The 48699-nt window shown below is 34.2% G+C and carries 44 protein-coding genes and 3 pseudogenes; 31 read left to right on the top strand and 16 right to left on the bottom strand.

Annotation, left to right across the window (positions count from 1 at the left end; translation table 11 throughout):
• Positions 1 to 150 precede the first annotated feature (150 nt).
• The gene (locus ACIQ1E_RS04780; protein ID WP_396169181.1) at positions 151 to 462 is read left to right on the top strand and encodes a hypothetical protein; all 312 of its coding nucleotides are present in this window, start codon (positions 151 to 153) and stop codon (positions 460 to 462) included.
• A 212-nt stretch (positions 463 to 674) separates the two neighbouring features.
• On the opposite strand, the gene ACIQ1E_RS04775 is transcribed toward ACIQ1E_RS04780, so the two are convergent.
• Together ACIQ1E_RS04775 and ACIQ1E_RS04770 are read right to left on the bottom strand one after the other, a co-directional pair.
• Complete coding sequence (locus ACIQ1E_RS04775; protein ID WP_396169179.1) at positions 675 to 977, bottom strand: type II toxin-antitoxin system RelE/ParE family toxin; 303 nt, start codon at positions 975 to 977, stop codon at positions 675 to 677.
• Positions 974 to 1198, bottom strand: a complete 225-nt coding sequence (locus ACIQ1E_RS04770) for an addiction module component CHP02574 family protein (RefSeq protein WP_396169177.1) — start codon at positions 1196 to 1198, stop codon at positions 974 to 976. Before ACIQ1E_RS04770 ends, ACIQ1E_RS04775 begins: the two co-directional genes overlap by 4 nt.
• A 576-nt stretch (positions 1199 to 1774) precedes the next feature.
• On the opposite strand from ACIQ1E_RS04770, the gene ACIQ1E_RS04765 reads away from it, so the two are divergent.
• The 3 genes from ACIQ1E_RS04765 to ACIQ1E_RS04755 all read left to right on the top strand — a co-directional run bounded on the left by ACIQ1E_RS04765 (position 1775) and on the right by ACIQ1E_RS04755 (position 4228).
• On the top strand, positions 1775 to 2311 hold the full coding sequence (locus ACIQ1E_RS04765; protein WP_396169175.1) for a DUF2975 domain-containing protein: 537 nt from the start codon (positions 1775 to 1777) through the stop codon (positions 2309 to 2311).
• A gap of 3 nt (positions 2312 to 2314) precedes the next feature.
• Positions 2315 to 2527 (top strand): helix-turn-helix domain-containing protein, encoded by a 213-nt coding sequence (locus tag ACIQ1E_RS04760; protein WP_396169173.1) that lies wholly within the window; start codon positions 2315 to 2317, stop codon positions 2525 to 2527.
• Positions 2528 to 2677: 150 nt separating this feature from the next.
• Positions 2678 to 4228, top strand: coding sequence for a SulP family inorganic anion transporter (locus ACIQ1E_RS04755; RefSeq protein WP_396169171.1), 1551 nt, complete (start codon positions 2678 to 2680; stop codon positions 4226 to 4228).
• A gap of 22 nt (positions 4229 to 4250) precedes the next feature.
• Here the strand turns inward: ACIQ1E_RS04755 and ACIQ1E_RS04750 are convergent, their stop codons facing one another.
• Together ACIQ1E_RS04750 and ACIQ1E_RS04745 are read right to left on the bottom strand one after the other, a co-directional pair.
• Positions 4251 to 5030, bottom strand: coding sequence for a sulfite exporter TauE/SafE family protein (locus tag ACIQ1E_RS04750; protein WP_396169170.1), 780 nt, complete (start codon positions 5028 to 5030; stop codon positions 4251 to 4253).
• A 283-nt stretch (positions 5031 to 5313) separates the two neighbouring features.
• Positions 5314 to 6381, bottom strand: a complete 1068-nt coding sequence (locus ACIQ1E_RS04745) for an AI-2E family transporter (protein ID WP_396169168.1) — start codon at positions 6379 to 6381, stop codon at positions 5314 to 5316.
• A 97-nt stretch (positions 6382 to 6478) separates the two neighbouring features.
• Between ACIQ1E_RS04745 and ACIQ1E_RS04740 the strand changes: the two genes are divergently transcribed.
• The 14 genes from ACIQ1E_RS04740 to ACIQ1E_RS04675 all read left to right on the top strand — a co-directional run bounded on the left by ACIQ1E_RS04740 (position 6479) and on the right by ACIQ1E_RS04675 (position 19665).
• A complete protein-coding gene (locus tag ACIQ1E_RS04740; protein WP_396169166.1) occupies positions 6479 to 7906 on the top strand; it encodes an L-serine ammonia-lyase in 1428 nt (475 codons plus the stop codon).
• 183 nt (positions 7907 to 8089) lie between these two features.
• Entirely contained in the window at positions 8090 to 8986 is an 897-nt protein-coding gene (locus ACIQ1E_RS04735) for a YeiH family protein (RefSeq protein ID WP_396169187.1), read from the top strand.
• Between the two features lie 13 nt (positions 8987 to 8999).
• Positions 9000 to 9371 (top strand): DUF2809 domain-containing protein, encoded by a 372-nt coding sequence (locus ACIQ1E_RS04730; RefSeq protein WP_396169164.1) that lies wholly within the window; start codon positions 9000 to 9002, stop codon positions 9369 to 9371.
• A 122-nt stretch (positions 9372 to 9493) separates the two neighbouring features.
• Positions 9494 to 10312, top strand: a complete 819-nt coding sequence (gene panB / locus ACIQ1E_RS04725) for a 3-methyl-2-oxobutanoate hydroxymethyltransferase (protein ID WP_396169162.1) — start codon at positions 9494 to 9496, stop codon at positions 10310 to 10312.
• A gap of 87 nt (positions 10313 to 10399) precedes the next feature.
• Positions 10400 to 11173, top strand: a complete 774-nt coding sequence (locus ACIQ1E_RS04720) for a glycosyltransferase (RefSeq protein WP_396169160.1) — start codon at positions 10400 to 10402, stop codon at positions 11171 to 11173.
• Positions 11173 to 12594, top strand: coding sequence for an ArnT family glycosyltransferase (locus tag ACIQ1E_RS04715; protein WP_396169159.1), 1422 nt, complete (start codon positions 11173 to 11175; stop codon positions 12592 to 12594). Before ACIQ1E_RS04720 ends, ACIQ1E_RS04715 begins: the two co-directional genes overlap by 1 nt.
• 16 nt (positions 12595 to 12610) lie before the next feature.
• The gene (locus tag ACIQ1E_RS04710) at positions 12611 to 13300 is read left to right on the top strand and encodes an RluA family pseudouridine synthase (RefSeq protein WP_396169157.1); all 690 of its coding nucleotides are present in this window, start codon (positions 12611 to 12613) and stop codon (positions 13298 to 13300) included.
• A gap of 44 nt (positions 13301 to 13344) precedes the next feature.
• The gene (locus ACIQ1E_RS04705) at positions 13345 to 14673 is read left to right on the top strand and encodes an aldehyde dehydrogenase (protein WP_396169155.1); all 1329 of its coding nucleotides are present in this window, start codon (positions 13345 to 13347) and stop codon (positions 14671 to 14673) included.
• Positions 14674 to 14718: 45 nt separating this feature from the next.
• Positions 14719 to 15525, top strand: a complete 807-nt coding sequence (locus tag ACIQ1E_RS04700; RefSeq protein ID WP_396169153.1) for a hypothetical protein — start codon at positions 14719 to 14721, stop codon at positions 15523 to 15525.
• A 37-nt stretch (positions 15526 to 15562) separates the two neighbouring features.
• Positions 15563 to 16420, top strand: a complete 858-nt coding sequence (locus ACIQ1E_RS04695) for a neutral zinc metallopeptidase (protein WP_396169152.1) — start codon at positions 15563 to 15565, stop codon at positions 16418 to 16420.
• Positions 16421 to 17114: 694 nt separating this feature from the next.
• On the top strand, positions 17115 to 17330 hold the full coding sequence (locus tag ACIQ1E_RS04690; protein WP_133275291.1) for a hypothetical protein: 216 nt from the start codon (positions 17115 to 17117) through the stop codon (positions 17328 to 17330).
• Positions 17317 to 17739, top strand: coding sequence for a putative toxin-antitoxin system toxin component, PIN family (locus tag ACIQ1E_RS04685; RefSeq protein ID WP_396169150.1), 423 nt, complete (start codon positions 17317 to 17319; stop codon positions 17737 to 17739). The genes ACIQ1E_RS04690 and ACIQ1E_RS04685 overlap by 14 nt, the downstream gene beginning before the upstream one ends.
• Positions 17740 to 17764: 25 nt before the next feature.
• A complete protein-coding gene (locus tag ACIQ1E_RS04680; RefSeq protein WP_396169148.1) occupies positions 17765 to 18271 on the top strand; it encodes a GNAT family N-acetyltransferase in 507 nt (168 codons plus the stop codon).
• Between the two features lie 104 nt (positions 18272 to 18375).
• The gene (locus ACIQ1E_RS04675; protein ID WP_396169146.1) at positions 18376 to 19665 is read left to right on the top strand and encodes a DEAD/DEAH box helicase; all 1290 of its coding nucleotides are present in this window, start codon (positions 18376 to 18378) and stop codon (positions 19663 to 19665) included.
• A gap of 119 nt (positions 19666 to 19784) precedes the next feature.
• Here ACIQ1E_RS04675 and ACIQ1E_RS04670 read toward each other — a convergent pair.
• Positions 19785 to 19937 (bottom strand): annotated as a pseudogene (locus tag ACIQ1E_RS04670) (ATP-binding protein); the annotation flags it as partial.
• Between the two features lie 226 nt (positions 19938 to 20163).
• Here ACIQ1E_RS04670 and ACIQ1E_RS04665 point away from each other — a divergent pair.
• Entirely contained in the window at positions 20164 to 20679 is a 516-nt protein-coding gene (locus ACIQ1E_RS04665) for a hypothetical protein (RefSeq protein WP_396169144.1), read from the top strand.
• Positions 20680 to 20757: 78 nt separating this feature from the next.
• Here the strand turns inward: ACIQ1E_RS04665 and ACIQ1E_RS04660 are convergent.
• Positions 20758 to 21645 (bottom strand): annotated as a pseudogene (locus tag ACIQ1E_RS04660) (YifB family Mg chelatase-like AAA ATPase); the annotation flags it as partial.
• A gap of 57 nt (positions 21646 to 21702) precedes the next feature.
• On the opposite strand from ACIQ1E_RS04660, the gene ACIQ1E_RS04655 reads away from it, so the two are divergent.
• Positions 21703 to 23532: a recombinase family protein gene (locus tag ACIQ1E_RS04655; protein ID WP_396169142.1), complete on the top strand. Its 1830-nt coding sequence runs from the start codon at positions 21703 to 21705 to the stop codon at positions 23530 to 23532.
• Between the two features lie 289 nt (positions 23533 to 23821).
• On the opposite strand, the gene ACIQ1E_RS04650 is transcribed toward ACIQ1E_RS04655, so the two are convergent.
• The 3 genes from ACIQ1E_RS04650 to ACIQ1E_RS04640 form a co-directional block, all read right to left on the bottom strand.
• Entirely contained in the window at positions 23822 to 25315 is a 1494-nt protein-coding gene (locus ACIQ1E_RS04650) for a site-specific DNA-methyltransferase (RefSeq protein ID WP_396169140.1), read from the bottom strand.
• A gap of 74 nt (positions 25316 to 25389) precedes the next feature.
• Entirely contained in the window at positions 25390 to 25941 is a 552-nt protein-coding gene (locus ACIQ1E_RS04645; RefSeq protein ID WP_396169138.1) for a hypothetical protein, read from the bottom strand.
• Between the two features lie 129 nt (positions 25942 to 26070).
• On the bottom strand, positions 26071 to 26667 hold the full coding sequence (locus tag ACIQ1E_RS04640) for a hypothetical protein (RefSeq protein ID WP_396169136.1): 597 nt from the start codon (positions 26665 to 26667) through the stop codon (positions 26071 to 26073).
• Between the two features lie 290 nt (positions 26668 to 26957).
• Here ACIQ1E_RS04640 and ACIQ1E_RS04635 point away from each other — a divergent pair, with 290 nt between their 5' ends.
• From ACIQ1E_RS04635 to ACIQ1E_RS04620, 4 genes are all read left to right on the top strand, one after another.
• On the top strand, positions 26958 to 27209 hold the full coding sequence (locus tag ACIQ1E_RS04635; RefSeq protein WP_396169134.1) for a hypothetical protein: 252 nt from the start codon (positions 26958 to 26960) through the stop codon (positions 27207 to 27209).
• A gap of 271 nt (positions 27210 to 27480) precedes the next feature.
• Positions 27481 to 28131 carry a recombinase family protein gene (locus ACIQ1E_RS04630; protein ID WP_396169132.1) on the top strand — a complete coding sequence of 217 codons (651 nt, stop codon included), beginning with the start codon at positions 27481 to 27483 and terminating at the stop codon, positions 28129 to 28131.
• A 66-nt stretch (positions 28132 to 28197) separates the two neighbouring features.
• Entirely contained in the window at positions 28198 to 29448 is a 1251-nt protein-coding gene (locus ACIQ1E_RS04625; protein WP_396169130.1) for a hypothetical protein, read from the top strand.
• Positions 29394 to 30572 carry a DNA methyltransferase gene (locus ACIQ1E_RS04620; protein ID WP_396169185.1) on the top strand — a complete coding sequence of 393 codons (1179 nt, stop codon included), beginning with the start codon at positions 29394 to 29396 and terminating at the stop codon, positions 30570 to 30572. The genes ACIQ1E_RS04625 and ACIQ1E_RS04620 overlap by 55 nt, the downstream gene beginning before the upstream one ends.
• Here the strand turns inward: ACIQ1E_RS04620 and ACIQ1E_RS04615 are convergent.
• Positions 30569 to 32020 (bottom strand): hypothetical protein, encoded by a 1452-nt coding sequence (locus ACIQ1E_RS04615; RefSeq protein WP_396169128.1) that lies wholly within the window; start codon positions 32018 to 32020, stop codon positions 30569 to 30571. The genes ACIQ1E_RS04620 and ACIQ1E_RS04615 overlap by 4 nt on opposite strands.
• A gap of 281 nt (positions 32021 to 32301) precedes the next feature.
• Between ACIQ1E_RS04615 and ACIQ1E_RS04610 the strand changes: the two genes are divergently transcribed.
• Positions 32302 to 32973: a hypothetical protein gene (locus tag ACIQ1E_RS04610; protein ID WP_396169127.1), complete on the top strand. Its 672-nt coding sequence runs from the start codon at positions 32302 to 32304 to the stop codon at positions 32971 to 32973.
• A gap of 126 nt (positions 32974 to 33099) precedes the next feature.
• Here the strand turns inward: ACIQ1E_RS04610 and ACIQ1E_RS04605 are convergent.
• A pseudogene (locus ACIQ1E_RS04605) lies at positions 33100 to 33762 on the bottom strand (magnesium chelatase domain-containing protein); the annotation flags it as partial.
• A gap of 138 nt (positions 33763 to 33900) precedes the next feature.
• Between ACIQ1E_RS04605 and ACIQ1E_RS04600 the strand changes: the two are divergent.
• From ACIQ1E_RS04600 to ACIQ1E_RS04590, 3 genes are all read left to right on the top strand, one after another.
• Positions 33901 to 34917, top strand: a complete 1017-nt coding sequence (locus tag ACIQ1E_RS04600) for a dipeptide epimerase (protein ID WP_396169125.1) — start codon at positions 33901 to 33903, stop codon at positions 34915 to 34917.
• A complete protein-coding gene (locus ACIQ1E_RS04595) occupies positions 34918 to 35922 on the top strand; it encodes an aminotransferase class I/II-fold pyridoxal phosphate-dependent enzyme (protein ID WP_396169123.1) in 1005 nt (334 codons plus the stop codon).
• A 184-nt stretch (positions 35923 to 36106) separates the two neighbouring features.
• Entirely contained in the window at positions 36107 to 37432 is a 1326-nt protein-coding gene (locus ACIQ1E_RS04590) for an ammonium transporter (protein WP_396169121.1), read from the top strand.
• 310 nt (positions 37433 to 37742) lie between these two features.
• On the opposite strand, the gene ACIQ1E_RS04585 is transcribed toward ACIQ1E_RS04590, so the two are convergent.
• From ACIQ1E_RS04585 to ACIQ1E_RS04575, 3 genes are all read right to left on the bottom strand, one after another.
• Complete coding sequence (locus ACIQ1E_RS04585) at positions 37743 to 39779, bottom strand: protein-disulfide reductase DsbD family protein (protein WP_396169119.1); 2037 nt, start codon at positions 39777 to 39779, stop codon at positions 37743 to 37745.
• Positions 39779 to 41089: a tRNA lysidine(34) synthetase TilS gene (tilS, locus tag ACIQ1E_RS04580; RefSeq protein WP_396169117.1), complete on the bottom strand. Its 1311-nt coding sequence runs from the start codon at positions 41087 to 41089 to the stop codon at positions 39779 to 39781. Before tilS ends, ACIQ1E_RS04585 begins: the two co-directional genes overlap by 1 nt.
• Before the next feature lie 82 nt (positions 41090 to 41171).
• Complete coding sequence (locus ACIQ1E_RS04575; RefSeq protein ID WP_396169116.1) at positions 41172 to 42458, bottom strand: anthranilate synthase component I family protein; 1287 nt, start codon at positions 42456 to 42458, stop codon at positions 41172 to 41174.
• Positions 42459 to 42553: 95 nt separating this feature from the next.
• Between ACIQ1E_RS04575 and ACIQ1E_RS04570 the strand changes: the two genes are divergently transcribed.
• Entirely contained in the window at positions 42554 to 42928 is a 375-nt protein-coding gene (locus ACIQ1E_RS04570) for a DoxX family protein (protein ID WP_396169114.1), read from the top strand.
• A gap of 84 nt (positions 42929 to 43012) precedes the next feature.
• Here ACIQ1E_RS04570 and lpdA read toward each other — a convergent pair whose 3' ends face one another.
• Both lpdA and ACIQ1E_RS04560 read right to left on the bottom strand, forming a co-directional pair.
• Positions 43013 to 44416, bottom strand: a complete 1404-nt coding sequence (gene lpdA, locus ACIQ1E_RS04565; protein ID WP_396169112.1) for a dihydrolipoyl dehydrogenase — start codon at positions 44414 to 44416, stop codon at positions 43013 to 43015.
• A 109-nt stretch (positions 44417 to 44525) separates the two neighbouring features.
• The gene (locus tag ACIQ1E_RS04560) at positions 44526 to 44984 is read right to left on the bottom strand and encodes an Lrp/AsnC family transcriptional regulator (protein ID WP_396169110.1); all 459 of its coding nucleotides are present in this window, start codon (positions 44982 to 44984) and stop codon (positions 44526 to 44528) included.
• Positions 44985 to 45157: 173 nt separating this feature from the next.
• Between ACIQ1E_RS04560 and ACIQ1E_RS04555 the strand changes: the two genes are divergently transcribed.
• Both ACIQ1E_RS04555 and ACIQ1E_RS04550 read left to right on the top strand, forming a co-directional pair.
• A complete protein-coding gene (locus ACIQ1E_RS04555) occupies positions 45158 to 46381 on the top strand; it encodes an aminotransferase class I/II-fold pyridoxal phosphate-dependent enzyme (RefSeq protein WP_396169183.1) in 1224 nt (407 codons plus the stop codon).
• 213 nt (positions 46382 to 46594) lie between these two features.
• Positions 46595 to 48445 carry a gamma-glutamyltransferase family protein gene (locus ACIQ1E_RS04550; RefSeq protein ID WP_396169108.1) on the top strand — a complete coding sequence of 617 codons (1851 nt, stop codon included), beginning with the start codon at positions 46595 to 46597 and terminating at the stop codon, positions 48443 to 48445.
• The last annotated feature ends 254 nt before the right edge of the window (positions 48446 to 48699 follow it).

Genomic DNA, 48699 nt, shown 5'->3' with positions numbered 1-48699 from the left:
GATACAATAGAAGGTCAAATATGGGGACAATCTTCGATGTGTTAATGAAAAAGATGGTGAAATTTGAATAAATATCAATAAAATCAATAGATAACAAGGGTGCTCTAAGCGCCTATACCTATAAAATTAATAGTTGCACCAAAACTTTGGTTGAATGGAGCAGGAACAAAACATGATGGAGAAATTAAAATTGATTTAAATAACAAAGGTGAAAGAGCAACAATAATAGATTTTATATTAATCTCAGGTGACGTCACTCTTCACAGTAAATCTGTACCTTGGGATTTAGAAAAAAATAATTCTCGATATATTTTTGCTAGAAATAATTCTAAAAAAAGAATTAGTGAGTGTGAATATAAAATTGAAGTTTTATATGAAAATGCTTTGAAAAATTCTTTTAGTTGTATTTTAGTAGGTGTTGGCTCAAAAGTAAGCATTGTTTCTGACAATGAAAAAATATAAGTCCATCTGGTAACATCTGTATCTGTTGTAAAACCCCCGCTGCCCGAAGTGTCCCCACTGGTGCTCGATTGCATCGAGTACTTACTTAAATCAATAATCAAATCGTAGCGTTTGCAACGCGTTTTACCCCAGACCCCGCTACCCGAAGTCGTGAGGTTGCTATGCGAAGTTTTTTATTGATATTATTTAGTTTGATTTTTTCTTATGTCATTCTATAATCTTTTAACCCATTTATCAGGCGATATTGAGGTATGAAAGATGCCGAGGATAGTAATAGTTTTGGTATTTTCGTTAAGGTGATAATGTACTCCATAAGGAAAAATTGCAGTGTAGGCAGTTCTTACGGTTTTGTATTTCACCTCAAACAATAAAGGATTTTTAATAAGGTAGCTGAGTGTAATTTTAACTTCGTTTGCGAATCGTTTTTCTAAGCCTTTTTGCTGACTTCTGTACCAATCTTTGGCTTGCAAAACATCATTTTTAACTTCTTTGTGGTTGATTACCGTATAATTCATTCTGCGTCCAAAACTTTAAAAAGTTCGTCGATAGGTTCTAATTTATCTGGATTGTTTACATCAGCTAAACGAATATCAAGCATATCCTTTTGCCATTGAGGCAATTCTTGGTCAACATTCTCAATATTGGGATAGTGTTTTTTTATATTTTCCCAATCTTCAATCGGAATAAAAACGCCCGTTGGCAATCCGTTATAATCTTGTATAATTTGTGTTTTCATAATACAAAAAATTTACTTTTTCCAAATTTACAAAAAAACTATTACCTACAAAGATTTTTAAATGGAGTTTAAATGTCAAACCGCGACTGATTCTGACAACGGAACGGGAGCAATAACTTGTAAACCTATCCAATCAAATACCATTTATTCCATCCATAACTTCTTTAAGCAGGCGTAAATTTTTTAGTTTAGCCTGCTCCACAATGTCTCCGACTTTGAGGATGTGTTCGTCAGTCTGTGACTGACATAAAATTAAACCCAAAATAAAGTCGGTTGGAAATCGTAAATCACTACCTCAAAGTCGGTTCCGATAGCTATCTGAATTGTGGAAGCTTATACTAAAATCCTTAGAGTACAATCCAAACTTTCACCACAATCAATTATTGATTCAAAAAATATTTGTCTTTTATAGTTATATATTTATTGTTATTCAATAAATATTTATTATATTTGCTGAATAATTTTAAATTATGAAATAATTATGAAATCGCCATTAACAAAAAGTTTACGCAAGTAAACACCAATAAACAAAAGGCGATAACATATATGACAACTAACAAATAAACATTTACATATATGAAAGCAAAAAACAACTTTGTATTTATTGTGCTACAAATTGTAGCTTGGATTATTTTTGTAGGCTTGTGCATTGAAGCCGGTGCTTTATTGGTCAATTTTGCATTTAGTATTTTCAAACCAGAAGTCGTCGGTAATTTATACGAAAAAATGGATTTAAGCGCCTTGTACAATAGCAGTCACTGGGTATTTTATGGAATGTATAGTTTTGTTTTAATCCTTTCGATTCTTAAATGCATTTTATTTTATATTGTTATTGATCTTCTGCTCAAGTTAGATCTTGAAAAACCGTTCAATACTTTTGTTTCTACAAAAATTACTCGTTTGAGCAATATGACATTTGCTATTGGGCTTGTGAGCTTTATCGGTCGTGAGGTTGGAAAAAACTGGCAACATCGCGGATACGAAATCGAACCTTTGAATAAATTTTTTGTCGATAGTCAAGCCTTTATTTTGATGGCAGCAGTGCTTTATGTTATTGCCCTTATTTTCAAAAAAGGAGTCGAATTGCAATCGGAAAACGAATTTACAATCTAAGATATGGCAATTATAGTAAACTTAGATGTAATGATGGCGCGGCGTAAAATGTCGCTTAACGAACTATCTAGTAAAATCGATTTGACATTGTCTAACCTTTCTATCTTAAAAACAGGAAAGGCAAAAGCTGTTCGATTCAGTACTTTGGAAGCGATTTGCAAAGCGCTGAATTGCCAACCTGGAGATATTTTAGAATACATTGAGGATGAAGTATAAAACCTGAGTCATCATCAACTTGGTTCAAAAAACAAAGTTTCTTGTATTATTAAAATCAACGGAGAGCTATTCAAAACATATGAATATTTAGTGTGCTAAATTCAAAAGTACCTCTATAAAATTCTTACCTTTGGGCATAATTTTCATAAAATGAATAGAGCACTCAAGTACTATAGAATTATCTGGTTTAAACACGATTTACCCGCTGGACTTTCCGTTTTTTTAGTTGCATTACCGCTTTGTTTGGGAATAGCCTTGGCCTCAGGCGCACCGCTTTACTCTGGGATTCTTTCCGGGATCATTGGTGGATTGGTAGTTTCATTAGCGAGTGGTTCTCAATTGGCTGTTTCAGGTCCTGCAGCAGGCTTGACGACTATGGTTGCAGCAGCCATTATTTCGTTGGGCGATTACAAACTTTTTCTCCTCGCGGTAGTCATTGCGGGTCTTTTTCAAATAATTCTGGGATTGCTTAAACTGGGCACGATTGCCAATTATTTCCCGTCCTCGGTCATCAAAGGAATGTTGGCAGCCATTGGAATCATTCTAATTTCGAAACAAATACCTTTAGCATTAGGATACGACAAACCCGACTTTTGGACCAGTGGGTTCATTCAGTTGTTTTCGCCTGACAATTTTCTGGGCAATATCAAAAACTTTAATTATCACATTACCAGAGGAGCCATTCTGATTACTACCGTTTCAATTGCGGTACTTGTCATTCTGCAGCAGCCCTTTGCCAAAAAATTAAAAATTATTCCCGCTCCGCTTTTGGTTGTAATTATTGGAGTAATTACCAATATTGTATTCACGAATATTACATCGGATTATTCGCTTAGATCAACGCAATTGGTTTCGATCCCCTTGAATATTTTCGAAAGCATCACTTTTCCAGATTTTTCACAACTATTTTCTTCTTCTGAAATTTGGCAACACGGTATTCTTATCGGTTTATTAGCCTCATTAGAAACCTTGCTTTGTATTGAGGCAGTTGACAAATTAGACAAACGCAACCGCATCACACCTGTAAATCGTGAACTTGTTGCTCAAGGAATTGGAAATATGACTTGTGGATTATTAGGGGCAATACCGATGACGGCGGTAGTAGTAAGAGGTTCTGCTAATGTACACGCTGGAGCAAGAACCAAACTTTCGGCTTTTACACACGGATTGTTTTTATTATTAGCGGTTTTATTAGTTCCTTTTTTATTGAATAAAATACCCTATGCTTCACTAGCTTCTATTTTATTAATTACAGGATTCAACCTGACAAAACCAAGTTTGTACAGCAATATGTGGAGTTTGGGACGCAAACAGTTTATTCCATTTATGATCACTATTGTGGTAATTCTTTCTACTGATTTGCTGATTGGAGTAAGCATAGGCTTATTGATATCAATCTATTATATTATTCACAGTAACTTCAAAGTAGAATATAAAATAAGTCTTACTCGTCATCACGGCATCGAAACGCAATACATAAAACTGAATAATAATGTGACTTTCCTAAACAAAGTCAAACTAAGAAAAGCATTAGACGAAGTTCCTGAATATTGTATTCTCACCATCGACGGAAGTGAAAGTCGCCAAATTGACTATGATATTTTAGAGATCATTAGTGAATTTAAAAGAAAAGCCAAAGACAGACACATTGAACTGCACTTAATCAATATCGGCAGCGTAAAAGTAATGGCAGTAAAATAAAAGGCTTTTGTTATTTTTGATATCAGGCAACCAACTTGAATCCTACATAAAACAACATCATGGCGATGGCATTTCTAAGAAATAAATCAGGCAATTTTCCGCTGAGTAGGCTACCAATATAGATTCCTGGCAATGAACCTGCTAACAAATACCCTAAAACAGTAAAATCCATATGTCCAAGCGAGGCATGCCCTAAGCCAGCAACCAAAGTTAAAGGAACAGCGTGCGCAATCTCGGTACCAACCAATTTTGGGGTTGGCAAAAGAGGATACAAGAAAAACAAAGTAACTGTTCCCAAAGCACCAGCACCAATCGAAGTAAGAGTTACGGTAGCTCCTAACAAAACACCTATTGCAACGGTCAAGAAATTCTGAGTTTTGCTTTCGCTATGAAACTTATCTCCAGCGTGTTTCTGAGAAAAAGCAAGGAGTCTCTTTTTGAAAATAATAGCTATAGAAGTAAATAGCAGAGCCCAACCTAAACTAAATTTTATCGTTTTGTTCAAAACGTCAATATCAGTTTTCAAGTTAGAAAGTATCCACAAGGTTAGTAAAGCTGCGGGAACACTCCCAAGAGTAAGCCAACCAGTAATAGTCCAATTAATATTTTTTTTCTTGTTGTGTACAAATACACCACCTGATTTTGTAATCGCAGCATATATTAAATCGGTTCCTACTGCAGTTGATGCTGGTATTCCAAACCACAACAAAATTGGCGTCATCAATGATCCTCCTCCTACTCCTGTCATCCCCACAATAAAACCAACAACCAATCCTGCAATTATTAACCCTACTAAATCCATAGATATTATATTATATTTTGCAAATTTATAGTAATTGCAATACAAAGCAAGAACTTTTTAAAATTTTTTAAAGTTCGTTGAAGCCTAAGAACAGAGATATTAAACTTAAAATTAACATCATAACCTAAGAAAAAAACACAATCAATACCACATTCGTAAAAATTGAAAAATATACTATTGAAAAAGCAAATAATTAAGAGTTATTGTAGAAAAGTAATAATTCTATAGACTAGGTATAATTTAAAAAATAATTCACATTCGAACTAAGAAAATTTAATAGAAATCAGTTTTCGGTATCTAACCAAGAAATGAAAAGCTTATAACCAATTGTTAGCACAATAGCTCCTAGAAATAAGCCAATAAAACCATTGTACAAAAAACCTCCAATGGCGCCTAAAAAGATTACAAGCATCGGTGCCGGTGCATTTCTTCCTAATAAAATAGGTTTTAAAACATTATCTGACACAAGAGTGATTCCAATCCAAATAGCCAAAATTACTGCAGTAGTTGTATCCGAAACAGAAAACATATAAATGACAACCGGTATTGCTATTGGCCCCACACCTATTTGAACAATAGCTAAAATGAGACACAAAATAGTCCATAAGCCTGCAAAGGGAACACCCGCAAGAAAAAAACCAACACCAATCATCGCTGCTTGAATAAATGCCACTCCAAGAATACCTTTGACAACATTCCGAATGGTTATCACCGTTATTTCTGCGAAATTTTCGCTGTTTTTACCCACTAATTTTCCAACTATTTTTTTGGTTACAGCTTCTGACGAATCAGCATAAACTAATAAAACTCCTGCAATAATAATAGAGACTATAAAGGATATAATTCCTTTGCTAAACCCAGCTAATGCTAATAACAATAATGCACCATATTCTTTTATTTCGTCGGAATATTTCAAAACAGCATCTTGTAAATTATCTGAAGCCAATTGCCAGATATCAATAATAGGTTTGGTTATTGCTGGCCAATTATCTGTTGTTCCTCCTGGAGGCGGAATTAAGTGTTCCCCGCTATTAAAAGCATCTCGAAAATGATTTACTCCTTCATAAAGAGAATAAATAATCAGTCCACTGGGAATAATTATAAAGCTCAACAAAAGTAAAGTAAGTACAACAACTGCAAAAATCTTTCTGCCTCTAAAAATTCTTTCAAAAAATACATGCACAGGATAAATAGCAATTGCAATAACAACCGCCCACACCAAAATGAGCACAAATGGTTTTAAAATATCAAAACACCACATCAATAAAACACCTAATACGCCAAGTCGAATAATCGTATCTACAATTTTTTCGAAATTATAATTTGTTGTGTTGGATTGGTTGGGTTCCATTTGTTAATTTTTATGAGTTAATATTATGTAAATATATAAAAGTAGAACGAAAAAATAGAACACAATCTTCTATATTTGTCCAACTAAATTTTCTCCTATGGAAGAGTGTATTTCGGTTTTTGATATGCTAAAGATTGGTGTTGGACCATCGAGTTCGCACACTCTAGGCCCTTGGCGAGCTGCAGAACGCTTTTTGTCAGAATTGCGAGCCAATGACAAATTTGAACTGGTAAACTCCATTCAAGTCGATTTATATGGTTCACTTTCCTTGACCGGAAAAGGCCATGCCACTGACCTGGCGATTATGTTAGGTTTAAGTGGACAAGATCCAGAATATATACCGATTCAGAATATTGAATCCATTATTTCAGCCATAAAAGAGAAACACATTCTTAAATTAGGAAACGAAATAGAAATTCCCTTTTTCTTTGAAGAAGATATCATTTTCAATAGAAACTTCCTCCCTTTTCACGCGAATGGATTGACTTTTACGGCTAGTTTCCTAGACACTTCTGAATACTCATCGACCTACTACTCCATCGGCGGTGGATTTGTTGTTGTCGAAGAACGCGTCAATGCCAAGAAAAAACTGCAGATCAAATGTGCTTTTCCGTTCCCGATTCAAAATGCGGATGAATTGTTAAATTACACTTTAAACCTAAACAAAAGCATTTCGGAAGTAGTTTATGAAAACGAAAAATCCATGCGTTCCGAAGAAGATATTCATCACGAGTTAATCCGGATTTGGAGCACCATGCTCGAATGTATGTACATCGGTTGCCATTCCGAAGGAATTCTTCCTGGCGGATTGAATGTACGCCGAAGAGCATTCGATATGCACCAACACCTCATAGGTTCTGCCCATTATGATTCGCCACAATCTTGGTTGGAACAGATTCGCTTAACAGAGGTAAAATTTCGCCAAATCCTGAAATGGGTTTCGTGTTTTGCCTTGGCTGTCAATGAAGTCAATGCGGCTTTAGGTCGAGTCGTAACTGCACCAACCAACGGAAGTGCGGGTGTAATTCCAGCCGTTTTGATGTATTATTTGGTCATCGAAAACCACAACGCAGGCGAAAAAGAAATCATACAATTCTTGATGGTTGCCGGAGAAATTGGCAGTATTTTCAAAAAAGGTTCTACCATTTCGGCAGCAATGGGTGGTTGTCAGGCAGAAATTGGGGTTTCCTCAGCGATGGCAGCAGCAGCGCTCTGCGAATTGATGGGCGGGACACCCGCTCAAGTTTTGATGGCCGCCGAAATCGCCATGGAACATCATCTGGGATTGACTTGTGATCCTGTGGGCGGTTTGGTCCAAATTCCGTGTATCGAAAGAAATACAATGGGGGCTATCAAAGCCATAAATGCCGCAGAATTAGCCTTAGAAACCGACCCTAAAAACGCAAAAGTACCTTTGGATAAAGTCATTGACACAATGTGGCAAACCGCCAAAGATATGAACAACAAATACAAAGAAACTTCTGAAGGCGGATTGGCAGTAGCAGTAAATATGGCGGATTGTTAGAAGATTGAACAATAAGTAAACTTCAATAACCAAAATTTTGTAAAATTCAATTTCTTTACTAAAATTTTATTGCTGTCCTTTGCAATTATAAAAAAGAAACTCGTGCATCAGACTAACCCAGAAGAGCACCCAGCAAAAAAAAGCATACTCGATAAAACCATTACCACTCGGGAGGTCATCTTTATGTTTTTTGTAGTGTTATGCTTGTCGCCACTAATCTCTCCTCCTGTTGCTTTGCTGATGGGATTGATCATTGCCCAGTTTATTGGTCATCCCTATCTGAATTTAAATCACAAAGCCACTCATATTTTATTGCAAGTTTCAGTTGTTGGCTTGGGCTTTGGGATGAATGTCAACAGTGCTTTAGAAGCGGGGAAAGAAGGATTCATTTTTACCATTGTTTCTATTGTGGGCACCATCATTATTGGAGTTTTACTTGGCAAGCTGCTTAAAATTGATGATAAGATTTCGTATTTAATTGCAACAGGAACCGCAATTTGTGGCGGAAGTGCTATTGCAGCTATTTCGCCAGTTATTAAAGCAAATGAAAAACAAATTTCAGTGGCTTTAGGAACTATTTTCATTTTCAATTCGGTAGCTTTAGTACTTTTTCCTATAGTTGGTCATTACCTGAATCTATCCGAAAGTCAATTTGGATTGTGGTGCGCCATCGCCATTCACGATACAAGTTCAGTAGTTGGAGCAGCCGAAAAATATGGCCCTCACGCTCTAGAAGTGGCAACAACTATAAAATTAGCCCGTGCTTTATGGATTATTCCTATTGCTTTTTTATCGACTTTAATCTTCAAAAGCAAAGAAACAAAAATTAAAATCCCGTATTTCATTGGCCTTTTTGTTTTGGCAATGATTGCAAATACGTATATTCCATTAGTTCAAAATTATAGCCATTACATCACTAGCTTCGCTAAAGCCACATTGACGTTGACGCTCTTCCTAATTGGTTGTGGTTTGTCAAAAAAAGTACTGGTTTCCGTTGGTTTCAAACCTTTAGTGCAAGGCATTCTAATTTGGATCATCATTTCAGCCGCAACATTATGGGCCATTTACTCATTGGTTTAATACAAATTTTATTGTGCTAAAAAACAGCCGAATACAATACTTTATTTCAACACTAATTGTAATTGCTCTTGGGATCACTTCTAGAAAAATAATAGGAGTTCCAACATTTTTTGGAGATGTACTTTATGCCGTAATGATATATTTTGGAGTTCGATTGGTGTTCATCCATTTAAGTATACAAAAGGCAGCATTTCTTGCTTTATCTTTTTGTTTCTACATCGAATTTCTTCAGCTCTATCAAGCCGAATGGATGTTGGAAATCCGAAACACAACATTGGGACATTATGTTTTAGGACAAGGTTTTCTTTGGAGTGATTTGGTATTTTACACACTTGGAATCGCAATTGCTTTTTTAATGGATTTTAAAATAATTAAAACAAGTTAAAGCCCGATTCACCTGAACAATATCGCCTTTAAAGATTTGACATTTAAAAGTAGTTATTTCCTTTGATTTTAGATTATTTGACTAATTTTGCATTTCAAATTAAATTATCAAAAAAAAAAACAATGTCAGTAGCCAAAAAAGATTATAAAAGAGTAACTACAAAGTCATTAATCGAAATGAAATTCGATGGGCAAAAAATCTCTATGCTCACGGCATACGATTATTCAATGGCCAAAATTGTTGATGCTGCTGGTGTTGACGTAATTCTTGTTGGCGATTCAGCATCGAATGTGATGGCTGGCCACGAAACTACCTTGCCCATCACTTTAGACCAAATGATTTATCATGCCTCAAGTGTGGTAAGAGCGATTCATAGAGCGTTAGTTGTTGTTGATTTACCTTTTGGAAGCTATCAATCCGACCCTAAAGAAGCCTTGCGTTCTTCTATCAGAATCATGAAAGAAAGTGGCGGACATGCCGTAAAACTAGAAGGCGGAAGTGAAATCAAAGAATCGATTAAACGAATATTGAATGCTGGAATTCCTGTTATGGGACATTTGGGTTTAACCCCACAATCTATATATAAATTCGGAACCTACACCGTTCGTGCCAAAGAAGAGCAGGAAGCTGAAAAACTGATTGAAGATGCTAAACTCCTTGAAAAATTAGGTTGTTTTGCCATAGTTATCGAAAAAGTTCCTGCCGATTTAGCTGCAAAAGTAGCCCAAAGCATTTCGATACCCGTTATCGGCATTGGTGCTGGTGGTGGCGTTGACGGTCAAGTATTAGTGATTCACGATATGTTAGGAATGAATAATGAATTTAGTCCCCGCTTTCTGCGCCGTTATTTGAATTTATACGAAGAAATGACTTCTGCCATTGGGCAATATGTCGCAGATGTGAAGTCCCGGGATTTCCCAAATGAAAAAGAGCAGTATTAAGCGTAAACCTCAAAGTGGCAATCAAATTTAAATATAGTAAAAAAATAAGATGCTATTCAAGTTTTTTTTAGAACACAAAACATTTTAATGTCAACATCTTTCAATACCAGCATTGTTATCCCCTGTTACAATGAAGAAAATGGAATTTCAAATGCTGAATATTCCAACTTCCTAAATAACAATTCGGAGGTCCTGTTTTGTTTTGTAAATGATGGCTCTACTGATGATACACTCGCAGTGTTGAAGACCTTAAAAGACAAACATCCAACACAAATTCATATTCTTTCCCTAAAAAAAAACTCAGGCAAAGCCGAGGCGGTTCGTGCTGGAATTCAGTACTGCAATTTCAATTTCAAACATCAGTACATTGGCTATCTCGATGCTGATTTAGCCACAACTTTAGAGGAATTCATAGATCTTAGAAATTTCTTAGATGAAGAAATTGTTTTTTGTTTTGGATCACGAATTCGCAAAATTGGTTCAATCATAGAAAGGCAAAACAGTCGTTTTTTGATAGGGAGAATTATCGCAACCTTCATTTCGAATATTCTTGACATTAAAGTTTATGACACCCAATGTGGGGCGAAAATATTCACTCGAGAAATTTCGGAACAATTATTTCAAAAAGAATTCATTTCAAAATGGTTGTTTGACGTAGAACTATTCTACAGAATGATTCTTCTTTTTGGTCGAGAAAAAGCCATTCAAAAAATGCTCGAAATCCCTTTGAAATTATGGGTTGAAAAAGGCGATTCTAAAGTAAAACTGAGCTACGGAGTCAAACTTTGGTTCGATTTGTATAAAATTAGACAGGAATACAAAAAAATTGAAAAGAATATATCCCAATGCAAACTTAAATAATGATTTCAGAAAAGCTAAAAAACAATTCTAGAATACTATCGATTTCGGTAGTTGCCATCTTGATTTTTAGATTGTTACTTACTATTACTATCCCTTTATTAGACAAAACAGAATCGCGCTATGCCGAAATTGCCCGAATCATGCAGGAAACGAAGCAATGGGTTGTTTTGCAAATAGATTATGGAGTACCGTTTTGGGCAAAACCACCTTTATCTACTTGGCTGTCTGCAGGAAGTTTTGAAGTGTTTGGTGTAAACGAATTTGCCGCCCGATTTCCTTCTTTTTTATTGAGTGTCATCCTAATAATCATTGCGGGTAAAATGGTCAAAAAAGAAGGATATTCCTTTTATCTTCCAGGTTTTATTTTATTAACAATGCCTGAATTTCTGATTCATACAGGAGTTGTCTCAACCGATACTTCACTTGAATTTTGTATTACTCTAATGATGATTTCCTTTTGGAAAACAATGCAAAGCGAAACAAAAACCTATTGGAATTATATATTCTTTATCTCTCTGGGATTTGGGTTTCTTGCCAAAGGACCACTAATTACAGTACTTACATTTCCACCTTTATTTTTATGGTGTTGCCTGGACGTAAAAAGATTTAAAGCCATTTTTTCTAAATTTTCAATAATTCCCGGCATTCTAATTACTGCAGTAATTGCCCTTCCTTGGTATTATTTTTGCGAGCAACAATCACCAGGTTTCCTTGATTATTTTATCGTTGGCGAACACTACAAACGCTTTTTAGAACCGGGCTGGAAAGGAGACTTATATGGCAGCGGTCATTCGCAACCCAAAGGAATGATTTGGCTACTTATGTTTGCTTTTATGTTCCCGTGGATTCTGCTTGTTTTGTATAAATTATGGAAAAACAAAGCCACCATTTTCAAAAATAATTGGGTTTCATTTTTGATAGCTTGGGCATTTTGGACACCACTATTTTTTACAATTTCCAGTAATATTTTGCATACGTATTTGCTTCCTTCAGCAATGCCAATTATGTTTTTAGTGGTGTATTTTTGGAAAGATTTTACTCGAAAAAAACTGCTAATAAATACGGCATTATTTTTCCCAGCGGTAGTTTTTATTGCCTATTTTGCCCTATTTGCCACAGGAAAATTAGACCATCAAATGAATTCTGATAAATATCTTTTGAGAGAAATCAAAGGAACCTCTGAAAACAATGAAATTCCCATTTATTATTGGAAAGACAAACATTATTCAGGTCAATTTTATACCCGTGGGAAAGTTCAAGTGGTAAAAACGGAAAAGCAATTGGATTCGGTTCTTAGGTTGAATAAAAAGCTGTTTTTTGTAATTGATAAAAAGAAAATGAACAAGATTTCAAAAAAACATTTTGATAGAATGACTTTAACCCAAAGCAATTCGAAAACTTATATTTTTATAACCAAGTAGTAGAATCCCAATTTTGATGAAAATAATTTCCGATAAAAGTAACCTTCAAATCCTACACGAAGACAATCATTTAATTGTGATTAACAAACGTGTGGGCGATATTGTGCAAGGCGATAAAACCGGTGACAAACCTTTATCGGATGTCGTAAAAGAATACATCAAAGACAAATACAATAAACCCGGAGAAGTTTTTCTTGGGGTTGTACATAGATTAGACAGACCAACAACAGGAATTGTTGTTTTTGCTAGAACCAGTAAGGCTTTGACTCGAATGAACGAATTGTTCAGCAATCGCGAAACCCAGAAAACGTATTGGGCGGTAGTGAAAAACAAACCTCAAAATTCAGAAGACAAACTCGTGCATTACCTGAAAAGAAACGAGAAAAACAATAGTTCGAAAGCACATTTAAAAGAAGTTCCAGAGAGCAAATTGGCCAGTTTAGATTATAAAATCATCAAAGAATTGAACAATTATTTTGCATTGGAAATCAATCTTCATACGGGAAGACACCACCAAATTCGTGCCCAACTTTCGGCTATTGGTTCACCCATAAAAGGCGATTTGAAATACGGATTCGATCGCTCTAATCCGGATGGAGGAATTCACCTTCACGCTCGAAAACTAGTTTTCAATCATCCTGTTTCTAAAGAAAAAATAGAAATTATCGCTCCTGTACCAAATGATGTAATTTGGAATGCCATTTAATTTGAAAAAAATGTATCTTTAGGACTTCATTTAAGTCCTAAATTATGGAACCCAAAACCAACATTGATTTCAGAAAAGAAACGCTCACAAAGTTACTTAATGAAGTAATCCTACACGAAAAAGAAATCATCGAGGCTTTATACTTCGATTTCAAAAAACCAGCCTTCGAAACGGTGATTTCTGAAACGGGTTATGTAATTGCTGAATTAAAGCAAACCATAAAAAACCTCAATAAATGGGCCAAACCCAAAAGAGTCTTTCCTTCCTTATTGAATTTTCCTTCCAAAGATTATATTTACAAAGAACCGTACGGCAGAGTATTAATAATTTCACCTTGGAATTATCCTTTTCAATTAGCCCTTTGCCCATTGATTTCAGCCTTTGCGGCGGGAAATCAAGTCGTGCTAAAACCCTCCGAACTCACGCCTAAAACCTCGGAAATAATCGAAAAAATAATCTCAAAAATATTCATCAAAAAGGATGTCAATGTTGTCGAAGGAGGAATTGAAGTGGCGCAACAATTGCTTTCAGAGCGTTGGGATTATATCTTTTTTACTGGCAGTGTCACCGTTGGAAAAATTGTTGCCAAAGCAGCTGCTGAAAACCTTACGCCTGTAACACTAGAACTTGGAGGAAAAAATCCTTGTATCATTGACGAAACCGCCAATTTAAAACTCGCTGCCAAAAGGATTGTTTGGGGCAAATTTATGAATGCCGGCCAAACTTGTATTGCTCCCGACTATATTTTGATTCAAAAGGATATGAAAAGTCATTTTGTTACCTATTTGAAGAAAGAAATTACCAAAGCGTATGGAGTCGATGCTAGCCAATCACCTGATTATGCAAGAATTGTAAATCGAAAAAACTGGCAACGATTGGTCGATATGATCGAGCCCGAAAAAGTAATTTTTGGTAGCAAAAGCGATATTGATAATTGCTACATCTCCCCAACAGTTATCGAGGAAACTTCATTGGACAGTGACCTTATGAAAGACGAAATATTTGGCCCTATTCTACCCATTTTAACCTACTCCACCGAGAAAGAAATCGAAAGTATCATTAGCAAATATGAAAAACCATTAGCATTTTATATATTTACCGAAAACCGAATTTTTTCCAAACAGATGATTCAAAAATATTCCTTCGGCGGCGGTTGCGTCAACGATACTATGGTACATTTCTCGAATAAACGATTGCCTTTTGGAGGAGTGGGTCACAGCGGAATGGGCGCTTATCACGGAATTTTAAGTTTTGATACATTTTCTCATAAAAAAAGCATCCTGATCAAATCAAACTTTTTAGATTTGCCTTTCCGATATGCACCGTATAAAGATAAATTAAGAACAATCAAAAAAGTATTGCGATGGTTGTAAACAATAATAAAATTATAAATTAATCAACAATTTTACACACTAAAAATGCTAAACACTAAACCAAACAATGACCGAATAGAAGAATTGAAAACCAACGGATACCAATTAGATTTTGGCATAGTTTTCGAAAATGCATTTGAAAATTATAAAAAAATTGCGTTGTACGCTGGACTAATGCTATTAGTCTTTTCTGTATTAACAGTAATTGTGATGATGGCTGGGTTAATTTCCTATATCGGAATAGAAAACCTAGAAAGTTTTGCCAACAAAATGAAAGAGTTTTCACAATTAAAAGTGATGCCATTAGATGTGGCTTTACCACTAAATGCGGGCTTAATTTTGTATTCTGCAATTGTAACACCATTTATGGCGGGTTTTCTAAAAATGGCTGATTGTGGCGAAAAAGGTGAAGAGTTTCATGTTTCGACTATGTTTTCCTATTACAAATTACCGTATTTAATTCATATAATTATTTCTGTAATCATTATTTCATTATTCGGCACGGGTCTGGCCATGCTGCTTGAGTATTCTGGATTGGGCTTTGTGGGAACAGTAGTGACAATGCTGGTGTCATTTCTAACCTTTTTATCAGCTCCCTTGATTATTTTTGGGAATTTAGATGCTATTCAAGCTATTCAATCAAGTATTATCATTGTTTCGAAACAACCTTTGACCCTATTAGGTTTGGTTATTGTGGCTGGAATTGCTGCAGCAGTTGGAATTTTTGGTTTTTGCATTGGAATATTTTTTACTTGGCCTTTTATGTATTCTATGACTTATACCATTTACAAAACCATTGTGGGAATCGATGAACCTAGTGAATTAAAGGAAGTAACAGAAACCGAAAATTAATTTTTAAAATAGTAATAATAACTAAAAAAGAAAAATTATGAAATGGATAGGAAGACGTCAGAGTGACAATGTTGATGACAGAAGAGGAATGTCAGGAGGAGGAAAAGCCATACTTGGTGGTGGTGCATTGGGAATAATTATTTTATTATTGAATGCTTTTGGAGGCGAAAACGGCCAAATGATTGGCAATATTCTGCAGCAAACTCAAGGACAAGCAGCTCCAACTGAAGAAAGAGCCTTAACTCCCGAGGAAGTAAAAGAAGGTGAATTTGTAAAAACACTACTTGCTGACAATGAAGATGTTTGGACCAAAATATTTCAAGAAAACAACCTCACTTTCGAAGCTGCTAGATTACAATTATTTAGTGGGCAAACACAAACCGCTTGTGGTGGCGCGAGTTCTGCCTCAGGCCCATTTTATTGTCCTGGCGACCGAATCATCTATATGGATATGAGTTTCTTTGAAGAACTGCGAACCAAATTTGGTGCCGAAGGCGGTGATTTTGCAGTAGCTTATGTTTTGGCACACGAATACGGGCATCACATCCAAACCCTACTTGGTACTTCTGAAAAAATGCGCCGAGCACAAGAAGGAAAAAGTGAAGCTGAAGCCAATAAACTATCGGTAGCTTTAGAATTACAAGCCGATTTTTATGCCGGACTTTGGACACATTACAACGAACAACAAAACGCTATGTTAGAGCCTGGCGATATAGAAGAAGCCCTCAGTGCTGCCAATGCCGTAGGTGACGATGCCATCCAGAAAAAAATGCAAGGACAAGTCGTTCCCGATTCCTTCACCCACGGAACTTCAGAGCAAAGGATGTATTGGTTCAGTCGCGGTTTTAAAACAGGTGATATTCGACAAGGAAATACTTTTGCGGAGTTGAATTAAGGTGGAAAGTAGACAGTAGCAGTGTTTAGTTTTCTGATGAAATCTGCCAGTAAAACGATTAAATTTTATGTTCAATATGATTTATTACTGAAGTCTTAAAAGCAGAAACATATTTTTTATTATGCCAAGGAATTTGTAACCAATTAAAATAAATACTTATATTTGGCATAACGAAAACCCACCAGAACCAGCAAATAATTCTAATGGGTTTTAATTACTTTACTTTTTTATACTTAAAACTAAAAAAGCAATTGAATAAACAAATTTGGTTAAAAGGTGTACACCCAATAAAACCATAAGATAATACAATATATTCATCTCGTTTATATTTTTAGATTAAACATTAATCTAACTTTAGAAAAACCAAAATTACAGTTTTGGTTTTTTTTATGGCTAAATTCCTTGGTGCTCAATAACAAATGTAAATACTTGTTTTCTAGTATAAAAGCTTTGTTAAAAAGAAAATGAAAACAAAAAATAAATATGACATTTATCACATTTTAGGGTTGTTGCGATGGATTTCACATCTAAAAATAAATTGTTACACTAGCGATAGATTGCCTTGAGTTTCGCTTTAGTTTGAAGAAAAATCATAGCGTTTGCAACGAGGTTATTAAAAACACAATAGCTCGAAAATGTATTTAGTTTTCATAACATCTTGCTATATAAAAACCATTTCCTTAACTTTGACATTATGGAAGCACTAAAAATTGAAATACTAAATCCGAAAGCTTTGCAACTTATCAAAGAAATGCAAGATTTGAATTATATCAAAGTCACTGACGCGCCTGTTTCCAAACTTCAGTCTTATCTAAAAAAGATGAGAAAAAATGCCAGTACTGCTCCAAGTTTAGAGGAAATTGCAAATATTGTTGCCGAAGTTCGAGCTGAAAGATATGGCACAAAATAAATCACTTAGACTGATTATTGATACAAATCTTTGGATTAGCTTCATCATTTCAAAAAAACTCAATTTACTTGAACCTATACTTTTTGCCGAAAATACTAGAATCTTATTTTGTAGTGAATTGGTCGAAGAACTTCAAGCAACAATTACAAAACCCAAACTTAAAAAATATTTCTCCGAGAATGCTTTAGAAGAAATGTTAACCGTATTTGATCCTTACATCGATTTTATTACTGTAAAAAGTAAAGTTTCAATTTGTCGAGACCCCAATAATAACTTTTTATTAGCTTTGGCCAAAGATGGAAAAGCAAATTATTTACTGACTGGTGATAATGATTTATTGGATATCGGAAAATACGAAAAAACAATAATTATAAAAATATCTGAATTCTTAGAGCAAAACAAAAGCTAAAACCTAAAATTCAATACTTCCTAAAATGAATTATAACTTCAAAAAAGCCAATATCAAAGATATTCCCGAAATATGGGCTATTTTACAAAGCGCAATCCTTAGAAGAAAAAAGGACGGCAGCAACCAATGGCAAGACGGCTATCCCAACCTGGAAGTGGTAAAAAAGGATATCGAAAATGGATATGGTTATCTTTTAAAGGAGGGAAGAACCATCATTGGTTATTGTGCCATTGTGATTAATTATGAACCCGAATACGACAAAATTGAAGGGAAATGGCTCACGAATTCAGATTTTGTAGTGATTCATCGTATAGCAATTTCAGAAAATTATCTCGGTCAAGGATTATCTAAAACGATCCTGGAGTTTGTCGAGGATTTTGCAAAAAACAGAACTATTTTTAGCATAAAAGTAGACACCAACCACGACAATTTTGCAATGCTGAAAATTTTTGAAAAGACAGGTTATGCTTTCTGTGGCATCGTGCATTTCAGAGGAAGCCCAAGAAGAGCCTATGAAAAAGTACTTGAATAATCTACTTTTGTAACAAAATCTAGCAATCCAAAAATTTGCTGTACCTTTGCGCCCAATTAAATAAGCACTCAAAATAGATAGTGTTTACTTCAGAAACACCATTTATGTCATTTAACTCATTAGGATTATCAGATGCTTTATTAAAAGCCATCAGCAAAAAAGGATACACAACTCCCTCTCCAATACAACAAAAAGCAATTCCACCCATCTTAGAAGGCAAAGATGTTTTGGCTTCTGCACAAACAGGAACCGGAAAAACAGCAGGTTTTACTTTACCCATATTGCAAAATTTATCACAAGGAAAACATTTAAGCCACAGACCCATTCGTGCCTTGATATTGACTCCGACACGAGAATTGGCAGCACAAATATTAGCGAATATAAAAGAATACAGTGAGTTTGTAAACATCCGCAGCGCCGTAATTTTTGGTGGTGTAAACCAAAATCCACAAGTAGCTCAATTGCGTCAAGGTGTCGATATTTTGGTGGCAACTCCAGGTCGATTAATTGATTTGCAAAATCAAGGTTTAATAACATTATCGAAAGTTGAAATCCTAGTTTTAGACGAAGCCGATAGAATGCTTGATATGGGTTTCTTACGTGATATCGAACGCATCCTGAAAGTATTGCCTCCAAAAAGGCAAAACTTGATGTTCTCGGCAACCTTCTCCAAAGACATCAAGAAATTGGCAATGGGGATTTTGCACCATCCCGTTCAGGTGGAAGCCACTCCAGAAAACACAACTGTTGACGCGATTATTCAAAAAATATATCCTTGTGCCAAAGAGAAAAAGACCAAATTAATCATCAAACTGATTACGGAAGGCAACTGGAAACAGATTTTGGTTTTTACTCGTACCAAACAAGGCGCCAACAAACTAACCGAAAGTATGATTAGCGCTGGCATCAAAGCAGCAGCGATTCACGGCAACAAAGGGCAAGGCGCAAGAACCAAAGCTCTAGCCAGTTTCAAAGATGGAAGTTTGACCGCTTTAGTAGCTACAGATATTGCCGCTCGTGGTTTGGATATTCCTTTATTGCCACACGTGGTTAATTTTGAATTGCCCAACATTCCCGAAGATTACGTCCACAGAATTGGGAGAACCGGAAGAGCTGGAGCCAGCGGAGAAGCTATATCGTTGTTTAGCCCAGATGAAACTGTTTTTCTACGCGATATCGAAAAATTGGTGGGTTTGAAATTACCAAAAGAAAACATCAGAGGTTTTGAACCGGATCCTAACGCCTCAACCGAACCTATAAAACAAGGACAAGGAAGAGTGCAACGTAATTCAACGCCTAGACAGCCCAAAACAGATACTACAAAAAGAAGCAGCAATAACAGCTTTGGCCCAAGACGCCCACAACAAAATAACGACAGACGTTCTAATAGATAATTCCGCGCTCCGCAAATTCGGTTCCGATAGCTATCGGAATTGCGGATCATATACTAAATTAACTAACCCAACCAACCATCACGATCCAAACTTCGATACTGTATCGCTTCTGCAATATGTTAAGACATTACAGTTGGTGTAGCTTCTAAATCTGTGATGGTTCGGGCTACTTTCAGGATTCTATCGTAGGCTCATGCCGAAAGATTCAAACGGTCTATAGCGGTTTTTATTAATTGTTTGGCAGTATCATCGCGAACAGAATATTCTCGGATGTGTTGCATTTATAAAAAAATACGAAAAACTTATTGTAATACAAGGTTTTATGCTATGTTTGTTGGGATATATAAAGTTTTTTTACAGACTGACCTTATCGGTAAGCCTAAAAAAATCCTTAATATCAGATAAATCCAAAACGCACCCACAAGCCATTTATTTGAGGGTTTGCAATTTATACTCTTAGTATTTTCTCAATTTTTTAACAATGAATTAATTTTTAAAATGAAAAAAAACATCCTTTTTGCCACAATCAGCCTCTTTATTTTTTTTGCAACAACAAAAGTGACAAGCCAATCTAACAAGGACGAGCTGCGAAAAGCTGAAATAGATAAAACCTATTGGAGCGTCATATCCAAAGCAGTAAAAGAAGGTGATTTTGAGGGCTACTCGGCTACCTGCCACGAAAATGCCGTTCTGGTCTCTTCAGCGGGAAAAAACAAGTTTTCCTGCATTATGCCCGCTGCCCTTGCTCGCTGGAAACAGGGTTTTATCGATACCAAACAAGGCAAGCAGATGGATAACGTCTCGTTTCGTTTTTCACAAAGAATAGGTGACGAAACGACGGCACATGAGACCGGGATTTTCTATTTCACTTCGCGTGATAGCAATGGCAAACTCATCGGAGAGTCTTATACGCTTCTGGAAGCTTTGCTACTAAAACAAGGAGAAAAGTGGGTATGCTTGATGGAGTATCAAAAAACTGAGGTAACCAGAGAAGAATGGGATGCTTTGAAGTGATTTTGTGTGCTGTAAGGTCATGGTAACCCAAAGGCGCGGATTTACAATTCGTGCCCATTCAAATTTAAAACCACTAAATTACCCCAACCAACCATCGCGATCCAAACTTCTATACTGAATCGCTTCGGCAATGTGGGAAGAAATAACTTTCGGTGCCGCTTCTAAATCGGCAATTGTTCTGGCTACTTTTAATATTCTATCGTAGGCTCTTGCCGAAAGATTCAGGCGTTCCATTGCGGTTTTTAGTAATTGTTTGGAAGTGTCATCGAGAGCGCAATATTCCCGAATATGTTTGGTATTCATTTGCGCATTGTAATGTATATTTTCCATTTGAATAAATCGTTCAGATTGAATTTCTCTCGCAGCGGTAACACGTTTCCTAATTTCGACACTGCTTTCCGCTTTTTGTTCTTCGGATAATTTTTCGAAAGGAACGGGTGTCACTTCAATATGTATGTCGATTCTATCCAATAAAGGTCCTGAAATCTTGCTCAAATAGCGTTGCATTTCGTGTGGCGAAGAAGTTTGTGGAGAATCAGGATCATTAAAAAACCCACTCGGACTCGGATTCATACTGGCCACCAACATAAATGATGAAGGATACGTCACAGTAAACTTAGCTCTCGAAATCGTCACTTCTCTATCTTCCAAAGGTTGGCGCATCACTTCAAGAACTTCACGTTTGAATTCCGGTAATTCGTCCAAAAACAAAACGCCGTTGTGCGCCATCGAAATTTCGCCCGGTTGCGGATAACTTCCTCCCCCGACAAGCGCAACGTTCGAAATAGTATGGTGTGGACTTCTGAAAGGTCGTTGATTCATTAAACCTACCTCTTTCAGCTTTCCGGCAACACTATGAATTTTGGTAGTTTCCAAGGCTTCTCGCAAAGTCATTGGTGGTAAAATACTGGGTAAACGTTTTGCAAGCATTGTTTTTCCTGCTCCCGGAGGGCCAATCAGAATCAATTTAGGGCTTGATTATACCCTAAAAATTACTTATATTTTTAAAAATAAGTTTAAAATATGGAAAATAAATCAGCCGTTTTATTGGTTAGGGTTAGTACCGATATTCAGGAATATGAACCACAAATTGAGGATCTTGAAAAATTCGCTAAGTCAAAAGGGTTTAAAAAGATACACATCATTAAAACTAAAGAGTCAGGTAGATCAGATTTTGACAGGAAGATGGGTGTCAATGAGCTATTTGAATTTTTAGAAGAAAACAGTGAGTATAAGACAGTTTTTATAACCGAATTGTCTCGATTAGGCAGGAGAGAAAGTGTTTTGCATCAAATTAAAGAGAGGTTAATAAAAAATAAAATTCAATTGTATGTTAAAGACATTGGATATTCTTTATTTGATGAAAATGGTAATCAATCACGAGATGGTTCAATGATGTTTACTTTTTTTGGATATTATGCAGAGTCGGAGATGAATCAGAAAAAAGATAGATTTAGAAGATCCAAACAAAGATTAATGGAGATGGGGTACTCAATATCTGGGCCAACACTATTTGGATATAAAAAAGTGACAAACACAAATGAAAAATCAACTTTAGTTATTCACGATGATAATTCTAAAATAGTTCAAACTATATATAATTGGTATTTGAATGGGATTGGAAAAGAATATAAAAATCCTTCAATAAAAAAAATAACACTTGAATGCATAAAACGTGGATTTCCACAATATACTCACAGTAAAAGAAACGTAAACAAGCTCTTAAAAGAAGAAGGATATACTGGATTTAAGATAACTAACAATAAAAGGAAAGTACAAGACTATGAAACAGGTGAAATATCACATACTATTTCACAAAATAAAATAAAGTATCCCACAATTATAGATATTGACACTTTTGAGTCAGTACAACAAAAATTAAAAAACAACAATACTAATGCTGATAAATCGACTAAACACATTACAATTTTATCCAAAATAATTCAGTGCCCTGATTGTGGTAGACATCTGAATGGGAACTATAGAATTAGGAATAATACTAATGTAAGTAGCTACAGATGTACAAGTAGAAGCGGAGCAACTCCTTGTAATTTTAAAAAATCTATTACAATGAGTTTGATAGATACTATAATTTGGAATTTGATCAAATCCGATCTATTTACATTATCTAAAGTAATTCTAAAAGAAGATCCCGATAGTGAATTAATGAGTTTGAAAGAATCACAAAGAAAGATACAAAATCAAATATATGAAATTGATGAAAAAGTAACCGCTTTAAACAAATCAATGAAAGGAATTGGTAAAATGAAAAATATCGATATTTCAGATTTTTTGGAATCGATACATTCAAACCTAAAGAAACTAAATAAAGACAAAAGGGCATTAGAAAATGAACTTTCGAAGATTGAGATCTATCTATCTTTAAAAAATGACAATAGTCCCGAAACATATGAAAATATTAAAGAAAACATAAATTCGATTGAAAATTCTAGAAGTTTACTTAAAAAGTATATCAATCTTTTTGTGAATCAAATCAGCATATTGTTACATAATCAGAAACACACAATACTTAAAATCCATTTTAACATTGAAAGTGATCAATATCAACGGGTTCCCAAATTGAATAAAACGGAAGTTGGCCCTCTAGAAAAATTCACATATCTAATAATTGATAAAAGTGTAACCCAAAAAATTAATATTTTTAGAACTTCGAGATCAATTACAAAATCTAATAGTCAATTTCTAGGATTGAATTATAATAAACAAGATGGGACAAATGTAAAAAAGAAAATCTCTCTGTCTGAGTTAACAAAAGCTGAGGAATTATTTCCTGTTCAATTAGGAAGGTTAAATCTCTATCAAAGAAAAGAAGTTCCCAACGATTCTCAATAACAACTTAATTGATTTTTAACAGACTTACTTTTGCATTACAGGAAGTGAATTATTATTAACCTGGGCATCCAGAAACCCGCTCTTCAATTATGTTTGGCTTATATATAGTTCTAACAAAGATTAGGTTTAACGTTAATAGAAATAAATGGGGTTAATTTCACAAATAGGATCAATTCTGGAGACTTAAATTCCAATCCAACAACTATCTCATATTGTTGATTTTAGACCCGCCACGTGGATATATTAGGGTCGAGTCCTAAATTTGAATACCCTTACCCCTTACGACAGATTATACAGCAATTGCAAGGTCATTTTCTCCCGTTTCGTTTAAAAAATATTCAAATCTTTTGTTAGAAAATACAATTGATTCGTGATCAACATCAAAGCCAATCACTTTTCTTCCCATTTTAAGTCCAACCCCGATAGTACCAGATCCAACAAAACAATCACAAATAGTATCACCAGGTTTTGAATACGCCTCAATGAAAGGTTGGTAAATTTCAACTGGTGCAGGGGCATCGTGTTTGAAATTGGGGTCAATTTTCTTTAACTCAATAGGATTAAAAACAGGTGTACGAATAACATTTGTAATTCCTGTTTCTGGATTTGCAATGTAAAACCTTCCACTTGAAGTTGGTTTAGCTTTGTAATTATTTACTGACCCTTTCTTTTTGGGTAAATTAAATGTTGGAATCCTCCCTGGTTTAACTGCAATAATAATTTGTTCTTTGACATTTTGGAATCTATTATTATGAGGAGTGTACTTTTGATTGATTTTTTCCCAAGTAACATCGTCTATCAACTCATAACCAATCTCTCTTAATTTGATTTGTGCATAAGCACAAACCCCTTGATAACCATTTTTGTATGACTCTCCAATTATTGTTACAAGTACACCTCCTGGTTTTAGTTTTTTGAATTTTTCTTTATTAAAATTTCCAAAATTTTCAATATACTCAGAGACTGATTTTTCTTGCCCGTGAAGTAATTTATCTTGATTACGATAGGTTCTTTGACTTAATGCGTATGGGTGAGAATCAATAAATAAATCAATTGTTTCATCAGGTATAACATCCATTTCTAGTGAAGATTGACAATAGAGTTTATATGGTTTTTCTTCACTGTTATTATATGACATCGAGATAATCTTTGCTTCTTTGGATCTCCTTTCTGCCTCAATTCTTTCTTCTTTCTCTTTTATCAACTTATATGCATAATTAATTGATATTTCTCCAGAATCAATTAAATCCAAGACCCCAGTCCGTTCATTCTTATTTAGGATGATTTCACTCTGATAAACTTTATTTAGGTTTCTCAGAGTTGAAGATGAATATTCTCCATCAAGTAATAAAGAAGCGTAGTCAAAACGATCTAGTTTATTTGATTTTTGTTTACCGTTAAAATATTTCGAAAAATCTCTTTTTTTACCTTGTTGTTTCCCAATGAAATCTAAAATTTCGATTAATTCCTTATTAATCTGAATAATTGACTTCTTCCCTCTAGTATTCTCAATAATATGAGTCATCTTAATATCCTTCATAGATATTGTTCGAATAACACATTCTAAATACGGAAACTGTTCAGGAAACTCCTTCGCAACCTTAAGTCGGGCTAATCCATCAACAACAAAGAAATTTGAACCATCTTTAACTACTGAAATAGGTTGAAATTGACCAAATTCTAACATAGTCACCCGAACAGATTGTATTTTTTTAGGTTCAGTCATTTCTAACAATTCGAATGGAATCTTCAGACTTTCAATTTTGATTTTTGTAATTTTCATCTTATTTAGTTTTGATTAATAATAAATTGTGACTATAATTTTGGTCATAATTTTAGAGCAAAAAAAATACCTACTTATATTCTATCATATTCATCCTGATATTGTCTCCACATCATTCCTTCCAACTCTTTAATTATAACATTTAGCTTTGAATCAGGAATTTTTCCATTAATCATCACAGATTCCTTAGCCCCTAAATTTTTTGAGAACTTCCTAAACTTCTTACCCTTTTTATCTATCCAATATGCCCTTACTACGATATAGAAAATATCTGATGGCTTGTGATGATGTTCTGCAATTAAAATATCGCCTTTAATCATTAGCCTGACTTTTTCGATTCTCTCTTTATGCCCTTCAATCAATTTGTAGATTTCAAGAGGAGATAAGGGTTTATTACCTTCATCATTTAATACCTCTTTTTCATTCATATCCTTTACGAATCGATCTTTTAGCTTGTTCAACTCAATAAATAGATAGGACTTACTTTCATCGTTATAATGTTCCTCTCTAAAACCATCATTATTTAACCAATCTGACCAATCATCATCATTAAGAAGATGCGGATGGAGTAATAATAAAAGCCCCTTTACTATTGCCATTGTTTTAAATGCCATTAATTCTACCATAATCCTTTTTTTTGACAAAGATAATGGTCATAAATTACAATTCCTAGAGTTTGACCAAAATATTTTCCATAATTAAAACTTCCTGTAATAAAAAAGTATGTAAGTAAATCACTATCAGATACTTAATGTTTATTTTTTCAAATAACCAGTAGTAATGCCTCTATCAGTGAACTTGTTTAAATATATAGATGTGTTTTTAATTCCTTTTATTGTTTCTATATAACCTCTACCCATTTTTCCCTGTATCTCATAAAATGGAATAAACTCTTTCTCAAAATACTCCTGTCGAATTATCTGATTATTCGGACCAATTAAATTCCTAAATGTTTTGTATTCGATCATCCTTTTATTTTCATTGTTTGCTAGATCATAAATTATCTTTTTCCCACTTGTTTCTTTTGAATTACTACAGTTATATGCAGTTGTATGGTTTGACTTATAACTTATTTCTTTACCATTAACTAAGTATTTAGAAAAGTAAACGACAAGTTCATTAATAGTAATAAGGTTATTTGTGTCTACTAATAGATGTGTATGATAGATACCATCACTAAAATTACTTTTCTCACAAGACCAATAGATTTGACAAAAGTCATTATCATTCATAATAATTTCCATCTCTCTTTCCCATTGATTAACAGTTGTTCTTTTCATTTTATTTAGTGTAATGAAATAATCCCAATTAAGTAGGGAGGTATTAATACCATTATGTATACTAGTTTTCATAAGAATATCTTTTACTTGGATATAGAAAGGGTATGGGGGTCTTTCACCCACTCTTAACTTTCTTGTTTCAAATAAGTATCACAATTATTGATAAAAATCAAGGCTTAATGAAATTTTGTATCACGTTGGTATATTTATTAATATGAAATATAGAAAACAACTAAGAATTAGGTTAAGTGAAGATCAATTTTACAGGCTAATAAATAAGGTCAATGAAGAAGATTCTACAACAAGTAATTTAGTTCGAGAAGCAATTGATCAAAGAGTTAAACGTGTTTTAAAACAGACTTATGATGAGAAGAAGAAATAATAAAATCACTTTTGAAAACTGGTGCAGTTATAATCTATCAGATTTAAGTGTATTTGAGTTACCGGACGACACTACTGAAATCGAATATCAGACTGGTTTAGAATCAATAAAGAAATTAGGAATAAGAGAGGAAGATGAAGTTATAATTGAACTTAAACTTAGTCCTGAACAGTTGATAGCTTCGGTTATTAATCTAAAACGAGAAAACACATTTACACCTAAGTCAGAATAATTTCGATTTTTTTGGTAAAATTTTTTTTTTAGTTTGGAATAGTAATTTGAGTTATTAAGATTAATTCTTTGAGAATAGTATCCCCCCTATTGGAGGTCGAAAAGATTGTTTCCAGCAAGGGAGGTTTTGAGTCCGTCCGGCAGGGGGCTATATCTATACTTTAAATCAAATATTTGTTAGATAAAATGTCATAATTGAATGATTTCACAAATCTTAAACGAACGTTTGGTATTTGTGAAATATGCGCTTACATTAGCTAAAACAAAGATTTATGGAAAAGTATGTAGGATATATTCGAACATCAACTGGACGTCAAATACTCGGATTAGAAGAACAAAGATCAAGAATAAATCAATTTATTGAAGCAAATGGAGATGAGCTTGTTGATATAATTTCTGAACAAGAAACGGGTAAAAATAATTACAGAGATAAATTAAATCTTGCAATCAATCTTTGTACAAAATTTGGATATACTTTGTTATTCACAAAATTAGATCGACTTAGTAGAGAAGTTGAATTTCTTTTTACTCTCAGAAACAAAGGAGTCAAATTAAAATGTATTGAATTACCTGAATTAAATACGCTTACTCTAGGGATTTTCGGAACTGTTGCTCAGTTTGAAAGAGAATCCATTTCGATTAGAACAAAAAATGGTTTAAGAGAACTTTCAAAAACAAAAAAACTTGGAACACCTTCGAATTTAACTTTAGAAGCTAAAAAAAAGGGATTAGAGGCTATCAAAAAAAATCGTATTGAAAATGAAAATTGGAGATTAGCGAAAACTTATATTGAACATTTTCAAATGAAAAATGGATACACTTCTCTTACTGAAATATCTAAAGAATTGAATCTTAATGGTTATAGAACTAGGAGAGGTTGTTCATTTTCTCCGGAGATTGTAAGAAGGTTAATTGCTCAATAGAATAATACTTCCTTTAAAATTAGAGGAGGGTCTTTTTCACTATATTTGTCGAATAATGTGAACAAAATGAATAGTGAGAAATTAAAACAGCATATTGATTCAAGTAAGACAATTAAATATGATGTTACATTCAAAGATGCCAAATACCAATCAATCCATAGGTGGTTCCCTTATTTGGAAGGGTTTTCGGAGACTTTTATAGTTGACATACTTAAACACATTAAAATTCCAATACAGACAATTTATGAACCATTTGCTGGGTCAGGTACATTACCAGTTTATTGTATTCTAAACGGGTATGATGTTTATTACAGTGAAGTTAATTCATTCTTGCAGGATTTAATCAATCTTAAAATAGATGTTTTAAAGCTCGATGACAAAAACAAAAATTTATTGATTTTAAATTTAGAGAGTCTTACTAATACATTAATAGAATCTGTAAATGAATGTGAAATTAGTGAAGATCTTAAAAAAACATATGTTGACACTTTTGGTGATTCAATATATTTCCAAGAGGTTAATTATCAATTAGTTTTAAGATTTAGAACCTTTATTGATAACCAAAAGTCCGAATTAGTTAAAAAGGTTTTAGAAACATCCGCTTGCGAAGCATTGTTACATTCTTCATTGTTAAAAAGGAACGGAGATATTAGATATCGAAAAGGAAAAGAATTAGAAAAAATTACTAATTTTTTAGAAAGGTGTCAAATAAATTTAAATAAGATAACGGATGACCTAAAGTCGTTTAACAAACTGGAATCGAACTCGTTTTATAAATTTACCCCAAATGCAAAACATTTTGATCCTGCAATAGAAAATAAGATAGATGTTATCATAACATCTCCTCCATATTTAAACGGCACAAATTATATTCGAAATACAAAATTGGAGCTTTGGTTTCTGAGGTATTTAAAGTCAAAAAGTGACTTGAGTAGTTATAGAAGACTTGTTGTGACTGCTGGAATTAATGATGTTAGTCGTGAAAACAAAGAGATTTTGTTACCATCATTAGAACATTTATTAAAAGATCCAAAGATTTGGTATGACAAGAGGATTCCGAAAATGGTTAATGACTATTTTTTTGATATGAAAGTCGTCTTAGAAAATTCATACAAATATCTTAAGACAGGTGGTTATATTTTTATAGATATTGGAGATAGTATTTATGGTGGGATCCACATCCCCACAGATGAAATCCTAATTGATCTATGTAAGTTAATTGGTTTCAAGTTCAAAGAGAATATAAAACTCAGAGAAAGGAAATCAAAAGATGGTTCAATTGTAAAACAAACACTTATAATCGCCGAAAAAATATGAACTATCTAGATAATTGGAATAATTTTAAATCGAACAAGCCATTCCGAGAACTCCCATTTTCAAAACGAAATTGGGGACATCCGAATCATTCGATATGTTCTTTTTATGGAAAGTTGAAACCTTCAATTTCTCATTTCTTAATCGATACATTTACAAACAAGAATGATATAGTTCTTGATTGTTTTACAGGTTCGGGGACAATCCCTTTTGAAGCTGCATTAATGAATCGAAAATCTTTCGGAATTGATATTAATCCAATTGCAGTCGCTATAACTTCCTCTAAAATTGGAGAAACAAACAAGGACTCAATCATAAGAGAATTAGATTTACTTCGAGATTTTATAAAAAATACCACTGTTGGAAATGAAGTATTAATAAAGGCCCAAATGTTTGGATTCAATAAAAAATTAGAGGAATACTATCATCCAGATACACTTAAAGAAATTATTCTTGCAAGAGAATATTTTCAAAAGAACAAAAATCACAATACAAATCAGAATCTAATTATATCTTGTTTACTACATATTCTACACGGTAATAGACCTTATGCGTTAAGTAGAAACTCTCATCCAATTACTCCTTATGCTCCTACAGGAGATTATATTTACAAAGATTTAATGGAAAAACTTAGTGTTAAAGTTTTGAAGACCATTGATAATGCAATTTTAAATCCAATCCAACAAGCTGGAAAAGTCTTTGAGGGTGATATTTTAAATGACTGGAATTCTGAAATACAGAATGTTAACGCAATAATTACATCTCCACCATTTTTTGACAGTACAAAGTTTTATTTAACTAATTGGATCAGAAACTGGTTTATGGGGTGGGAGTTTGAAGATTTTGAAACTGAGAAGCTCAAATTTATTGACACTCTCCAAAAGAAATCATTTGATCCGTATGATAGAATACTTGCCCAATGTAAAGATCGGTTGACCAAAGATGGGATTGTACTTTTTCACCTAGGAAAAAGCCACAAAAAAGATATGGGAGATGCAATTATCCCTTATGCTAAAAAATACTTTAAAAAAATAGAACTATATAATGAAGATGTTTCAGATATAGAAAAACACGGGGTTGAGGACAAGGGTAGTGTTAATGTTCATCAATACCTTTTGATGAGTTAATGTTTTCGAATTTCATATTCTTTAATTAAATCAAAAGGAATTGAGCTTTTATTTACAACTTTCTGAAGTGAATGAAGAATACTATTTGCAACAGTTTTACCTTCTCTAACTTTTGTATATTCTTCAAACGTTAAAAATTCTTCAAAAAACCACACGATATTTTCTTTAAGTTCAATAATTACCTTTTCGTTTGACCTTTTTGATTGTAATAACTCAAGGCTTAATCCTGTAATTTTTGATAATTGTACTAATTTCTCTGGTGTATAAAAATCAACAGGAAAGTGATCACTTTTTGAACTATTACAAGTCGAACATAAACAAGTTGCGGTTTCGTCAAGTGGATATAAGTAGGCTAAAGGCATAGTATGATCTAAATCCATCTCATTAGATGTTTTTATTTCTTTTCCACAATTGAAACAAGATTTATCAAATTTCTCCCAAATAAATTTATCGAACTCTACTTTTTGTTCTTCTAGGAATATATGGTATATCCACTTTAATGACAATAATTTTCTAGTTAATAGCTCAAAAGACCTTCTTCTTAGTGAGTCCTCTCGATGTTGGGTAGAAGTGCGTAAATGGTTAAGAGCAGCATTTACAAAAAACTTTTTACAAGATTTACACTCCAACTGATGTCCATAATAAGAATATATAAAATCATCTTTAAGTGTATATGGTGTGGTAGATATAAAGTCCTCTAAATCTTTACCAATAACTGCACTTTCTTTGATTTGATAATTTGAGAAATTACCGTGTGTGCAAGGAGCTTTTGCTGAACAATGATTTGAAAAGGCTAATTGTACTCTTTCATTAATGTGATTAATCGGTAAAAATCGTTGACATCTGTTACAAGATTTTATAATAGTCAAATCTCCATCAATTGATTCATCTAAAATAATTTCTTCATCAAAATAAAACTGTTCAGGGTAACAAATCTCTTTTTTTGAATTATAAAAATGACTATAAACGTCATTTTCTTTAAAATACTCATACGAGATATAACCCATCCCTAAATTTGTATATTGTAAATTTGCTTGTTCGTTTGTAGATATATTAATTTCTACTTCTATTTGGCAATTATCATCAATAGAATCAATATTAAATTCAATTTCGAGTCCAATTTTTTGGTAAACTCCTTCTTGCAAATTAAACACCTTCTTTGTTACAACTTCAAGTGCAGTAATTTTAATCTCAATATCTAGCTCACTATCAGAGATAAAATAACCCCCAATTCCAAAAATTGATATATCTCTTTGAAATAGATTAATTGGTTCATCTTGATAGATGATTTTAACAGATCTGTTCTGATTAATTACTAATCTATTAAATCGCACTATTTTACAATCACCTCCAGATAATTTACCTCCAACTTTGTGTCCTGTAACATTATTTGTACTGCGTCTAATAGGCGTAGTAAATCCGTAGCTTTTTTGCTTAATTTTACTCATTTAATACATTTTGATGATTATTGCGTCATCAAATGTAGCGATAGCTCTAGAGGTGAGCAAGAAAAATGAATATTATTGCAAGAAGGATTAGTAAATAATAAATGATTGTATCCTTCAGGATATAGTGAACTTGAATTTTGAATATGTCAAAAAGAAATAAAACGAAACTTGGTAAATGTCAGGTGTGTTCAAACACAAGACAACTAACTTATGAGCACATTCCACCAAAATCCACTTACAATAACAATAAGGTGTATTATACTTCAAATATTCATCCATTGATGGACAAGAGAGATGCCAAAACATTTGATGAATTAACTTATTTTGATAAATCAAAAGCGACTAAAAAACAAGGAGGAATTGGGTTTTATTCAATTTGTGGTGCTTGTAATAATTTTTTTGGCACTTGGTATGTTAGGGCTTATAAAGATTGGGTTAGTCAATCTGTAAACTATTTTTCATTAAGTACTTTGAATGATAGGGAGGAATTTAAAGTTACTATCCAACCTTTAAATGTTTTAAAGCAGATTATTGCGATGTTTTTCTCGATTAACGATAAATTGTCCAAATTATCTCCAGACTTAAAGGCGTTTATATTAAACAAACAGAGTAAAGAACTTCCATCAAATATTAGAATATTCATTTATTATAATATTGAAGGAGTGATCAGATATGAGCCTAATTTAGTAGTTGGAGATTTCTCAAATAATAGAGTGATAATTGCTTCAGAAATAACCTTCCCCCCATTAGGGTATGTTCTTGTTACAAATGGTGAAAATGTAGACGAACGACTAAGAGAGATAACTCATTTTTCAAAATATGAACTAAATGAAGTAGTTACAATTGATCAAAATTTGAATATTCTTCCAACGCATATCAAATTTATTTTAGACTATAGAACTAAAGAAGAAATAGAATTAGGGTTGATGAACAATTCAGAAAACTTACCATAATTTTATAGGAAGAATTGATCGTTGTTCTACTTTTATTTAAAATACAATTTTAAAATAATTGATTTTTAAATGTAAGTATTTGATTTACAATTATTTAATATAAAATTAGTTAGAGGTATTATCGTTACCTAAACTGATAATATTGTGACCACCCGCTGCCGCAATTTCCATACATCTTTTTATAGACTCCTGCCCTTTCACATCACTAAAATCAAATTCTGGAAAGTCTAATGTTTTATAAAATTCGGCACGAGTATCAATTATTGTGGGTTCTAAAGTTGCTTTACCTTCAAAAAAATCTATCACTTGCTGAATATTTTCAACCCCATAAACATCTAAACCTGTAACAATGGCAGCTTCTTTCACATTTTGAATGGGTAGAAAAAAACCTTTAAAACCTTCTTCTTTGGCTTTAATAGCTATTGGCAAAGCGCCACGAATGGGTTGCAAACTACCATCGAGAGAAAGTTCTCCCATAATAACATACTTGTCTATATCGTCTCCTTTGATTTGCGAAGAAGCGATTAGAATTCCAATGGCTAGCGTCAAATCATATGCCGAGCCTTCTTTCCGCAAATCGGCAGGCGCCATATTGATCGTGATCTTCTTGCCCGGCATTGCGTAGCCATTGTTTTTGAGCGCAGCTGCAATTCGATAACTACTTTCCTTAATGGCATTGTCGGGCAGACCAACTAAATGGTAACCAATTCCTTTGTCGATATTTACTTCTACGGTAATTGTGGTGGCTTCGACACCAAAAACGGCACTTCCAAAAACTTTGACTAGCATAATTATAAAATTAAGAATCTAAATTTAATATAAATTTCCTTTCAAACTGAAATTTACTTATTAATAAAGTTTGTTTTCACGTAAATATTAATTTACTTTGTTACAAATTTAACATTTACACAATAATAAGTCATAAAAATGAAGTTAATTATCCGAACCTACGACCTTAAATTAAAACATCCATTTACAATTTCAAGAGAAACTCATACTATACAACCATCCCTAATAGTCGAATTACAAAGCGAAGGCCATTCAGGTTTTGGCGAAGCTACTTCAAATCCTTACTATAAAATTACTGTAGATTCAATGCAACAGAATTTGGAAAGAATTATTCCATTTATCGAAAGTGTGACTAATGAAACTCCAGAAGAATTTTGGCTAAAAGCACATTCTTTTTTACAACACGATATGTTTGCACTTTGTGCCTTGGACATCGCTTATAATGATTTGTATGCCAGAAAACAAGGAAAGAAGCTATATGAATTATGGGACTATTCAATAGAAAGAAACCCAATGACCGATTATACGATTGGAATTGATACCATTGAAAAAATGGTGTCTAAAATGAAGGAGTTGCCTTGGCCGATATACAAAATTAAACTAGGAACGCATGAAGACATTGCAATTGTAACCGAATTAAGAAAACATACTAACGCTATCTTTAGAATTGATGCCAATTGTGGATGGAGTGTTTCTGAAGCGTTAAATAATGCCATTGAGTTAAAAAAATTAGGCGTGGAATTCTTAGAACAACCACTGAAAGCAGACAATTGGGAAGGACACAAACAATTATTCGAAAATTCGGCATTACCTATTATCGCAGATGAGAGTTGTATAGTTGAGGAAGATGTTGCCAAATGTCACAATCATTTTCACGGTGTGAATGTGAAACTAGTTAAATGCGGAGGACTTACTCCTGCAAGACGAATGATTGCTCAAGCCAAGAAACTGGGAATGAAAACGATGGTGGGCTGTATGACTGAATCTACCGTAGGTATTTCGGCTATTGCTCATTTATTGCCTGAATTAGACTTTGTAGATATGGACGGCGGATTATTGCTCGCCGAAGATATTGCAACGGGAATAACGTTAAACGATGGCGTCATTCAATATTCGGAATTAAACGGAACAGGAGTTACTTTAATATCCAAATAGATGACCGTAAACGAGTTTCCAGATCGCCTAATTAATGTTGATGGTGTAGAATATTTATATTTTGGTGGAACCAATTTTTTAGGAATTTCAGCAAACACTGATTTTCAAACTATCCTATTCGAAAGTATCAAAAAATGGGGAACTGCCTATGGAAGTTCTCGAAATTCGAATATACAACTGTCTATTTATAAAACTGCTGAAAATTTATTAGCACAAAACCTTGACACAGTGGCGGCGTTGACTGTTTCTTCGGGAATGCTGGCAGGCAAATTAGTTGTGGACTATCTTTCGAAAACCGCTGATGCAATGTTTCATTTTCCCGAAGCACATCCGGCATTGATGAATCCGCCGAGTTTGCCCATTCTAATTGATGGTGAGTTGCATCCAATTCTATTTGATAAAGAGATTTCAAAAATTACCATTTTAACTGACGCAGTTCCTTCTCAATACGTTCAACCAATAGATTTGAGTATCTTACTTACAATTCCGAAAGAGAAAAAAATTGACTTGGTTATTGACGAGTCGAATAGCTTTGGACTTATTTCAAATGACTGGCAAAGTTTCTTGAAGCAAGACAATATCAATATCATAAAAGTGGCATCATTAGGAAAAGCTATAGGAATTTCGGGCGGTGTCATAGCTGGAAGCGATTCCTTTATTTCCGAAATTCGAAAGCAAGAATGTTTTATTGGTGCAGCAGGTATGAATCCCGCTTTTTTAGAAACTTATGTCAATGCACAAAAAATTTATCGTGCACAAAAACATAAATTAGAGCAAAACCTAAATTATATAAAGGACCATTTTTCAAAAAAAAATAGTTTTACTTTTCATCCCTCCTATCCTATTATTTATTTTTACGATAAATTAATTTCAAAAAAATTAATTGAAAACAAAATCATAACTACTTCTTTCAAATACACGAATGAGTCGGGAATACTCAATCGCATCGTTATTACTCCCAATCATATAATCGAAGATTTGGATCAATTAATAGCCAATTTATAGCAATTTTTCTTAAAACTAACTTTAACAAATCATAAATTTAAATTAAATTTTATCTTATACCCTTAATTTTTTAGGGGTTAAAATACGTATTTAATAAAAATAACCTTCGAAGTTATATTTTTTATGGGGGGTGTTACATGATTTAATACTTTTATCGAAAATTATAACTAAAAAAACTAAAATTATGCGAAAGATTATTTTAAGTGTGATTCTAATCACAATTCTGGTACTATCCGTTTTTTCAATTTATTTATTCCCTGAATCGACAGTATTGGGTGCTCACGTAGTCGAATTAAAATTAGATACAGGTGATACTGCTTGGATGTTATGCGCTACAGGTCTTGTATTGTTAATGACTCCAGGTTTAGGATTCTTCTACGGAGGAATGGTAGGCAAGAAAAATGTTATTAGTACAGTACTACAAAGTTTTATTGCAATGATAATTGTAACTGTTCTATGGGTTGTTGTTGGATTCGGATTGTGTTTTGGGCCAACTGTAGATGGTATTATTGGTAATCCTTCCAGCAACATATTGTTTAATGGGGTAAACTCAACCACTGCATGGGAACTAGCCCCAACTATTCCTTTTATATTATTTGCTTTATTTCAAGCAAAATTTGCAATCATCACACCAGCCTTGATTACAGGAGCCTTTGCAGAACGCGTTCGTTTCTGGGCATACATGCTTTTTATGGTTTTATTCATTATTTTCATATATTCACCATTATGTCATATGACCTGGCATCCTGACGGTTTATTCTTCGGATGGGGAGTATTAGATTTTGCTGGAGGAACAGTAGTACATATGAGTGCTGGTTGGGCAGCTCTTGCTGGCGCAATGTTCTTAGGGAAAAGAAAAGTTCAAAAAGCAAATCCTGCTCGTATCACTTATGTATTATTAGGTACTGGATTATTATGGTTCGGTTGGTTTGGTTTCAATGCTGGTTCCGCTGTTGGATCAAACGGTCTTGCTGCACAAGCTTTAGGGACAACTACAGTAGCTGCTGCTGCTGCTGCAATGGGTTGGGTATTCTTGGATAAAATTTTAGGACACAAATTATCTGCAATGGGAGCTTGTATCGGAGCGGTTGTTGGTTTGGTTGCTATCACTCCTGCTGCAGGTTTTGTAACAATCCCTTCTGCCTTAGCAATCGGACTCATAGCTAGTATGGTTAGTAACCTAGCGGTTAGTAAATTCCCTAAAGGAAAAATCGATGATGCTTTAGATGTATTTGCTTGTCACGGTGTTGGAGGTATGGTTGGTATGCTTTTAACAGGTGTATTTGCTTCAAAATCTGTAAACGCAATTGTTGGTGACAATCAAGGTTTAATTTACGGAGATGCTACTTTGTTTTTAATTCAATTAAAAGCTTTGGTATTAGTTTCTGTATTTGCCTTCTGCGCTTCTTACGCTTTATTCTTCATTGTAAACAAAATTACTCCACTACGTGTTTCTGAAGAAAAAGAAGAATTAGGATTAGACATTTCTCAACACGGAGAATACCTATAAGAATAACATTTATTTAATTTTTGAAACACGCTAAAACTTCGTTTTTAGCGTGTTTTTTCTATGCATAAATGCTAATCGAATTAGTTTGCGCATAGGCAAACTATTTATACCAAACATAATTATCTGACTGATCCGTTTGCCACATTGTAAAGCATCTCTTCTCTCGTGCATAGCGACTCCTACGGACTGACAAATAGCATAGCACTTTGGACTATTGTAAAAATGCGATTGGTATTACAACAACTATTAAAAAAAACTCCTAACCTTTATTCAAGGCTAGGAGTTTTAATTAAAACTTACAAATAATGAATTATTTTTTGAAGTTTGTAATTCCTGCTTTTAACCAATTTACATAGTCTGTAGCACTAGAAAAACTTATCGTTGGTTGTTGCTTGTTAAGATTGTTTCCATTTAAATCCGTCAAAACATACAAAGGTTGCGTATTGGTTTTGTATTTAGTAATCATAAAATCGGTCCATTTGTCTCCAATAGTTTCTATTTCGGCAGCTGTGGATTTAGATACAAATTGTTCGCTTTTCGGCAAATCCCGTTTGTCGTCAACATAAAGCGAAATCAAAACTACTTCATTTTTCAAAATTGCCAAAACATCATCTTCTGACCACACATTGTTTTCCATTTTTCTGCAATTTACGCAAGCAAAACCTGTGAAATCAAGCATAATAGGTTTGTTTACGGTTTTGGCATAAGCCAAACCTTTATCATAATCATCAAAAACTACAATTTGATGCGGACCTAATTTAGCTCCATCCGGCAAAACTGCAGTCAAACTGCTAGTTCCTGAACCTCCAAATCCTAGAGGGCTTTCGCTATATTCCATAGGTGGAGGAAAAGCATTAATTAATTTCAAAGGCGCTCCCCAAAGTCCCGGAATCATATAAATTGTAAAGGATAAAACTACTAAACCAAGTGATAATCGACCAACAGAAATATGAGTCATTGGACTATCGTGAGGCAAAGAAATCTTTCCGAATAAATACAGTGCTAAAGCTCCAAAAATGGCAATCCAAATAGCTAAGAAAACTTCTCTTTCTAGTAAATGCAATTGAAGTACCAAATCGGCATTGGATAAAAATTTGAATGCTAATGCCAATTCTAAAAAACCTAAAACCACTTTTACTGTATTGAGCCAACCGCCTGATTTCGGTAACGAATTCAACCAACCCGGAAACATAGCAAAAAGCATAAACGGCAAAGCAAGTGCTAATGAAAATCCAAACATTCCAATGATTGGAGCAATTCCTCCTTTAGATGCTGCTTCGACTAAAAGTGTTCCAACGATTGGTCCTGTACAAGAAAATGAAACAATTGCTAATGCCAAAGCCATGAATAAAATCCCAATGATTCCACCTCTATCCGCTTGACTATCCACTTTGTTTGCCCAAGAATTAGGTAACACTATTTCAAATGCTCCCAGAAATGAAACCGCAAAAACAATCAATAAAAGGAAGAAAATAAGATTGAACCAAACATCGGTGGACAAAGCATTTAATGCATCGGCACCAAAAATCCAGGTCACAATTAATCCTAAAATCACATAAATCAAAATAATGGCAATTCCATAAAAAATGGCATTTCTAATTCCCTGCGACCTATTTTTACTTTGTTTGGTAAAAAAACTAACCGTCATTGGAATCATCGGAAAAACACAAGGTGTCAGCAATGCCGCAAAACCAGACAAAAAAGCAATAAAGAAAATAGACAACAACCCTTTTTGTGATTCCGTTTTATTAGGGGATGAAACGGTAACTTCTGGCTCTGCAACCATCGAATTACTTGGCCCTAAACTTGGCTCCAAGGAATCAGCCTTAGTTGCACTCGCTTCGGCAGGAGTTTCAGCTCCTTTATCTGTAGCAATAACAGACGTATTTGAACCAAGCGGTGCAGGCACTATAAAACTGAATTTTTTCTCGATATTAATACACGATTCTTTGCAAACTTGATAATTAAATTCAACTTCGATGGTCTTCACATTGGGATTTGTCAAAGCAATCTCTTGTTGTATTTGAGCGTTTTTTACAAAGAATGTTTCATTAACTTCAAAAACATCGTTATAAGCAGTCGTAGTTTTTCCTTCTTTGGCTTTGCCAATCAAATTGAAATTTCCTTTCTGATTTTTAAAAGTAATTTCCAACGGCAATGGCCCACCATCTGGAGTAAACTGCGAATACATATGCCATTCATTTTCGATAACTCCGCTAAAAGTTAGAATATAATTGGTATCTGATTTTTTTTCAATTTTGGTTGTCCATTTTACTGGATCCAATATTTGAGCATTTCCAATCCCGAAAGCTAAAAAAGCAAAAAGTGTAACAATAATTTTCTTCATTATTTCAATTGTATTTTAAGTATATTTTTAGTTGTGTTTTTAATTTTAAAACGCTCGTCCTGCCGTTTTCCAACAATCCAAACGATTTGATTATCAGAACATAAAAGCCAAGTTTTTTCTTTTTCGATTAATGATAATTTTTCATCTTTAAAAAACTTACTGAGTTTCTTAGTTTTTCCATCCATACCAAAAGGCTGAAAAGTATCCCCATCCTGCCATTTGCGCAATACTAATGGATACCATAATTTATCTTCGTCGACAAATATAGTTGTATTTGATTCTCTCGAAATGTCATCTATGTTACAAAACGAAAGATTTAAGGGAATATTAACTTGTTTCTGATTTTTATTAATAAAAAACTCCTCGTTTTCATCCTCAGAATTCAAAGGACTTAAGATCAAATATTCTCTGTTTTTGAGCAATCGAAATTCACTCGAGAAGACTTGCTTTCCCGATTGGCTATCAATCAAATCATAAATATCATCCCAAGCCGAAAAACCAAATCCATTGAACCAATGATACAAATACGATTTGTAATTGGGCAATTTTAATAATTGATTCAAATCAAAATGAACTTCGGTTCCTTTCTCTTTTGCCACTTCCTGGTACACCAAAAAGGATGCGTCATCCGCCATCGCCTTCGATTCTTGCAAGTATTTTTGAGTTTTTTGAAAAGAAGATAGAAAATCAGAATTTAAATCTTTGAAAACAGGAACCAAATGATGTCTGATTTTATTTCGCAAGTATTTATCCGAAGCATTGCTGCTATCTTCGCGCCATTGAAGAGCATTTTCATTGGCATATTTTTCAATTTCTGCTCTAGAAAATGCCAAAAGCGGTCGAATTACTTTATCATTTTGCGGTGGAATTCCAGTCAAACCATCTAAACCTGTTCCGCGAACTAGATTGATAAGAACCGTTTCTAAGTTGTCATCTGCGTGATGCGCCGTTAGAATGTAATCGTAATTTTCTGTTTCCAAAAGTTCATAAAACCAACTATAGCGCAATTCACGAGCAGCAACCTGAGTCGATAGTTTATAATCGTTGGCGAAAGCCTCTGTATCAAATTGAGTGAAAAATAATTTTATAACGTTGGCTTCGGCATAATTTTGAACAAAATTTTGGTCACCAAAACTTTCCATTCCTCGGAGTTGAAAATTACAATGCGCAATCGAAATATCGAATGATAATTTATGAAATAAATCGACCATTACCATACTATCTAAACCTCCGCTAGTCGCCAAAAGGAGTTTTTTTCCAATTAAAAAAGGGAAGTTTCGATTGATATGGTTTTCAAATTTTTGTTGCATAGCCAAATTTAGTTATTTCTGCTGAATATTAAATCAATTTTGAATTAACAGAGGAAATATTGTGAATTAACAAAGACTATATTCAACTCAACACTTCTCGCATTGCCTTTGCTTTGAGCAAGCATTCTTCATATTCTTTCTCAGCCACAGATTGCGAAGTTATTGCACTTCCTACCGAAAAGGACGCGTATTTCTTTTCTTGATTATACAAAATACTTCTTATTACTACATTAAAATCAAAGTCTCCGCTTGGTGTAAAATAACCAACCGCTCCACTGTACAATCCCCGTTTGGTTTCTTCGAGTTCTTCAACGATTTTTAACACTGACAACTTGGGAGTTCCCGTCATACTTCCCATAGGGAAAGTACTTTTAATCACATCGACAGCTGTGTATTGACTATCTAGTTTTGAAGTGATAGTCGAAATCATTTGATGCACTTGCTCAAAAGAATAGATGCCACATAATTCCTCCACTTTAACCGAACCTTTCTGCGCAGTTCGTGATAAATCATTGCGAACCAAATCAGTCACCATAATGTTTTCGGCTCGTTCTTTTGGGTCTAAAGCCAATTGATTTTTTGAGTTTTCATCTTCAATTGGATCTTTAAAACGCCTTGCTGTTCCTTTAATAGGTTGCGAAACAATCAAGTCTCCATCTTTTTTTATATACCGTTCAGGCGAAGCACAAAGCAAAAATTGAGTATTGTTTTTGAAAAAGACCGCTTGTGGAGATTTTGAAATTTCATTTAGTTTTAAATATTTTTCCAATGGATTGATTACGGCATTTTCAGCAAAAAATTCCATACAAAAATTGGCCTCATAAAGATCCCCACGATGAATATGTTCTAGTAAATCTGAAACTTTATTAAGATAACTTTTTTTTGAAACACGTTGTCTAATCTCAACTTCTGAATACTGAACACTTGAGACTGAATACTGAGCACTAATTTCTTTAAAATCATCATTAACTTCATCATCACACATATTTAGATATTGAATCTCGAGTTGGTTCCCTTTCAATAAAAATAGTTTTTTAGGTTGAAAGAAAAACAAATCTTGAAAATCCAAGCCATCAAAATTATCAGACTTCAAAAATTCAATATCGTTTTTCAAATCATACGATAAATACCCAAACAACCAGTCTTTGGTCACTTGTTGGTACTGTTTCAAGTCTTCAAAAGCGTTGTGATAATCGGTTTTTATTGAGGTAAAAGCATCTATTGCCAGAAGGCAATCGTAACTGGAGAAGCGTTCTGGATAGTCGTTGCTGTCTAAGAAAACAACTTCCCTGAATTGTTGCGCCCAAGCCAATAATTGTTGCTTGAATTGGGTTGGGTTCTCTATTTGTTTTAAAATGGAAGTTCTCAAAGAATTGAAATATATTTAAAATTCAAAATTACAATAAATTTAGTTTATATTTTTCGTTACATTTATAGCGCTATTAACCACTAAAACAAAGAAATATGAAAATCACCACCATTATTATCCGAACATTAATTGGCGCATTATTACTTTTTGCTGCAATAAGCTATTTTTTTCAATTATTTCCGGAGCCTCCTTTGGTAGGCAATATGAAAATTTTCAATGACGGAATAAAAGCTTCCATTTACTTGATGCCTTTGGTAAAAATAGTAGAACTTTTGTGTGGGTTATCTTTTATTACTGGCAAATTTACTCAAATTGCCTATATCATTTTGATGCCAATCTCCATCAATATTCTATTTACTCATTTTTTTTTGGCTCCAGAAGGGAATGTGGTTGCAAGTTTTTTATTCTTAGGAAATGTATTTTTAATGTATACCAAATGGGACAGTTATAAAGGGTTGTTTGTAGCATAATCAGAATATTTCCATAAAGGGAATTAAATCAAAAAACCCCGAATGAATAAAATCTTTCGGGGTTTTTATATTTTTAAAAACTGACTAAACGTGCAAAGCTCTATTATCTGTTGCAGCCAATGCAGCTTCTTTTATAGCCTCGGCAAATGTTGGATGCGCGTGACTCATTCTAGAAATATCTTCGGCTGATGCTTTGAATTCCATTGCAGTTACCGCTTCAGCAATCAAATCGGCACAACGAGCGCCAATCATATGAACACCTAAAACTTCATCGGTCTTTGCATCGGCAAGAATTTTTACAAATCCATCTAAATCTCCTCCGGCTCTCGCTCTTCCTAAAGCTTTAAACGGGAAACTACCTGATTTAAAATCTACTCCAGAGGCTTTCAATTGTTCTTCCGTTTGACCTACAGCAGCTACTTCTGGCCAAGTGTACACCACTCCCGGAATTAAGTTATAATTGATGTGTGGTTTTTGACCTGCCAAGATTTCGGCAACCATAGTCCCTTCTTCTTCAGCTTTGTGTGCCAACATAGCGCCACGAACTACGTCGCCAATGGCATAAATATTAGAAATATTGGTTTGCAAATGATCATTAACTTCAACCATTCCTCTGTCTGTAATTTTTACACCTGCTTTATCAGCATTTAGACCGTCAGTGTAAGGGCGACGACCTACAGAAACCAGAGAGTAATCTCCTTCAAGAGTTATCGTTTCTCCCTTAGCGTTTTCAGCTAGAACCGTCACAGCATCTCCATTTCTTTCTACCGATTTCACTTTATGAGAAACATAGAATTTCATTCCTTGTTTTTTCAAGACTTTGGTCAATTCCTTTGACAATGAAGCATCCATTCCTGGAATAATTCTATCCATAAATTCAACCACCGAAACTTTTGCTCCTAAGCGCAAATATACTTGTCCTAATTCAATCCCGATAACACCACCACCAATAATTACAAGGTGTTTTGGCACTTCTTTCAAAGCCAAAGCTTCTGTAGAAGTAATTATTCTTTCTTTATCAATTTTTATAAATGGCAACGAAGATGGTTTAGAACCTGTCGCAATAATAATGTTTTTAGCTTCAATAGTTTCTGAAGTTCCATCCGCTTTGGCAATAGCCACGTGAGTAGTATCTACAAACGAACCCAAACCATTGAAAACAGTCACTTTATTTTTATCCATCAAATAATTGATTCCGCCCGAAGTCTGATCCACAACGGCTTGTTTGCGTGCAATCATTTTTTCTAAATTCACTTTCACTTCACCAGAAATCTCGATTCCGTGTTCCGCAAAATGGGCAATCTCGCTATAATGATGCGAAGATGCCAGCAATGCTTTTGATGGAATGCAACCCACATTAAGACAAGTTCCTCCTAGTGTGGAATATTTTTCGATAATAGCGGTTTTGAAACCTAGTTGTGCGCAACGAATGGCCGAAACATATCCTCCCGGACCAGAACCTATAATGACTACGTCAAATGAACTCATAGTATTTGTGTTTTTGTTTAAGTGTGGCAAAAATAAGTTATTTTGTCTGAAGTTAAAGTTAAAATTATAAAGATTTAGTAACGTATTTCCCCTTAATTGTTATCAATTTCTAAATCTCAATTACCGTTGTGTTTTTGACTTCACTTATCATAAAAGTACTGTGTGTGCTGCCAATGTGGTCTAAAGTAGTGAGTTTTGTAACCAAAAATTCACGATACGCCTCCATATCTTTTACCAAAATTTTCAAAATATAGTCATAATCACCACTTACGTGATGGCATTCTAAAACTTCTTTTAGTTTCACTACCTCACTTTCGAATTTCGTCAAAAATTCTTTGGTATGTTGAATAAGCTTCAGGTGGCAGAATACGACGAATCCTCTTTCTACTTTTGCACGATTTGCCAAAACTACATATTTATCGATAACACCTTCTCTTTCCAGTTTTTTGATACGTTCATAAACAGCCGTAACGGACAAATCAAGTTTTAAAGACAGTGCTGCGGTCGTTTTTTTACAATCATTTTGCAGGAGAAAAAGCAATTTTTTATCAATAGCATCTAAAGCCATACGCAAGGGATTTAAGTTTTGAAATAAAATCTATAAAAATTAAGTATCATTTGTAAAAATAGATAAATAAATTATATAAAATAAAAAAATTAGATTTAAAAACTAAATTTTTGTTATACCATTGACATTACGACTATAATAATCGAATTTTGATTGATAATTAAAAATTAGAAATTATGAAATTCAATCCAGCCGATGACATTCAAGATTTACAGTACTTTGGAGAGTTTGGCGGAGTAAACCCTTCTATTTCAGACAGTTCTACTTATACATTTCTGTCAGCGAAAACTATGTTCGATACTTTTGAGGGCAATGCCGACGGTTGCTATTTGTATTCCAGACATTCTTCTCCTAGTAATTTGTACTTAGGCCAAGCCCTAGCTGCAATGGAAGGAACAGAGGCTGCCAATGTTTGCGCCTCAGGTATGGGAGCAATTACTCCTACCCTTTTGCAATTATGCGGTTCTGGCGATCATATTGTTTCGAGCAGAACAATTTACGGGGGAACCTATGCTTTTTTGAAGAATTTTGCACCTAAACTCGGCATCAAAACAACGTTTGTCGACATCACCAAAATGGATAAAGTAGAAGAAGCAATCTCTGCCAATACGAAAGTCTTGTATTGCGAAACTGTGAGTAACCCATTACTCGAAATTGCAGACATCGCAAGTTTGGCAAAAATTGCAAAAAAACACAATATCAAATTGGTTGTGGATAATACATTTTCTCCTTTATCAGTTTCTCCTGCCAAATTAGGTGCCGATATCGTCATTCACAGTTTAACAAAGTATATTAACGGAAGTAGCGACACTCTCGGCGGTGTGACTTGTGCCACCCAAGAATTTGTTGATAGTCTAAGAAATGTAAATACCGGAGCCAATATGCTTTTGGGACCAACAATGGACAGCTTGCGAGCTGCCAGCATAATGAAGAATCTGAGAACTTTGCACATCCGAATGAAACAGCACAGCTATAATGCAATGTATCTTGCAGAGCGTTTTGAAAAAGATGGACTGAAAGTAGTTTATCCCGGTTTGAAAAGTCATTCGGGGCATCTTTTATATTCAAGTCTGATCAATCCCAAATATGGTTTTGGTGGAATGATGACCATAGATGTGGGAACTTTAGAGAAAGCCAATGAATTAATGGAATTGATGCAAAGCCAAAAATTAGGGTATTTAGCAGTTAGCTTAGGATTTTACAAAACCTTATTTAGTGCGCCTGGAACATCAACATCTAGCGAAATTCCTTTAGAAGAACAGATCGCAATGGGCATAACAGACGGATTAATTCGTTTTTCAATTGGATTAGACAACAATATTGAAAGAACCTATCAAATGATGAAAGAATGCATGATACAACTCGGAGTTTTAGAAACTGAAAGCTCCCTCTCATAAAACTTTCATACGTCAGTTGACTTTTAACATTTTGTAAGACAGTAAAAAAACACATAAAATTAGTGATTTTATGTGTTTTTATTTTTTAAAAGATATGGATTTGAAATTGTTCGATAAAATTTAAATCATTTGTTATGAATGTTTTATTTATTTAAAATTCATTTGTAGATTTAACAAAATTATAAAAAAACAAAAAACAAAAAACATTAAAATATGAAAAAATCAACCTCTGTTTTATTTTTTATAGCATCATTTTTTGCAAATGCACAATCATTTAATAATTTTCCAGTCACCACACAAAAACCACCACTGCACGGAAAACATTGGATGGCCATAACTGGCAAACCTCTTGCAGCAACGGCTGGAGCAATGATTTTTTCAAAGGGTGGTAATGCTATCGATGCATCGTGTGCTATGCTAGCCGCCACCTGCACAATGTGGGATGTTTTAAGTTGGGGTGGAGAAACGCAGGCACTAATCTACAATCCAAAAACAAAAAAAGTGATTGCCATCAATGCTCTTGGAGTTGCTCCAACTGGAGCCACACCTAAATTTTTCAAAGACAAAGGAATGAAATATCCTCCACAATACGGAGCGCTTGCAGCAGTGACACCCGGAACAGCAGGTGGACTAATGACCATGCTAGCAGAATATGGCACTAGGAGCTTAAAAGAAGTGTTGAGCCCAGCGATGCAAATGGCAGAAGGATATCCTATAGAGGCTCAAACTGCAAATTCGATTGAACGCGAAAAAGAACGCATCAAGGCTTGGCCGTATTCCAAAAAAGTTTTTCTACCACATTTAGGGCAAACTAGAGAAGCTCCTGATGCTGGTGAGATTTTTATTCAAAAAGATTTACTTAAAACCCTTCAAAAACTTGTTGAAACCGAAGAACTCGCTTTAAAAAAAGGAAAATCCAGAAAAGAAGCTATTTATGAGGCTAACGATCGCTTTTACAAAGGAGACATATCAACAGAATTTGTCCGTGGTTGTAAAGAACAAGGAGGTTTAATAACCAAGGATGATTTGGCGCAATGGAAAGTCAAAATTGAAGAGCCAATGTCAACTAATTATAAAGGTATTGAGGTTTACAAACTGCAACAATGGAGTCAAGGTCCGGTAATGCTACAAACATTGAACATTTTAGAAAACTTTGATCTAAAAAGTATGGGATACAATTCAACTCGATACATTCATACTTTATATCAGTCGATGAATTTGGCTTTTGCTGATCGAGATTTTTATTATGGTGACCCTGCATTTGCTCCTGAGGAACCGATGAAAGGATTATTATCTAAAGATTATGCCAAAGACAGAAGCAAATTAATTGATCTAACAAAAAACAATCCCAACATAGGCCCTGGTGACCCCTATCCTTACCAAGGAGAATTGAATCCTTACCAAAACACACTAAAATCGTTTGGCAACGTTGATTTTGAATCGAAAAAACCGCTGACTGAGCAGTACTTTAAAGATTTTACTGCTGGAACCACTTCGATTGAGGCGGCAGACAAAGAAGGATGGGTAGTTTCTGTTACACCAAGTGGCGGTTGGGTTCCGGCTTGTATCGCTGGAAACACTGGTATTGGGATGAGCCAACGTATGCAAAGTTTTGTATTAGAGGAAAAAGAAAATCCTTTTAATGTTGTAGCCCCTGGAAAACGTCCAAGGGTAACGCTTACGCCAACATTGGCTTTAAAAGACGGCAAACCTTTTCTTTCTTTTGCAAAACAAGCAGGCGATGAACAAGACCAACTATTGATACAGTTTTTTCTAAATATGGTTGAGTTTAATATGACCGTTCAAGAGGCTTGCGAAGCTCCAAGCTTTATTACTAACCAAATGTACTCCAGTTTTGGAGAACACGAAAAAGCGAATGGCTCGCTAATTTTGAACAATCAGATACCAGCTTGGACTAGCAAAGAATTATCAAAAATGGGGTATCGTACCTCCTTTAGAGAACGAACTAGTGGTCCGATAAACGCCATATATTTCGATTGGATACACGGCAGTTTTTGGGGAGGCTCAAGCAATCATGGAGAAGATTATGGATTGGGATGGTAGTTGTAAAAACAGACCATACAAAATAATACAAATAACTCTTAAAAAAAGTTGTTGTTGATTTAAATGCAGCCTAAATTTCCTGAACTGGTTTCAATTGATACTAATCAAATGTATACGTTCTATTTTATTTAAATAGTCATTCCTTAAAAACAAATTAACAATCTGATTGTTAATAACTTATGATAAAATAATATTAAAAAAGGCTCTGTTAAATTGCCAAAAAGTGTATATTTCGGTATAAAAAAGTGGCAATA

The sequence above is a fragment of the Flavobacterium sp. genome, from assembly GCF_044348915.1.
Classification (GTDB): Bacteria; Bacteroidota; Bacteroidia; order Flavobacteriales; family Flavobacteriaceae; genus Flavobacterium.
The sequence above is the reverse complement of the archived record's forward strand: the minus strand, read 5'-3'. Positions and strand labels throughout refer to the sequence as shown.

What these genes read in the sequence shown, in the direction of transcription:
- ACIQ1E_RS04775 (WP_396169179.1), bottom strand. Translation starts at nt 977, where the DNA reads ATGAATTATACGGTAATCAACCACAAAGAAGTTAAAAATGATGTTTTG.
- ACIQ1E_RS04770 (WP_396169177.1), bottom strand. Translation starts at nt 1,198, where the DNA reads ATGAAAACACAAATTATACAAGATTATAACGGATTGCCAACGGGCGTT.
- ACIQ1E_RS04765 (WP_396169175.1), top strand. Translation starts at nt 1,775, where the DNA reads ATGAAAGCAAAAAACAACTTTGTATTTATTGTGCTACAAATTGTAGCT.
- ACIQ1E_RS04760 (WP_396169173.1), top strand. Translation starts at nt 2,315, where the DNA reads ATGGCAATTATAGTAAACTTAGATGTAATGATGGCGCGGCGTAAAATG.
- ACIQ1E_RS04755 (WP_396169171.1), top strand. Translation starts at nt 2,678, where the DNA reads ATGAATAGAGCACTCAAGTACTATAGAATTATCTGGTTTAAACACGAT.
- ACIQ1E_RS04750 (WP_396169170.1), bottom strand. Translation starts at nt 5,030, where the DNA reads ATGGATTTAGTAGGGTTAATAATTGCAGGATTGGTTGTTGGTTTTATT.
- ACIQ1E_RS04745 (WP_396169168.1), bottom strand. Translation starts at nt 6,381, where the DNA reads ATGGAACCCAACCAATCCAACACAACAAATTATAATTTCGAAAAAATT.
- ACIQ1E_RS04740 (WP_396169166.1), top strand. Translation starts at nt 6,479, where the DNA reads ATGGAAGAGTGTATTTCGGTTTTTGATATGCTAAAGATTGGTGTTGGA.
- ACIQ1E_RS04735 (WP_396169187.1), top strand. Translation starts at nt 8,090, where the DNA reads ATGTTTTTTGTAGTGTTATGCTTGTCGCCACTAATCTCTCCTCCTGTT.
- panB (WP_396169162.1), top strand. Translation starts at nt 9,494, where the DNA reads ATGTCAGTAGCCAAAAAAGATTATAAAAGAGTAACTACAAAGTCATTA.
- ACIQ1E_RS04720 (WP_396169160.1), top strand. Translation starts at nt 10,400, where the DNA reads ATGTCAACATCTTTCAATACCAGCATTGTTATCCCCTGTTACAATGAA.
- ACIQ1E_RS04715 (WP_396169159.1), top strand. Translation starts at nt 11,173, where the DNA reads ATGATTTCAGAAAAGCTAAAAAACAATTCTAGAATACTATCGATTTCG.
- ACIQ1E_RS04710 (WP_396169157.1), top strand. Translation starts at nt 12,611, where the DNA reads ATGAAAATAATTTCCGATAAAAGTAACCTTCAAATCCTACACGAAGAC.
- ACIQ1E_RS04705 (WP_396169155.1), top strand. Translation starts at nt 13,345, where the DNA reads ATGGAACCCAAAACCAACATTGATTTCAGAAAAGAAACGCTCACAAAG.
- ACIQ1E_RS04700 (WP_396169153.1), top strand. Translation starts at nt 14,719, where the DNA reads ATGCTAAACACTAAACCAAACAATGACCGAATAGAAGAATTGAAAACC.
- ACIQ1E_RS04695 (WP_396169152.1), top strand. Translation starts at nt 15,563, where the DNA reads ATGAAATGGATAGGAAGACGTCAGAGTGACAATGTTGATGACAGAAGA.
- ACIQ1E_RS04690 (WP_133275291.1), top strand. Translation starts at nt 17,115, where the DNA reads ATGGAAGCACTAAAAATTGAAATACTAAATCCGAAAGCTTTGCAACTT.
- ACIQ1E_RS04685 (WP_396169150.1), top strand. Translation starts at nt 17,317, where the DNA reads ATGGCACAAAATAAATCACTTAGACTGATTATTGATACAAATCTTTGG.
- ACIQ1E_RS04680 (WP_396169148.1), top strand. Translation starts at nt 17,765, where the DNA reads ATGAATTATAACTTCAAAAAAGCCAATATCAAAGATATTCCCGAAATA.
- ACIQ1E_RS04675 (WP_396169146.1), top strand. Translation starts at nt 18,376, where the DNA reads ATGTCATTTAACTCATTAGGATTATCAGATGCTTTATTAAAAGCCATC.
- ACIQ1E_RS04665 (WP_396169144.1), top strand. Translation starts at nt 20,164, where the DNA reads ATGAAAAAAAACATCCTTTTTGCCACAATCAGCCTCTTTATTTTTTTT.
- ACIQ1E_RS04655 (WP_396169142.1), top strand. Translation starts at nt 21,703, where the DNA reads ATGGAAAATAAATCAGCCGTTTTATTGGTTAGGGTTAGTACCGATATT.
- ACIQ1E_RS04650 (WP_396169140.1), bottom strand. Translation starts at nt 25,315, where the DNA reads ATGAAAATTACAAAAATCAAAATTGAAAGTCTGAAGATTCCATTCGAA.
- ACIQ1E_RS04645 (WP_396169138.1), bottom strand. Translation starts at nt 25,941, where the DNA reads ATGGTAGAATTAATGGCATTTAAAACAATGGCAATAGTAAAGGGGCTT.
- ACIQ1E_RS04640 (WP_396169136.1), bottom strand. Translation starts at nt 26,667, where the DNA reads ATGAAAACTAGTATACATAATGGTATTAATACCTCCCTACTTAATTGG.
- ACIQ1E_RS04635 (WP_396169134.1), top strand. Translation starts at nt 26,958, where the DNA reads ATGATGAGAAGAAGAAATAATAAAATCACTTTTGAAAACTGGTGCAGT.
- ACIQ1E_RS04630 (WP_396169132.1), top strand. Translation starts at nt 27,481, where the DNA reads ATGGAAAAGTATGTAGGATATATTCGAACATCAACTGGACGTCAAATA.
- ACIQ1E_RS04625 (WP_396169130.1), top strand. Translation starts at nt 28,198, where the DNA reads ATGAATAGTGAGAAATTAAAACAGCATATTGATTCAAGTAAGACAATT.
- ACIQ1E_RS04615 (WP_396169128.1), bottom strand. Translation starts at nt 32,020, where the DNA reads ATGAGTAAAATTAAGCAAAAAAGCTACGGATTTACTACGCCTATTAGA.
- ACIQ1E_RS04610 (WP_396169127.1), top strand. Translation starts at nt 32,302, where the DNA reads ATGGACAAGAGAGATGCCAAAACATTTGATGAATTAACTTATTTTGAT.
- ACIQ1E_RS04600 (WP_396169125.1), top strand. Translation starts at nt 33,901, where the DNA reads ATGAAGTTAATTATCCGAACCTACGACCTTAAATTAAAACATCCATTT.
- ACIQ1E_RS04595 (WP_396169123.1), top strand. Translation starts at nt 34,918, where the DNA reads ATGACCGTAAACGAGTTTCCAGATCGCCTAATTAATGTTGATGGTGTA.
- ACIQ1E_RS04590 (WP_396169121.1), top strand. Translation starts at nt 36,107, where the DNA reads ATGCGAAAGATTATTTTAAGTGTGATTCTAATCACAATTCTGGTACTA.
- ACIQ1E_RS04585 (WP_396169119.1), bottom strand. Translation starts at nt 39,779, where the DNA reads ATGAAGAAAATTATTGTTACACTTTTTGCTTTTTTAGCTTTCGGGATT.
- tilS (WP_396169117.1), bottom strand. Translation starts at nt 41,089, where the DNA reads ATGCAACAAAAATTTGAAAACCATATCAATCGAAACTTCCCTTTTTTA.
- ACIQ1E_RS04570 (WP_396169114.1), top strand. Translation starts at nt 42,554, where the DNA reads ATGAAAATCACCACCATTATTATCCGAACATTAATTGGCGCATTATTA.
- lpdA (WP_396169112.1), bottom strand. Translation starts at nt 44,416, where the DNA reads ATGAGTTCATTTGACGTAGTCATTATAGGTTCTGGTCCGGGAGGATAT.
- ACIQ1E_RS04560 (WP_396169110.1), bottom strand. Translation starts at nt 44,984, where the DNA reads ATGGCTTTAGATGCTATTGATAAAAAATTGCTTTTTCTCCTGCAAAAT.
- ACIQ1E_RS04550 (WP_396169108.1), top strand. Translation starts at nt 46,595, where the DNA reads ATGAAAAAATCAACCTCTGTTTTATTTTTTATAGCATCATTTTTTGCA.